This window comes from Mycetohabitans sp. B46 (assembly GCF_037389205.1).
In the GTDB taxonomy this organism is placed as follows: Bacteria; Pseudomonadota; Gammaproteobacteria; order Burkholderiales; family Burkholderiaceae; genus Mycetohabitans.
Genome location: NZ_JADBGL010000002.1, coordinates 338,540 through 396,210, shown reverse-complemented (window position 1 = coordinate 396,210; position 57,671 = coordinate 338,540). Strand labels below are relative to the sequence as shown.

The window sequence follows — 57,671 nt, the reverse complement described above, 5'->3', positions numbered from 1 at the left end:
TCGACAAACGTGAAGGACTGCTTTGTGCCGGTAAGCTCGAGCACGCGCGTGGTTGCTGCACCGGCGTTGGCTGGCTCACCTTGCAGGCGTAGCGGCATGTCGTGCCCTTGCGCGTTGACCAGGCCGAGCGCGAACGGGATCAGCAGCGGCCCCTTTTGCGTTTGCGCCGCCTGCGGCGACGATTCCCCATAGTGCTGCACCAGCGTCAATGTAAAGGTGCGGGCCATCGGATCATACGCGGTGCGCACCGTCACGCGGGGCGTGCCGGCCTGACTGTACCAGCGCTCGAATTGGGCCAGATCCCGGTGGTTTGCGTCAGCCATCGCAGCGCGAAAATCATCACAGGTCACCGCCTGGCCATCATGCCGTTCAAAATACAGGTCCATGCCTCGGCGCAAGCCGTCGCGCCCGAATAGCGTCTGGTACATCCGCACGACTTCCGCCCCTTTCTCGTAGACGGTGACCGTGTAAAAGTTATTGATCTCAACATAGCTTTCCGGGCGCACTGGATGCGCCATCGGGCCGGCATCCTCGGCAAACTGCATCTGCCGCAGCACGCGTACGTCATCAATGCGCTTGACTGCGGCGGCGGCCGGATCGGTGGCGCCGCCCGCCATGTCGGCGGAGAACTCCTGGTCGCGGAACACTGTGAGCCCTTCCTTGAGGCTGAGCTGGAACCAGTCACGGCAGGTCACGCGATTGCCGGTCCAGTTATGGAAGTACTCATGCCCGACGACCGATTCGATGTTCGCGAAGTCGATGTCGGTCGCGGTCTGTGCGTTCGCGAGCACGTACTTCGTATTGAAGATGTTCAGTCCCTTGTTCTCCATTGCGCCCATGTTGAAATCGCCGACGGCGACAATCATGAAGCGGTCCAGGTCCAACTCGAGCCCGAAGCGCTGCTCATCCCAGCGAATCGCGCGCACCAGCGAATCGAGCGCGTAACCGGTTTTGTCCAGGTCATGCGGCTCGACCCATACTTGCAGCAGCTTCTCCTTGCCCGAGCGCGTCGTTATCGTCTGCTCGCGGGCAACGAGCTTGCCGGCGACCAGCGCGAACAAGTAGCTCGGCTTGCGGAACGGATCCTCCCACTTCGCATAATGCCGGCCGTGCGGCAGCGTGCCGCTGTCCACTAGGTTGCCATTGGATAACAGCACCGGATAAGCGGCTTGGTCGGCGCGTAATGTGACGCGGTAGGTCGCCATCACGTCAGGCCGGTCCAGGAAGTATGTGATGCGACGAAAGCCCTCAGCTTCGCACTGGGTGAAAAAATTGCCATTGGAGACATAAAGGCCCGATAACGTCGTGTTATCGGCGGGGCAGCACGCGTTCTCGATGACTAGTTCAAACGCCTCCGGCACGTTTGCCACGACGAGCCCGCCGTCGTGCACCGTTACCGCATCGTGCGGGCGGGCATCGACGGTCAGCGACAGCAACTCCAATGCCTCGCCGGCCAATTCGAGGTCGGCGGCAGCGTCGCTGGCCTGCGGATTGCGCCGCACGCGCAATGTGCTGCGCACCAGTGTGCGCTCCGGCACGAGATCGAATTCCAGTTCCACGGTGTCGATCAGAAACGCGGGCGGTGTGTAATCCGCACGGCGGATGACGGTGGCTTCAACAGGCTTGGACATGGCGTATCCGTCGAAAGGCGGTTTAATGGCAAGGGGTCCGGGCCGCGCCGTCGCACGGCGTCACGCGCCGCGTCGGGAAAGCATGGCGCGATCCGGTGTCTAAGGTTTTGGGTGGCCGCGGCGAGGCCGTGGACCTATTGATCCGACGATTGTACAAAATAGATAATGGTCTTGTGTCGCGGGTATTTCGCCGGGCGGCCGGCACGAAGGCCAAATCTAAGGAAAACCATGATGTTCAGACGATTTTCGCAGCGCATGACTCGTGGGCGTCCATGGGCGGCCGGCTTGCTTGCGATGCTGGTGCTGTCAGGATGCGCTAGCTATGTGACTTCGGACGTGATCGCTTTCAATGCGTGGCGCCCCAACGCCTCGGACCGCGACCGCACTTTTGCATTCAAGCGCGATGCGCAGCAGCAGAACAGTATCGAGCAGCGCACCTATGAGATGCAGCTCGCTGACGAGCTGTCGCACTACCATTTCCGGCAGGTGGCGCCAGCCAGTGCCCACTATGACGTCGAACTGGCCTATGGCACGCACGCCGGCAGCATTGTCGTGCAGCAACCGGTCTATACCGATCCATGGTGGCCGGGATGGGGACGATTTGGCCCGTGGGGGCCATTCGGCATGATGCCGACCTACGTCGATACGGCATGGCCCGTGTTCGTGCAGAGCCTGACGATCCGCATGACGGAGCGCACGAGCGGCAAGGAGAGGTACAAGGTCACGGCGACGACGCCGACCGCGCGCCAGTCGCTGCCGCTCGCCATGCCATACTTGATACGCAGCGCGCTGGCCGACTTCCCGTTGCAGAACGGCACGACTCGGCAGGTGCGCCTGCCCGCCGAGCGGCGCGGTCAGACGACGGGCGGTGTGCCGCTGTCGTCTCACGAGAAGGCTGCTGCGGACGCGTCTCCGATGCGCGACGACGCTCCGTCGGACTCGCCGATGCGCAACGCTGTTCCGTCAGACTCGCCGATGCTCGGCGAGTAGCCGGCCCCGGCTGTGTCGCCGAGCGCGGGGCGCTGAGCGCCAAACGTGGGGGCTGAGCGCGGGCGGCTCAACGGGGGTCATTGGCTACTGAGGCCGACGCCGCACAGGGCCAGCACGCCGAGCGCGATGAACATGACCGCGGCCACTGCATGCACCGCGGTGGTGGGCAACCGGTGGGCAAAACGCTCGCCCAGGAAAATCGCTGGCACGTTGGCGAGCATCATGCCAAGCGTGGTGCCGATGACCACGCTTGGCAGGTCGTGGAATCGCGCGGCCAGTGCGATCGTCGCAATCTGCGTTTTGTCGCCCATTTCCGCGATAAAGAACGTCAGCGCCGTCGTGCCAAAGATGCCCAGCCGGGTCCGCACGGGCCGCGCGTCTTCGGCGCGCCATCGATCTGGCACCAGCACCCACGCGCCCATTGCGATGAACGACAGCGCGAGCGCCCAGCGCATCGCGCCGGGCGTGAGCAGCGACGACAGCCATTGGCCGAGCGCGCCGGCGCCGGCATGGTTCGCCAGCGTGGCGGCTAGCACGCCGAACACGATCGGCCAGGGCTTGCGATAGCGAGCGGCAAGCACGAGGGACAGCAGTTGTGTCTTGTCGCCGATTTCGGCGAGGGCGACGCCGCCGGCGCAAACGAGGAAAGCTTCGGTCATCAATGAGGTGATTCGCAGGCCGTGGATGTACAAACGACGATTCACGCGCTGCCCGGCCTGTTCCGGCAGTGCGTGGATCATCGGTCTTATCGCAGCTGGATTGCAGGTTTGGGCGGCGCAGCCCTTGAATGGACCAGGCGGCCTGCGGCATACGTGTGCGCGACCGCACGATCATCGCCGAGCAGCGCGAACGCGAACAGCAGTGCTTCGAGCGAGTCCGCCTGCGCGGTGCGGCGCGCGAGCAGCGCGGTGGCAGCCGGGTCCAGCACGATAAAATCCGCCTCGGTGCCCGCCGCCAGCGTGCCAATGCGCTCGGCCAACCCGAGTGCGTGCGCGGCCGCGGCGGTGGCCAGCCAGAACATGCGCAACGCGCTTAGATGGTACCCGCGCAGGCGCGCGATCTTGTGGGCCTCGTTCATCGTCTGCAGCATCGAGAACGAGGTTCCTGCGCCGACGTCGCTACCCAAAGCGACCGGCATGTTGGTGGCGTCGGCCGCTTCAAAGTCGAACAGGCCGCTACCCAGGAACAGGTTTGAGGTGGGGCAGTGCGACGCGAGCGCGCCGCAGGCGGCCATGCGGGCGCGGTCGACATTATCCAGATGGATGCAATGGCCGTAGATTGCGCGGCGCCTTAGCAACCCGTAGTGCTCGTAGACGTCCAGGTAGCTGCGGTGCCCGGGAAACAGCTGCGTGACCCAGGCGATCTCGTCGGTGTTCTCGGCCACATGGCTTTGAATGAATACGTTTGGGTGGGCGGCGGCCAGCGTGCGGCATGCGTCCAGTTGTGCCGGCGTCGAGGTCGGCGCAAAGCGCGGCGTCAACGCGTACAACTGGCGTCCGGTACCGTGCCAGCGTGTCATTAGCGCCAAGCTGTCGTCATAGCCGCTTTGCGCGGTATCGCGCAGGAACGGCGGGCAGTTGCGGTCCATCAGCACCTTGCCGGCAATGAGCCGCAGGTTCCGCGCGTGGCTGGCCTCGAACAACGCGTGCGCCGATTGCGGATGCACGCTGCAATACACTGCCGCGCTGGTCGTGCCGGCCGCCAGCAGCTGGTCCAGGAAAAAGTCGGCGACCTCGCGTGCGTAGGCCGCGTCCTCGAAGCGGCGCTCGGCTGGGAAGGTCCACGTCTGCAACCATGGCAGCAGGCTGGGCGCGGGCGAGGCGATCATCTCGGTTTGTGCAAAGTGCAGGTGCGTGTCGATGAAGCCGGGCACGATCAGCTTGTCGCGCAACGAGATGATGTTTGCCTGCGCGGTGATGCGCGGTGCGACGGCGTTGTAGGCGCCGCTGGCGACGACGCGGCCATGCTCGACAAGCAGCGCGCCGTCCTCGTTAAAGTTCGCCCGTTGCTCAGCGCCCGGATAGGTGCCATCAAACGGCGCATCGAAAGCGAGGAGCCTGGCACGATAAACAGTCTGGACCATGGTTGTCCTGTGGTCAAAGCCAATCAGAGTTGGGTCAGCATGAGCCCCGACAGCGCCGCGCTTGCCCACATGGCTGGCTTGACCTCGCGGGCCCGGCCGACGAACAGCTTCAACACGACAAAAGCCAGAAAGCCATACGCGATGCCAGCGGTAATCGAGTACGTGAGCGGAATCAGGATCATCGCGATGAACGCGGGTATCGCCTCATCGAAGCGGTGCCATTCGATCCGTGTGATCGGCTCCATCATGAACACGCCGACCAGCACGAGCGCCGGGGCGGTGGCAATGGCCGGCACCAGCGCCAGCAGCGGAGAGAGGAACAGAAACGGCAGGAAGCACACCGCGGCGACCACCGCGACCAGCCCAGTGCGCCCGCCCGCGGAAATGCCCGCAGCCGACTCGATGTAGGCGTTGGCCGGCGACGTGCCCAGCGGCGCGGACACCAGTGCCGAGAACGCGTCGACGATCATCGATTGCCGGATGTTGCGCGGGTTGCCATCGGCATCCAGCAGGTTGCCGGCGTTGGACACGGCCATGAAGGTGGACAGCGCATCGAAAAATGAAGTGAACAGCATCACGAAGATAAACGGCCAGTATGCGACCTTCAGCGCCCCGACCAGGTCCAGTTGCCACAGCGCGGAGAAGTCCGGCGCCGCGACCAGGCCGTGCCAGTTCACCAGCGTGGGTATGGCCATCGACGCCGGCCAGTACGCGCTGCCGTCGCCCCACAGGCGCCCGATCGGGATCGCCAGGATTGTCGTGACGACAATGCCGATCATCAGCGCACCGGTGACGCGACGTGCCACCAGCACCGTGGTGACCGCCAGGCCAGCGAGGAACGTGACGATAATCGGGTTTAGCGACGCGGCACGCACGATGGTCACCGGATCGGAAATCACGAATTTCGCATTGACCAGCCCGATCAGCGAGATGAACAGACCGATGCCGCACGACAGCGCGTGCCGCAAATTGGCCGGGATCGCGTCGACCACGAGCCGACGCACGTTGAAGGCGGCCATCACCGCGAAGAGCACGCCCGCCCAGAACACGCAGCCCAGCGCCGTTTGCCACGGCATCTTGCCGGCGTGCACCATGACGAACGCAAACAGCGCATTCATCCCCATGCCGGGCGCGACCAGCACCGGATTGCGCGCGTACCAGCCCATCGCGCAACTGCCGGCGAAGCTAACTAGTACCGTGGCGCTGAGCGCGGCCGAAAATGGGATGCCCGCCTGTGACAGGATGGCAGGATTGACCACGATGATGTACATCGACGTCAGAAACGTCGTGATGCCGGCCACCACCTCGGTGCGCACGCTCGAACCGTTCTCGCGCACGCCGAAGAAGCGCTCCAGCAGCGAAGCATTGGCTGCCGCGCCGCGTTGACTTTCCATGGTTTGTTTCTCCTAAGTCCCGTTTCAGTGCGTTATGGCTGGGCTTGCGGCGCATGCCAGTATGCGTCCAGCAATGACAGGTAGGCCGCGCGTTGCGCGTCGGTGATGAACGATGCCTCGAATCCGTTGCGGATGATTTTGTACAACTCGTTGTCGGTGAGCTTCAGCGCGTCGGCAATTGCCAGGTAATTTTGGTTGATGTAGCCGCCGAAATAAGCTGGATCGTCGGAATTGATCGTCACCATCACGTCGGCATCCAGCAGCCGCTTCAGCGTATGCTCGGTCATGTCGTTGACGACGCACAGCTTCAGATTCGACAGTGGGCACACGGTCAATGCAATGCGCGTGTCTGCTAGCCGCGCGACCAATGCCGCGTCCTCGATGCTGCGCACGCCGTGGTCGACGCGATGCACGTCCAGCACGTCGAGCGCCTCGACGACGTATGCTGGCGGCCCCTCTTCACCCGCGTGGGCGACCAGCTTCAGGCCTCGCTCCCTCGCGAGGGCGAACACGCGCGCGAACTTGGACGGGGGATGACCATACTCGGACGAATCCAGTCCAACGCCGATTAGCCTGTGCCCATACTGCTCGAACATCGGCAGCGCGGCATCGAACGTTTGCAACGCATGGTCTTCCGGCAGATGGCGCAGAAAGCACGGGATGAGCTTGCTGGAAAACCCCCGCGCGTCGGCCTGCGCCAGCGCCCGCTCCATGCCTGCCACCATGGTCTCGATCGACACGCCACGCTCGATATGTGTCTGCGGGTCGAAGAAGATTTCCGCATGGACGATGTGATCGGCCATGGCGCGTTCGACGTATGCCGCGGTCATGTCGTAGAAGTCCTGTTCGTGCAGCAGCACGCTTGCGCCGGCGTAGTAAATATCCAGAAACGACTGCAGGTCGGTGAATGCGTACGCGTCGCGCAGTGCCTGGATTGTCGGGTACGGCAGCGCAACGCCGTTGCGGCGGGCCAGCTCGAAAATTAATTCTGGCTCTAGCGAGCCCTCGATATGGATATGCAGCTCCGCTTTCGGCGCGTGCGTGATCTTGTCGGCGAGAATCGGGTTCATGGCGACTGTGAAATTGTGTAGAGATGGCGTTGTTCTACCACACGCAACAGTTGTGCCGCTATGGCGATCGCTATCGATGCGGGCGCCTTGCTTGCTACGCCCTCGATACCGTTTGGGCACGTCATCCGAGCCAATTGGGTAGGGTTGATGCCGCACGCCGCTAACCGATGCTCGAATGGCCTGCGCTGCGTTCTTAATAGGATCATGCCGAAATACGTGTAGTCGTCGCGCTCTAGGGTGTGCTCCGCAAGCGCTTGGTCCAGCGCGGGCTTGTGCGTCGTCACGAAAAAAGACAACTGCCATCAAGAGAAAAAGATGCCTGCCGGCGCGGCATCGACTATCGACACCAGCACATCGTTCTCGTCCAGGCGCGGGTTAGGCCATCGGTGCCTCGTGGATCGCGCCGCGTGGGGCCATGTCGGCCGCCGCGCAGGCCCGGGCAAGTCAGCGATGACAAGGCTTCCCGGACGGCGTATGGGGCGATAGCAGCTGTTGACGGGGGCATCGCACAGCAGTGATTGCGTGCTGCGCGGATCAGATCTCACCGGGATACTGGATGCGCAGCGTGACGCGTCACGTCTCATGCCTCATGCGTCACGCCTTGCCCCCGTCATGCTTGGCGCGATGCGCGCAGCTTGCGTGTGCGCCACAGACTGCGCGAGACGAGCACGAATATCAGGCCGAACGCGATAAGTCCCCATTGCGGCAGGCTCAGTCCGAGGGTCGGCGGGTACGGTATCTCGCACAGTCCCGCGACCTTGAACGCGTCGGGCCACAGCTTGGCGAGCGGCAGCGCATCGACGATTGGCTCGAGTGCGTCGAAGCCGCAACTGAACGACGGATTGGCCTGGACCTCGATATGCTGGATCGCGGCGGCCATCCCGCCGGCCGCTGCGACGACGATCAGTGTCTCCAATACCGCGATGCTGCGCCACCCCCGCAGCGTCGCGCCGGTGAATGCGAACACGGCGATTAGCAAGAAGAAGTAGCGCTGGATGATGCACAATGGGCATGGAGCCTGGTGCTTAAAGTACTGCAGATACAACGCGCCGCTGAACAGCGCGACGCAGACCAGTCCCAGCAGGGCTAGCAGACGTCGCTCACGGCGCATTCTCAACGAATCATTCATAGTGTTTTATCCAGTGAGACGCGTTGGAACGCGTCGGACAGGCCGGTATGCTGTCATCGCAGCGGCGCGAGCACGGCTTCGACTGCGCGACCCAGCATGAGCAGCGCAGCGTCGCGACCAGTGCCCGAGGCCAGCATGAGGCCGACCGGCGCTTCGCCGTGACGCGAGCACGGCAACGACAGCGCGCAGCCGTCGAGGAAATTGATCCAGCTCGGGTTGCGCAGCATCGTTGCGTCAACGCGCGCATAGACAGCGTCATCCGCTTGCAGTTCCGCGATGCGCAGCGGCACGATGGGCACGGTCGGGCAGACGATGGCATCGAAGCTGTGCCATAGCGGCTCGGCCTGCGCGATGATGTCGGCTCGCTCGCGCAGCAACTCGAGATAGTCGGCCGCGCTGGCGTGCTCGCCCTTACAGATGCGTGCCAGCACGTGCGGGTCATAGTCGCTGGCGCGGTTTTCGATCAGCTTGCGGTGCCATGCGAACGACTCGATCGACGGCAGGCGCAGCGGATTGATTTGCGCGAAGCGCTCGAGCGGCGCGAAACGCAGCTCGCTGACCCGCGCGCCGGCCGCCGATAGGTGCTGGAGGGCGTCGTCATAGGCGCGCGCCACGCTCAGGTCCATGTCGTCGAGCACGAGGTTGGTCAGCGCGCCGAGCCGCACCCCTTCGATTGGCCGCGCCGGCGGCACGACAGGCGGCAGGCCGGCCAGGATCCGGTCGGTGATAGCGCAGCAGGCGACCGACGAGCCGATGGGACCGACCGAGTCGAGCGACGGGGACAAGGGTAGCACACCATCGGTCGGAATGCGCCGCGCGGTTGGCTTGAAGCCGGTCAATCCGCACAACGCGGCTGGGATGCGGACCGAGCCGCCGGTGTCCGTGCCGAGCGCGACCGCGGCCATCCCGTCGGCAACGCAGGCGCCCGCCCCCGACGACGAGCCGCCGGCAATGCGGTGTTCGGCATCGCCGGCGGTACGCTGCCACGGCGAGGCCGGGGTGCCATAGTGGGGGTTGAGTCCCAGGCCGGAGAAGGCGAATTCGGTCATGTTGGTGCGTCCGATGATGACCGCGCCGGCTTGCCGCAGCCGTGCGACCGTGCTCGCATCGGCGCGGGCGGGCGGCGCGTCGGACAACACGACCGAGCCCGCGCGAGTGACCTGGCCGGCGATGTCGAACAAGTCCTTGACCGAGACCGGCACGCCCATCAACGGTGATAGCACCGTGCCGGCGGCGCGCAGCTTGTCCAGCGCATCCGCGCATTGCCGAGCCGCCTGCGCGTGTACTTCGATGAACACCGAACGGCCTTGCCCGTGCGGCGCGGCGATCCGCTCCAGTGCGGTCTCGACCAACTCGCGGCTGGTGCTTGTGCCGGCCTGCAGCGCGGCGGCAAGCGCCGACAACGGCGGCAGCGGCGTGAAATCAGCGGTGCGGAAAATAGTCATGATCGGAGCCCATTCGGCAGCAATGCGAGGTCGTAGCGGCGTCGTGGAAAACGTTACGCCGTGCACGCATTGTATGCGAATGAAGGTCGTTGTTTGCCCGTGCGCGGGGAACGGCGGATAATGCGCGAACCCTGGCTGAACCTGTGCGGATCTGCACGTCTGACGATTCACCATGAGCGAACACTCGACTCCCCGCTTCGTTGAATCCGCGGCCGCCGCCCCTGTGGCGCAAGGTGCGGCGCCTGCGCCGCCGGCCGCCGATGCCTTATCCGTCAAGTCGCAACCCGAGGCCGAAACGGCGGGTGGCGTGCTCTCGGGCGCGCCGTCCAAGGATCTCTATCAAACGGCGCCCGACTTCGGCGCGCCCTCTCATCCGCCGCCGCAGGCGGAGGCGCGCGAGCCGGCGTCGCGGCCTCATTACCTGAAACAGTCCGATTCGGCGTGGAGCGTGTTCGGGCGCATCATCGCCGCGCGTGCGCGGCAGCTATTCGACCGTGCCGGCCAGCGCATCACGCAGCGTACGCTGCGCATCGGGGTATCGGCGCGCATCTTCCATCCCGAGCTGGGCGGCAAGGGCCTGCGCGGTAAGACGCTGCAATATCTGGAAGAGTCCGTCGCGCATTGGGTGATGTCGCGTGACGTGCTCGTGATGATGATCCCCACGGTCGGGCATGCCGGCATGCTGCATCCTAGCAACATCAGGCTGCGCGATTATGCCCGTCACCTGGATGGCCTGGTGCTGCAAGGCGGCGCCGACGTGTCGCCGCAAACCTACGCAGATAGTGGCGCGCGGCCCGAGTGGCCAGGCGACCGGGTGCGGGACATGTACGAGCTGGAGCTGCTGCATGAATTCATCGAGTCGGGCAAGCCGGTGCTGGGCATTTGCCGAGGTTGCCAATTGATCAACGTCGCGTTCGGCGGCACGCTGTATCAGGACATCGCCACCGATCTGCCCAACGCCATGCCCCATGTGAACGAGCAATACGACCGGCATCGTCATGCCATCCTATTCCCGGAAGGTTCGACGCTGGCCAGCATGTTCCCCGGCAAGCGCGACGCGCTGGTCAACTCGATTCACCACCAGGCGGTGAAGAGCGTCGGGCGCGACCTGAGCGTCGAAGCGATCTCGGCCGACGACGGCCTGGTGGAGGCCGTGCGCTATCGCCGCTCGCCGTTCGTCGTCGGCGTCCAGTGGCATCCCGAATTCCACCGTGCGGGCGGTGCCGAACTGCTTGACTGCACGCCGCTGCTCGATACGTTCCTGCGCGCGGCGCGCGAGACCCGCTTCTAACCAACGACGTTTTCCCTCAGGAGGCCAGATGACTGCGACAACCGTGTCAGAATCGAAAGCGCGTGCCGTATTCCGCGTGACCAGTGGCAATTTCCTGGAGATGTACGACTTCATGGTCTACGGCTACTATGCGTCGGCGATTGCGAAGACGTACTTCCCGGCCGGCAGTGCGTTCGCGTCGCTGATGCTGTCGTTGTCGGTGTTCGGCGCCGGCTTCCTGATGCGCCCGCTCGGGGCCATCGTGTTGGGGGCGTACATCGATCATCATGGGCGCCGCAAGGGCCTCATCTTGACCTTATCGCTGATGGCGGTCGGGACCGCGGCGGTGGCGCTCGTGCCCGGCTACGCGACAATCGGGCTGGCGGCACCGGCGCTGGTGCTGGCTGGCAGGCTGCTGCAAGGCTTCTCCGCTGGAGTCGAGCTTGGTGGCGTATCGGTCTATCTGGCGGAGATCGCAACCAAGGGGCGCAAGGGTTTCTACTGCGCGTGGCAGTCGGGTAGCCAGCAGGTGGCGGTGGTCTTTGCCGCGCTGCTCGGCGTGATTCTGAACCGCGTGTTGCCGGCCGACCAAATGGGTGAGTGGGGCTGGCGGATACCCTTCCTGATCGGTTGCCTGATCGTTCCGTTTCTGTTCCTGATCCGGCGATCGCTGACGGAGACGGACGAGTTTTTGGCGCGCAAGCATCGCCCGACGATGGGCGAGATTTTTGCATCGATGGTCGCGAACTGGCGCACGGTGATCGCCGGCATGGGCCTGGTCATCATGACCACGGTGTCTTTTTATCTGATCACCGCGTACACCCCCACCTTTGGCAAGGAGGTGCTCAAGCTGTCCGCTGTGGATACGCTCGTGGTGACAATTTGCATCGGCTTGTCAAACTTGTTCTGGCTGCCGGTCAGTGGTGCGCTGTCAGACCGGGTCGGGCGCCGCGCGATTCTAATCGCGTTCACGCTGATCGCTCTGGTGAGCGCGTATCCGGCGATGCAATGGCTGGTTGCGCAGCCATCATTCGAGCGGTTGCTGGTGGTGCAGCTGTGGCTCTCGTTCATCTACGCCTGCTATAACGGCGCAATGGTGGCCGGCTTGACCGAGGTGATGCCCGTCGACGTGCGTACCGCCGGGTTTTCGCTCGCGTACAGCCTGGCCACGACCCTGGGCGGTTTCACGCCGGCGATCTCGACCTACCTGATCCATGTGACCGGCAACAAGGCGGCGCCGGGTCTGTGGATGTCGGCCGCTGCGCTGTGCGGCCTGATCGCGACGCTGATCCTGTACCGCAGCGAGGCGGCGCGCAATCGGTACAAGCTGGCTTAGGTGCGTGCGCCGTCGTGGCGGCGATCTCGTCTCGGACCCGGGCGACCACATCGTCCCACCGTCCGGTCACGCGTTGCCGCACCAGGCGCGCGTGTGGATACCAAGGCGTGTGGTGTGGGTCCTCAAACCAGCGCCAGTCGGCTGCGAACGGCAGCATTAACCAAAGTGGCGCGCCCAGCGCGCCGGCCAGATGCGCGATCGACGTGTCGACTGATACCACTGCATCCAATTGCTCGATGATGGCGGCGGTGTCGGCAAAGTCGCCGATCGCGCCATCCAGCCGATGCACGTGCGTGGCCTGCATCGCGTTGAACGCGTCGAGATCGGCGCGAGTCCCGTCACGCTGCAGCACGAACCAGTCAATCTGCGGCAGTGCCAGCAACGGCTTGAGCACATCGAACGGCACGGCTCGGGTGTCGTTTTGCTGTATGCGGCCGGACCAGGCGAGGCCAATCCGGCTGGGTGCGTGGCGTGTGAGACGGCCTTGCCACTTGTGCCGATACGCGGACGGCGCTTGCAGATACGGCACGCTGGCATCGTGCAGCGTCTGGTCATCAAGGTTTAACACTCGTGGCAGGCTCAGCAATGGAACATGGCAGTCGCAGGGTGGCGGCCGCGTGCCGTCGCGCACGATGCAAGCCGATGGCCCGCCGGAAGCTGTCGGCCGCGTCCGCATGCCGCTGGGTGGCGGCACACGCGTTGCCGAGGTTGTAGTGGGCGAGCGCGAAGTCGGGTTGCAGATGCAATGCGTTGCGAAAGCGCGCGATGGCGTCGCCCACGCGGCCCAGCGCGCGCAGCACCGTGCCCAGGTTCAGCTGCACACCCGCATCGCCGGGCCGCAGCGTGGCCGCTCGTCCTACCAATTCCGCGGCGCGCGGATGCTCGCCTCGCTGGTGGTGCAGCACGCCGAGCCAGTGCAGCGTGTCCACGTGATCCGGCTCGGCTTCGAGCATCGCGCGGTAGTCGCGCTCGGCCTCGAGCAGCCGCCCGGCGCGGTGCGCGGCTTGGGCGCGATCAAAAAAGTCGGAAAGGGTCATCGGCACGGGGCAACAATAAAGGTGATCGGCCGAACGGCCAGCTAGCCGCGATGATAATGGATCGGCGTGCAGTGTTTGCGGTGCGACATCTCTTATATGGCGTGCCTGGGCGAACCCAGGCCGGTAGGCGCGATCGCCTGGGAGGCGATTCGCCGTATCGGCCGCCGTCGCGCTGGCTCACCATCCCGGCCCGCGCACGCCGAGCTAGGCGCATTTTTTGCTACCGCGCTGCGGGATGGGAAGCACCGCCCAATGGTCTAAACTGAACCAAACAGCAGTGATGGAGCGCAGCATGGCCCATTCTTCGCTACAGCCACCGCAGGTGCTGATCGTGGGTGCCGGCCCGACGGGACTGGCCGCCGCAATGAGCCTAGCGCGCGCGGGTATTGTGCCGCGCGTCATCGACCGCGTGCCGTGTCCCGCCACCACCTCCCGCGCGATCGGGATTCAGGCGCGTACACTTGAATTGTTCGAGTTGCATCGCGTGGTGGAGCCGTTCATCGAGATCGGGCATCGGGGCCGCGCCGCCCGTCTGTACTCGAACGGGCAAACGCTGCTGCGGCTCGATTTTGACCCGCTGCAGACCCGCTATCCTTACCTGCTGTTCGTCGATCAGTCGCAGACGGAGCGGATTCTCGCTGAGCATCTGCACACATTCGGCGTGGACATCGAGCGTGGCGTCGAACTGATCGGGCTGCAGCAGGACGCGGCCGGGATCGACGCGACACTGCGGCTGCCCGATGGGCGTGTGCAAACGCAGCGGGTACGGTATCTGGTCGGCGCCGACGGCGCGCACAGCACGGTGCGCCATTTACTGGACGTCGCGTTTGCCGGCGAAGCGTTTGACCAGTCCTTTCTGCTGGCGGATCTACGCGTGGATTGGACATTGCCGGTCGATGAATTCCAATTGTTTGCCACTGCCGACGGATTGGCAGGGGTCTTTCCGCTGGGCGGTGATCGCTATCGGCTGATCGCGGACCGGCCGCCGCTCGGCGCGGCGCACCAGGCGGCGGTGCGCACTGGGCTGCTACCTGCCACATCGGCGCCGGCTGCCGGGGCGGGCGCACAGCCCGAACGCCGCCGCGCTGGAGACTACCCGGTGCAGCGCAACGACGTCGAGGATCGGCAACGCGGGACGGACGACGGCAACGCTGGCCCCTCGCTCGATGAATGCCAGCAGTGGGTCGAGCGCCGCATCCATGTGCCGGTGCGGCTGTCGCAACTGACGTGGTCCTCATATTTCCACATTCACAGCCGGAGGGTGGAGCGGCTGCGCATCGGCAATGTGTTCCTGGCCGGAGACGCTGCGCACGTGCATAGCCCAGCGGGTGCGCAGGGGATGAACATCGGGATCCACGAGGCGCTGAACCTGGGCTGGAAACTGGCGCAGGTGCTCAACGGTGGTGCGCCGGATCGCTTGCTTGATACGTACCATCTTGAGCGCAGTCCGATTGAGCGCGGCGTGCTGCGGCAGACCAGCTTCGCTACGCATCTGGTCGAGGCCGAGCACGGCGTGCTGCGGCTCGTGCGCGACCGGCTGATGCCGCTGATCGCGTCGCTCGGCCCGGTTCGGGATGCTGCGCGCCGCGCCGTGAGCGAACTTGCGACTCATTACCGGCGCAGCCCGCTGACGTTAGAGTGTCCGCTCGACGGGGGCGTGCGCGCTGGCGAGCGGGCACCGGACGCATTGGTGCACGTGATGGATGGCCCGCTCGGCCAGGTGCCGTATGTGGCCCGCCTGTTCGACTTGTACGATCCGGCGAGCTTCACTTTGCTGATGCTTGCGTCAGCCGACGATGACGAGCTGCGCGCACGTGAAGAGGCCGGCGCGCTAGGCAGTTTTGCTGCCAAGGTTGAGGCATTGCTTCGTGCGCGCGTGCGTACATGGCGGGTGAGGGATACGCCACAGCCGTGCGATGTAGCAGGCGAGACCGCCTCATCGCTGGCCTTTAGCTACGGACGCACGCGCCCGTGCTGCTACCTGGTTCGTCCGGACGGCTACGTTGCAGCCCGCGGACGGCTGCTGAGCGACGCGCCTGCGCTGCTGCGCTATTGCGAGGATTGGTTTGGCGCGCTGGCGCAAACGCAGCGTGCGCGCGAAACGACGGTAGCCTCGACTGGCTAACAGCTAACAGCCTAGCTATTAGCGGCGAAGCCATGCGACGCTGGCCAGCCCGGCCAGCGTCATCAGCACCGAGCCGGCGAGATGGATCATGGCCTCGCCGACCGCCCAGCCGATGCGCCCGGCTTGCAGATGCGCAGTGATTTCGGCGGAGAACGTCGAAAACGTCGACAAGCCGCCCATCAAGCCGGTGATGACGAATAGCCGCCATTCCGGCGCGAGATCCGCATGCTTGCCGAAGTACGCAATGGACACGCCTATTACATAGCCGGCGATCAGATTCGAGGCGAGCGTGCCGAGCGGTAACGCGGGAAGCAGGGGGTTGTAGCGCGTGCTGAGCACCCAGCGCAACAGCGAGCCGAGCGCGCCGCCTAGCGCGACTGCGGCTATCGATGAAAGCATCGCGGGTTCCATTCGGGCGCTGCCCGGTAGACTAAATTCTGGATTCTAGCGGATGCGTCGTCCGTCGCCATGGTATTGGGGTGCACAGGAGTGTGGCGCACAGGCACAGGACGCACACGTGGTGGCCTGCGCGCGCTGCTCGGCGCGCACATGGCCCGTGTCATGGCACGGGCAGCTGCAGCCGCACGCCGTTCAGGCGCATCGTGCGCCAGCGCCTCCCCGGCTGTGAGGGGCGCGGGTCATGCCGGCGCAGTGGCCGGCATTAACCTGTCACGATAGTGAACAAGGGCCTCGCGCGCGATTGGCATCAACTCGTCCAACGCCGGATCCACGCCGCGATCGAGCGCGTCGAGCAACGTGCGCCGCATGCGCGGCTCCCAAAAGCGCTTTAGGTGATCGGCGATACCTTCGAGCGCGGCGTGCCGATCGGGCATCGATTCGAAGAACTCTCCAATGCGGTTGACCATGTCGACCAGGGTGTGCAGCGGCATTGCCATCGTCGATTCCTCCTACTTGGCCGTTGCGACGCCCGATGCGTCCAGCAGGGTACGTTCGCTCAGCAGCGCCAGTTGCTGGTCGCTGAAACGGGCATAGCGCTGCTGCCAGTCCGACAACTGCCCGACGACCGGCGTGACTTGCACCGCGGTCACCTTGTACTCCGGGCAATTGGTCGCCCAGTCGGACGAGTCGGTGGTCACCACGTTGGCGCCGGATTCCGGAAAGTGGAACGTCGTGTAGACGACGCCGGGCTGCATCCGCGTGGTCACCTGCGCGCGTAGGACCGTGTGTCCCGCGCGCGACGCGACGCCGACCCAGTCGCCGCTCTTGATCCCACGGTCCTCTGCGTCTACCGGGTGGATCTCCAGCCGGTCCTCTTCATGCCAGCGCGAATTGTCCGTGCGGCGGGTCTGCGCGCCGACGTTGTACTGCGATAGGATCCGGCCCGTGGTCAGCAATAACGGGAACCGGCGGGTGACCTTCTCGCGCGTCGGGATAAATTGCGTGATGACGAAGCGTCCCTTGCCGCGCACGAAGGTGTCCACGTGCATGGTCGGGGTGCCGTCCGGCGCCGCTTCATTGCATGGCCACTGGATGCTGCCCACTTCGTCCAGTCGCGCGTACGATACGCCGTGGAAGGTGGGCGTGAGCCGGGCAATCTCGTCCATGATCTGGCTCGGATGGGAATAATCCATCGCGTAGCCAAGCTTGCCGGCCAGCTTGATCGTCACCTGCCAGTCGGCCATGCCGGGCAGCGGCGGCATCACCTGCCGCACGCGGGAAATCCGCCGCTCCGCATTCGTAAACGTGCCGTCCTTTTCCAGGAATGATGTGCCCGGCAGGAAAACGTGCGCGTACTTGGCCGTCTCGTTCAGGAAAATATCCTGCACGACAATGCACTCCATCGACGACAGCGCCGCAGCGACATGCTGCGTGTTCGGGTCCGACTGCGCGATGTCCTCGCCCTGGCAATACAAGCCCTTGAACGTGCCGCTCAGCGCGGCGTCGAACATGTTCGGAATGCGCAGACCCGGCTCGGGCTGTAGCGTGACGTTCCAAGCGGCCTCGAACAGGCTGCGCGTGGCGGCGTCACCGATATGCCGGTAGCCCGGCAACTCATGCGGGAACGAGCCCATGTCGCAGGAGCCCTGCACGTTGTTCTGCCCGCGCAGCGGGTTGACGCCGACGCCTTCACGGCCCAAGTTGCCGGTGGCCATTGCCAGATTCGCGATGCCCATCACCATCGTGGAGCCCTGCGAATGCTCGGTGACGCCCAACCCGTAATAAATCGCCGCATTGCCGCCGGTGGCATACAAACGAGCGGCTTCGCGCACCTGCGCCGCCGGCACCCCGGTGATCGACTCGGTGGCTTCGGGCGCGTTCTGCGGCTGGGCCGCGAAATCCCGCCATTGCTCGAATGCGAGCGGCTCACACCGCTGGGCGATGAAGGCCGTGTCGAGCAGCCCCTCGGTGACGATCACATGCGCGAACGCATTGATGATCGCGACGTTTGTGCCCGGGCGCACGGGCAGATGATACTGCGCGTTGACGTGGGGTCCCTGGACCAGATCGATGCGGCGCGGGTCGATGACGATCAGCTTCGCGCCTTCGCGCAGGCGCCGCTTGAGCCGTGAGCCAAATACCGGATGGCCATCGGTCGGGTTGGCGCCAATTACCATGATCACATCGCTATGCGCGACCGATGCGAAGGTCTGTGTGCCGGCCGATTCGCCAAGCGTGGTCTTCAGGCCATAGCCGGTCGGCGAGTGACACACGCGGGCGCAGGTGTCAACGTTGTTGTTGCCAAATGCCGCCCGCACGAGTTTTTGCACTAGATACGTCTCTTCGTTCGTGCAGCGTGACGATGTGATGCCGCCGATCGAGTCGCGTCCGTACTTGTCCTGGATGCGCCGGAACGCGTTGGCCGCGTAGTCCAGCGCCTCGTCCCAGCTGACTTCGCGCCACGGCGCGTCGATCGACGCGCGGATCATCGGGCGCGTGATGCGGTCGCGGTGTGTCGCATAGCCCCATGCAAAGCGCCCCTTCACGCAAGCATGGCCCTCGTTGGCGCGGCCGTCCTTGTGCGGCACCATCCGCACCACCTGATTGCCCTTCATCTCGGCCTTCAGCGAACAGCCCACACCGCAATAGGCACAGGTCGTGACGACGGCGTGCTCCGGTTGGCCCAGCTCGGCAATTGACTTCTCGTGCAACGTCGCGGTCGGGCAGGCGGCCACGCACGCCCCACATGAGACACACTCCGATGCCATGAATGAGACGCCTTCGCTTGCCGCGACACGCGACTCGAAGCCGCGTCCTGCGATGGTCAGCGCGAAGGTGCCTTGCGTTTGCTCGCACGCGCGCACGCATCGATTGCATACGATGCACTTGCTGGCGTCATAGGTGAAGTACGGGTTCGATTCGTCCTTCGCGTCGTTTAGGTGATTGGCGCCATCGTAGCCGTAGCGAACCTCGCGCAGCCCCACGACGCCTGCCATGTCCTGTAGCTCGCAACGCCCGTTGGACGGGCATGTCAGGCAGTCCAACGGGTGATCGGAAATATACAGCTCCATCACGTTGCGACGCAGCGCCTGCAGTTTGTCGCTTTGCGTGCGCACCTTCATGCCCGGCTCGACCGGCGTTGTGCAGGAGGCCGGATAACCCCGGCGGCCTTCGATCTCGACCAGGCATAGCCGACACGAGCCGAACGCCTCCAGAGAATCGGTTGCGCATAGTTTCGGCACGCGAACGCCAGCGTGGATCGCCGCGCGCATGACTGATGTGCCTGCCGGCACGTCCACCTGTACGCCGTCGATCTGCAGTGACACGCTTGGGCCGTGGCGGGCCGGCGTACCGAAATCGACGTCGTCCAGCGGCACGTTGTTCGCGCGGCAAGCGCACGATCCGGACCCGCACCCACCACGAAGGCCATTCTGCCTCATGTCATTCATTGTCTACTCCTGCGCGTCGCACGAAGCGGCGCGCGTGTGTCATTATGCCGCGGCGCTGCGTTCAGGCTCGCACGGCGCGTCGCCTTCGGCAGTCACAAGGCCGAAGTCTTCGGGGAAATGGTCCAGCGCGGACAGCACCGGGTAGGGAGTCATCCCGCCCATCGCGCACAGCGAGCCGTGCAGCATCGTGTCGCACAGCTCGCGCAGCAACGTCACGTGGCGCGTGCGTGCGTGCACGTCCTGCTCCGGTGCACGGAGCCTGTCGATGACCTCCGCGCCGCGCGTGGAGCCGATCCGGCACGGCGTGCACTTGCCGCACGATTCGAGCGCGCAAAAGTGCATCGCGTAACGTGCCAACTCAGCCAGATTGGCGGTGTCGTCATGGACCACGATACCGCCGTGGCCCACGACGGCGCCGATCGCCGTATAGGCTTCGTAGTCCAGCGGCACATCCCACTGGCTCGGCGGCAGATAGGTGCCGAGCGGACCGCCGACCTGGATCGCACGCGCGGGGCGCCCGCTCGCCGTGCCGCCCCCGAATTCGAACACCAGTTCGCGCAGCGTGACGCCGAACGCGAGTTCCACCAGCCCGCCGCGCCGTACATTGCCGGCGAGTTGGAATGGCAGCGTGCCACGTGAGCGCCCCATGCCGAAGTCCCGGTAGAACGCATCGCCGCGCGCGAAAATGATCGGCACGGACGCCAGCGTGATCACGTTGTTGATCACCGTCGGCTTGCCCCGGTAGCCGGCCAGCGCGGGCAGCGGTGGCTTTGCGCGTACGATGCCACGCTTGCCTTCGAGCGACTCGAGTAGCGCCGTCTCCTCGCCGCAGACGTACGCGCCGGCGCCTTTCGCGACGAACAGATCGAAAGCCCGACCGGAGCCCAGCACGTCCGGGCCGAGCCAGCCGGCGGCGCGCGCACGGGCGATCGCTGCGTTCAAGCGCGCGATCGCCAGCGGGTATTCGCTGCGCACGTAGAGGTAGCCTTGCGTCGCGCCGGTCGACATGCCAGCGATGATCATGCCTTCAATCAGGCCGAATGGATCGCATTCCATCGACAAGCGGTCCGAAAACGTGCCGCTGTCACCTTCGTCCGCGTTGCAGACCACGTATTTTTGGTCTGCCTGGGCTTGCAGTACCGTGCGCCACTTGATGCCTGCCGGGAACGCGGCGCCGCCGCGTCCGCGCAGTCCGGCGTCGATCAGTAACTGGCAGGCGGCGGCCGGTGCCATCTGCAACGCATGGCGCAGGCCTTGCAGACCACCGTGCGCAACATAGTCATCGATCGATAGCGGATCGATGAGACCGATTCGAGAAAAGGTTAAACGCTGCTGCTTGCTCAGATAGGGGAGGGCCTCGACGAGGCCGACACATTTCGGATGGGCCGCTGCCCGCGCTTGCGCGGCGGCGTCGTCGGTGTGAAAACCCGAGTCGAACAACGTGTCGATGTCCTGCAACGCAACGTTGGCGTAGCCGATGCGGCCGGCGGCCGTGCCGACCTCCACGAGGGGCTCTAACCAGGACAATCCTCGCGAGCCGTTGCGTATCAGTTCAATGTCGAGCATGCGCCGCGCGGCTTGTTCCGCGATGGCCTGCGCGAGTTCGTCTGCTCCGAGCGCGATCGCTGTCGTATCGGACGGCACGTAAATGCGAATCGTCATTAGCACGCTCCCGATTGCGCGTCGTCGATTGCCGCGGCGAGCACTGTATCGAGCTTCGCCGGCGTAACGCGAGCGTACGGCTTGCCATTGACCATCATCGCCGGCGACGTGCTGCACAAGCCCAGGCAGTACGCAGATTGCAACTCGACTGTCGGGTTACCGGCGCGCGGTGCGGCCGGCGGCGCCGCGCGATGGTCGTCACCGTGGCGACACGCATCAAAGCGATGACCCGTGTGGGTCTCGGCATGCCGCGCCAGCGCTTCGCTGCCCATCGCTCGACAGGATTCAGCGCGGCACAGCTGGACTGTCACGGCGGCCGGCGGCGACGTGCGGAAATGATGGTAGTACGTGATCACGCCGTAGACTTCGGCGCGCGACAAGTTCATTGCCTGAGCAAGCGGGGCGATCACACTATCGGGGATGTAACCGGCGTCGTCCTGGATCGCGTGCAAGACGCTTAATAGCGAATGTCCCGGTACGGCGCGTGCTGCCGCACTAGTGTGGTGCGCGACAAGCCGGGCTGCCGCGTCCGGCGCCAATGCGGCGCCCGTTGCACGGCCGGTAAAGGGTTCTGCCAAGGGGCCTCCGGTGGGGAGTGGTATATGATTTACAGGTTCATATACCGTTCGTTAGATTCATGTCTTTTCCGAACGTTAGTCGTTGACGGTGTCGATTTCAATAGGAAAGGAAATTGCATATGGAGATGCCCAGGATCGAAGCGGTGTCCGAATGGCGGATCGCGGCGGCGGATCACGCGGGCGCGCGCTTGTCGGACGTGATTCTGCTGCTGACGCGGCTGGTCGAGCTGGGCAGCATTGCGAGCGCGGCGCAAGCGCTCGGTCTGTCGTACCGGCACGCATGGGGCGTGCTGCGTGCGGCCGAGCAGCGCTTGGGCGGCCCTTTGCTGGTCAAGGTCCGAGGCCAAGGTTCGCTGCTGTCGCCACTCGGCGAAAAACTGCTATGGGCCGAACGCGTGCGTATCGAACGGCTGGAGCCGCTCGCACAGTCGCTTGGCGTCGAAGTCACTGATGAAATCCGGCGATTGCTGTCCCCAGAACGGCACGATGTGCGGATTCATGCGTCACATGGATATGCCGTCGCGGCGCTGGTACAAGCGCTCGCTGAAGGCGGCACCCCGGTGCAGATTCGGTATCGGGACAGCGCGGACGCCGTCGCATCGTTGTCGCGCGGCGAATGCGACCTGGCCGGTTTCCATTTGCCGATTGGACCGTTCCGCGCGGTATGCGCGGCTGTCTACCGGCCCTGGCTGGACGATGGGCGTCACGTGCTGATTCACCTGGCTCGACGCAAGCAGGGATTGTTCGTGCCGAAGGGCAATCCAGAGTACATCGGCGGCCTCGCCGACCTGTCCCGCGAAGGCTTGCGCTTTGTCAATCGTCAGCCAGGCTCCGGCACGCGCATGCTGCTCGACCTGATGCTGCGCGATATCGGTATCGATCCGACGCGCATCAACGGCTACGCGTCAACCGAACTGACGCATTCGGCGATCGCGGCGTTCGTGGCGAGCGGCAAGGCCGATGTCGGGTTCGGCGTCCAGCCGGCAGCTTCGTATTTTGGACTGGACTTCGTTCCGATAGTCGATGAGGATTACTACTTCGCGTGCGAGCGAGCCGCGCTTGATATGGCACCGTTATCGAAGATTGTCGACGAATTGCGCGGCGCTGCGTTCAAGAGGGCGGTAGCGCAACTGCATGGGTACGATGCCGCGCGCTGCGGCGACTGCGTCCCGCTTCAGGAAGGCGTGGGACCGCGAGATTGATACGGGCAGCTTATTATTCAAAGGGCGTCAGGACAGCGGTGAGCGGGGCCTTCGCGCACGGCAATATGTGATCGCGTACCTAAATAGCCTGAGTCGTGCATTGTTGTAGTGTGCGGGTTCAGCATGATAGAAGGATGCCAAGCGCTATGACGAAAGTGAACCTACCGCAGCGGATCTCCGTGACCGACTTGCCGACGAACATCGGCTTGGATTATTTGATCAACATTAAAGATAAGGATTCGCTATCACCGAAGAGCCGGAGCAGGGCGTCAAGTACTGGGCGGCCGGGTGAGTTGGCGGGCCTGCGTTCCCGGCATCGCGGAAGCGAAGAGTCGAGCAAGGTGACGCGTTCGCCTGCTGAATCGAGTAAGCCATCCTTCGACAGTACGAGTTCACCGAAGTTGGGGAGCCGGTTCACTGAACTACTAGAAGAGACTTGGCCTCAAAAAGCTGAGAATTTGAAGCAAAAAACGGCTGTGGAGCCGTTTGTTCATCATCTGGGCGTTGGGCGGACAAAGTCAAAGACGGCTACGGCGCAGTTTGCCGATCATCTCGCAGCAGAGGAGGCGAAGCTAAAGACGGATGCCGAACGATTCATCGGTCACCTCGTCCAGGGAATCGATGCGCAATACGATACGCTTACCAAGCTTCTTGACGAGACCTATAGCGACTGGAGAAAGAACTTTGTAAAACATGACGTCCGACCTGAGGAGCCCAAGCAGGGTAGAGGCCGTGAAGGTACCTTCAGCAACTTGACCAACTCGCTGAAAAGCATAGGGCGACGACGCGCTAGCTCGACCCAATCAACGCAGCTAAACAACCCAGCCGAGCCAGGTGTTGCCGCTGCGGCTGCGGATACAGCGCCCGCTTCGTCAGCGAAGCAGTCGTCCAAGCTGCGTACGCGCAGCGCGTCGGTGGACAATATCCGCAACGGTTTTTCGACGTTGACGAAAAAACTCAGTGTAAAGCGCCGTAAGTCGATGGCGGATACCGCCGTCACCTCGCGCGTCGCCGATGGGTCGCCCGTTCCGCTGGTCCCCCCGCTGCCGGACCGCGTCAAGGCCCGCAAGCCGAAGCGCTGATTCAGCGGTTATCTACCTCGGCTTAAAACGGCTACGCGCTTGCGGACTCGAGCCGTGCGGCAATACGGCACCGCGACGGCTGGCTTACCCTCGGCGCCACCGCCCGGCGAATGACATGCGATCCGGCACGCCGCCGCGGTGCTGCGCGATCGCCGCTGCACCGGTGAGGTTTCGCTTAAGGAAGTTTGGTGGCGGGACACTCGCCTGCCACCGACAATTGCATAACGTACGCATGCCAGATCATGCCAATCGGAGCGGACGTTCGCGTCCCATCTACACCGAGCGTTCGTTCCATCTACGCCGAGCGCTTGGTGGAAACGCATAAAAAACCTCCAACCGAACCTGGTCGGGGTTTGAAGAATATTGGTGGAGCCGGCGGGAATCGAACCCGCGTCCGTGAGCACTCTACAACCAGTTCTACATACTTAGTCCAGTCTTTTGCTTTAACCGTACCGACGCGGACGAACACGCTTCGCTACGGCGAGTCACTGAATTTTCGGCCCCGGCGCCGTGACCTCACCGGGGATTAGCTGACGTGAATGACCTCGCGCGGTCTTGCGACCCTAGCCCGTCAGCGAGCTAGTGCGAGGCAGGCCGGTGTTAAGCGGCCAGTGCGTACGTTTCGTCGTTCGCAGTTACTTAAGTCCCATTGATTTACGAGGTGACGGGTCCTCGGTATGCCCTGAATTGCTTCGCTACCCACGTCGAAACCAGGTCGGCCCCGAAAAGTAGGGGATCATTATCTCACAGACCATAAGATGCGGTCGATGGAGCGGCTTTCAACTAGCGAGTGCATCAGCACAAGTAACGGACGCGCCCAGCACACCGCGTCCGTATTACTCCAACACGACCCCAAATAGGCACTGCAGTTCCGTTGTCGTTTCGACCACGTGATCGGCTCCCCAATCGAAGGGGGCCACGTCGTTGCCGCAATAGCCATAGGCTGCCGCGACAGTCAGCATGCCGGCCGCCTTGCCGGCGTCGATATCGCGCAGGTCATCGCCGACGTAGACCGCGCTGGTCGGTGCGATGCCGAGTCGCTGTGCGGCCAGTAGCAGCGGCTCGGTGGCCTGTTGCTGGTCAAGGTCCATGGTCACGGTCCGGTGCTGTCACCAATAAGCGAAAATCTGCTTTGGGCCGAGTGCATGCGGGTGGAGCGTCTCAGTCCACAGTCGCTGATCATCGAAGGAGCGGACGAGATTAGGCGGCTTATTACGCTGGCGCGACGCAGTATGCAGCACCATGCATCACACGGGCATGCGATCGCGGCATTGGTGCAAACGCTGGCCGATGCAGAGATGCTTCATTTGCCGGACGGGCGATTTTGATCGATGTGGGCGGTGGCCTATTGCCCATGGCCCGACGACGGCCAAATCTATTGGTGTATTTGACACGCCGCAATCAGGGGACTGTTTATGCCTAAGGTAATCTGAAGCGCATTTGCGGTTTGCCGGGTCTGTCATGCAAAGGCGTGCGCTTTCTGAACCGCCAGCCCGTGCAGATATGCGGATGCTACTTGAGCTGATGCTGCACGACATCAGTATCGATCCAACATGCATCAACGGCTACTCGTCCACTGAGCTTACTCACTCGGCGATTGCGGCATTCGTTGGAAGTGGCAAGGTCGATATTGGATTCGGCATGCAGCCGGCGGTTGCTTAATTTGGTTGAAGTTCATACCAATAGTTGATAAGGAATACTGATTTATTTGCCACAGGGATACAATTTATACGTCACCCTTGGCGATGATTGCCGATGAGTTACGCAGTGATGCCTTTCGACACATGGTTGTCCAACTAGACGGATAGAATGCGCGCCGCTGCGGCAATCGCGTGGCGGTTCAGCCAGCATTGGGAATGCGATATGGATTAGGGATGTTGCAGGTCATTGAAGAAACGCAGGATGTTCGCCTGTTTCGCCAGTGCTAATGTGTGATCGCGTATGCGCTTCGGTTGTCAGCGTTCTGGGGTAGTGTGAGTTTTCGCCACGAGATAAGGTATAAACGCAATATGACGATTCAGCCGAATCCACAGAGCCGATATTACACCGGGAACCTCAAGTACAACCAACAATTTAGCAGTGTCAACGACTCGTCGACGTCGGAAGCAGACGATACTGTGCCGTTAGCAAGCCTGTATCGCAACCGGCTTACCGCTCCCAGTGCGCGGCATGAGACAGGAATACTCACGCAGCTCAGGGAGGATCAATGTCCCGTTAAAGCTAGGCAGTCACCGACGCAATTTATAGAAAAGCAATTCGCTAATGGTAACCTACGTACTGCTAATGTAGTCAAGGACATTAGGGATACGTGCGCCCAATGGAATACGCAGTATGTGAAAGCAAAATCTCACAAGACTACAGAGGCGTCGATCCCGCCAACAGTCAGTATTCAATCTTCGGATGGAAGTTATGCAAAAGAGCCGCAGTCTGCAGAAGAGGCTGCGGATCGGTACTTGCATCGAGTCGAACCGCTTGGTGTTAGCCGGGAGGCTGTGCTTGAATATTTTTGTGCCACCTATCCCAATCGTGCCAATCGGACGACGAAACCCATGCAAAGCTCGCCTCAGGACGTACCGGTGAGCGGCAATACAACACCGGTCATGCGTCATCGCGCTATCGAGCGCAGTCAATCGATGTCAAACGTCTCGAAACGCACCCCTGTTTTGCCTGAGGCAACCCCAGTGCCGCCGTTGCCCGAACGCCAGCGGCCATCTGTGCTGAAACGATGGTTTTCCAGCGTCTCGCTAGGCAAGCGTCATCGACGGGGTAACAACGTGTCGGCGTCCTGAAATATCGTTCGTGCGGTGATTCTACTGCCGATGTTCTACTCCAGCAGGCACTGCTGGAGCACATATTGGTGGAGCCGGCGGGAATCGAACCCGCGTCCGTGAGCACTCTACAACCAGTTCTACATACTTAGTCCAGTCTTTTGCTTTAACCGCACCGACGCGGACGAACACGCTTCGCTACGGCGAGTCACTGGATTTTCGGCCCCGGCGCCGTGACCTCACCGGGGATTAGCTGACGTGAATGACCTCGCGCGGTCTTGCGACCCTAGCCCGTCAGCGAGCTAGTGCGAGGCAGGCCGGTGTTAAGCGGCCAGTGCGTACGTTTCGTCGTTCGCAGTTACTTAAGTCCCATTGATTTACGAGGTGACGGGTCCTCGGTATGCCCTGAATTGCTTCGCTACCCACGTCGAAACCAGGTCGGCCCCGAAAGTAGGGGATCATTATCTCACACACCATAAGATGCGGTCGATAGGGCGGCTTTCAACTAGCGAGTGCATCAGCACAAGTAACGGACGTGCCCAGCACAAGTAACGGGCGCGCCCAGCGCACCGCGTCCGTATTACTCCAACACGATCCCGAATAGGCACTGCAGTTCCGTTGTCGTTTCGACCACGTGATCGGCTCCCCAATCGAAGGGGGCCACGTCGTTGCCGCAATAGCCATAGGCTGCCGCGACAGTCAGCATGCCGGCCGCCTTGCCGGCGTCGATATCGCGCAGGTCATCGCCGACGTAGACCGCGCTGGTCGGCGCGATGCCGAGCCGCTGTGCGGCCAGTAGCAGCGGCGCCGGGTGGGGTTTCGGGTGCGGGGTAGTATCGCCGCCAATGACACATCCGGTGTCGGCGGCTAGGCCCAACCGGGCAATCAGCGGCAATGCCAGCCGTTCGACCTTGTTCGTGACGATGCCCCACGGAATGCCGCGTGCGGATAGTCCATCAAGCAATGGACGCATGCCGTCGAACAGCGTTGTGTCGACGCAAAGATCGGCCTCGTAGTTGGCGAGAAACTCTGCCCGCATCGCGCTGAAATCGGGGTCTTGTGGCCCGATGCCGAATGCGCCACCGAGCAGCCCGCGTGCACCGGCCGATGCGAACGGACGCAACCTCTGCAGCGGCACCTCGGGCAAGCCGCGCCCGCGGCGCATCTTGTTGACTGCCGCCGCCAGATCCGGTGCGGTATCGGCGATCGTACCGTCCAAGTCGAACAAGACCGCGCGGCAAGTCGCGAACACGGCGGCGGGTATTGGGCCGGTCAGCGAGGCAGTGGCTGTCATGTCGTTGCGCTTCACGTGGCGCGTTGGCACGCAAGCATGTAATTGATGCGGGTATCGTCGGTCAACGCGAAGCGCTGGCCGAGCGGATAGTAGGCTAGCCCCTTGAACTCGTGCGCGAGCAGTCCGGCGTCACGAACGAACTTGGCGAGCTCCGATGGCTTAATGAAGCGCGTATAGTCGTGCGTGCCCCGTGGCAGCATTTGCATCACGTATTCGGCGCCGATCACCGCGAACAAATAGGCTTTCAGATTTCGGTTCAGCGTCGAGAAGAACACCCAGCCGCCCGGCTTCACCAACTGCGCGCAGGCGCGCACGATGCTCACCGGTTGCGGGACGTGCTCCAGCATCTCCATGCAGGTGACCACGTCGTATGTCGCCGGTTCGCGATCGGCAAGTGCCTCCGCGGAGATCGCTTCATACTCGACGTTTGTTACGCCGCTCTCCAAGCTGTGCAGGTCGGCAACGCCGAGTGCGTTCTCGGACAAATCAATTCCCTTGACCGACGCGGCGCCCAGTTGCGCAATCGACTCCGACAAGATGCCGCCGCCGCAGCCGACGTCGAGCACCCGTTTGTCGAGCAAATGGGCGTGCGAGTCGATCCACGCCAGTCGCAGTGGGTTCATGTCGTGAAGCGGTTTGAATTCGGCTTTGGGATCCCACCAGCGATGAGCGAGATCGCTGAATTTTTGCAGTTCGTGTGGATCGGCGTTGGTCATGATGGGCAAGGCAGGGGCGGCAGCAAGGCGGCGCGGCGCGCTGCCGCGAGCTGCTCACGCGGCTAATAGTTATCAGTATATCGGGCCGCTGACGCGCCGGCAAAGCGGTGCCTGCGCGATGATGTCGCGACTGGCATCGAGCGGAACGTGCGGCGCCGTGGGTGACGCTCGGATAAGGGCGAAAAAAAGCCCTGCCAATGCAGGGCTAGGTGCCTCGGTTGCAAGCGAGCCGACTTATTGCTGCGGCTGGCTCGACGTACCAATAGGCTGGCTCGACGTATCGATGGGTTGGCTCATCGTATCGGCGGGTTGGCTCGACGTATCGACGGGCTGGCTCGTCGTACCGACGACTTCCACTTCCACGCGGCGGTTCGGTGCCAGGCACGCGATCAACGCCTTGCGGTTCTTCTGGTTGCAGTCCGTCACGACCGGATTACGCTTGCCCTTGCCTTCCGTGTAAATGCGGTTGGCCGGGATGCCCTTGCTAATCAGGTAGGTCTTTACCGCTTGCGCACGGCGCAGTGACAGATGGTCATTGTACTTATCCGAGCCGATCTTGTCGGTGTAGCCCGTGGCGACGACTACTTCGAGGTCCAAGCCCTGAATCTTCGAGACCAAATCATCGAGCTTTTCCTGGCCGGCCGGCTTCAGCACCGCCTTGTCGAAGTCGAACAACGTGTCCGCCTGATAGGTGACCTTCTGGCTCGTGATGACCGGTGCCGGTACGACAACCGGCGGGGGCGCCGGCGGCGTCGGAGCCTGAACCACCAGCGCGCCGTCGCACTTCGCGTTCGCAGTGGCCGGGGTCCAGAACGCATCGCGCCAGCAAAGCTCGCTCGTGCCGTTCATCCACACGTATTCGCCGGTGCCGTTTGCCCAGTTGTCGTTGGCGGCTTGCCGCGAAGCCGGTACCGACTGTGCCGATGCGGATGCAGCCATGACCGCGGTAGCTGCAATGAACGCGAGCTTTGAACGTTTATTCATATTTCTCCTCTCGAAATTGAGATTACCGCAGCTTTACTGCGAGCCTGTTGACGAAGACAAGTCAGACATTGCGCGAAGTATAACATTATGGCAATGCGGAAAACCGATGTATACACTTCGAACAGGGTCTGGCTTCTGCGCCACATTTTGCCATACCGGTACTATCCAACGATAAATTTCTCCTCCTCGCTAGACCCTAATCCGGCGATTGTGGTTTGTCCGCAACAGTCGCCGAAGAACACTGTCCAGCTTGGCTCTGCGGCATTGTAGACAGGATTGCGTGACGCCGTCGAGAAAGGGGGCGGGGGACCCACGCGCCGGTGGGGCAGCGTGCCCGCTTGCGCGCGGCACTGCGTGCCGGGGCCGCCGGGCTCACATGCTAGAATCGCGTGATACGCGTTGTCCGCCACCGCCACACCGGCACATGCGCCCACGCCACGCCCGCGGCCTGGGGCCGGCACCGCCAGAGTTCGTCAAAGACACCAATAAATGGATCAATTCGCCAAAGAGACCCTGCCTATTTCTCTCGAAGAGGAAATGCGCCGCTCCTACCTCGACTACGCGATGAGCGTGATCGTGGGCCGCGCGCTGCCCGATGCGCGCGATGGACTCAAGCCGGTGCATCGGCGCGTGCTCTATGCGATGCATGAGCTAAACAACGACTGGAATCGTGCGTACAAGAAGTCCGCGCGGATTGTCGGTGACGTGATCGGTAAATATCATCCGCACGGCGACAGCGCGGTCTACGAGACGATCGTGCGCATGGCGCAGGATTTCTCGCTGCGCTACATGCTGGTGGACGGGCAGGGCAACTTCGGCTCAGTCGACGGCGACAATGCCGCGGCGATGCGCTACACCGAGATCCGGCTTGCGAAGATTGGCCATGAGCTGCTGGCTGATATCGACAAAGAGACTGTGGACTTTGAGCCGAACTACGACGGCAGCGAGACCCAGCCGCAGGTGCTGCCGGCGCGGATCCCGAACCTGTTGATCAACGGCTCGTCCGGTATCGCGGTTGGCATGGCGACGAACATCCCGCCGCATAACTTGAACGAAGTCGTCGACGCGTGCCAGCACCTGCTGAACTATCCGCAAGCGTCGATCGACGAGCTGATCGAGCTTGTCCCGGCGCCTGACTTCCCGACGGCGGGGATCGTCTACGGCGTGCAAGGCGTGCGCGACGGCTATCGTACCGGCCGCGGCCGCGTCGTGATGCGCGCCAAGACCCATTTTGAGGAGATTGACCGCGGCCAGCGCATGGCGATCATCGTCGACGAGTTGCCGTATCAGGTGAACAAGCGCTCGCTGCTCGAGCGCATCGCCGAGCTGGTCAACGAGAAGAAGATTGAGGGCATCTCCGATATCCGCGACGAGTCCGACAAGAGCGGCATGCGCGTGGTGATTGAGCTGAAGCGCGGCGAAGTGCCGGAGGTTGTGCTCAATAATTTGTACAAGAACACGCAGCTGCAGGATACGTTTGGCATGAATATGGTCGCGCTGATCGACGGCCAGCCGAAATTGCTGAACCTGCGCGAGCTGCTGGAGTGCTTCCTGGCGCACCGGCGTGAAGTCGTCACGCGCCGCACTCTCTATGAGCTGCGCCGCGCGCGCGAGCGCGGCCATGTGCTCGAAGGCCTGGCGGTGGCGCTGGCGAACATTGACGAGTTCATTGCGATCATCAAAGCAGCGCCGACGCCGCCGATCGCGAAGCAGGAGCTGATGACGCGCGCGTGGGACTCGGCGCTAGTGCGCGACATGCTATCGCGCGCGCAAGGCGAAACCCCGGGCGGGCGCGATGCGTTCCGCCCCGATGGGCTGGCACCCATCTTCGGCATGCAATCCGATGGACTGTATAAGCTGTCGGACACGCAGGCGCAGGAAATCCTGCAGATGCGCCTGCAGCGCTTGACCGGCCTGGAGCAAGACAAAATCACCGCCGAGTATCGCGAGGTGATGGCGCAGATCGCCGATCTGCTGGATATCCTGGCCAAGCCGGAACGGATCCGCACGATCATTGCCGACGAGCTGGTCGCGGTCAAGGCGGAATTCGGCGACCCGAGGCGCTCGCAGATCGAATTAAACGCCACCGAACTCGGCACCGAAGACCTGATTACGCCGCAGGACATGGTCGTCACGATGTCGCACGCTGGCTACATCAAGTCGCAGCCGCTGTCCGAGTATCGTGCGCAAAAGCGCGGTGGCCGCGGCAAGCAAGCGATCGTGATGAAGGACGACGATTGGATCGAGACGTTGTTTATCGCGAACACGCATGATCATATTCTGTGTTTCTCGAACCGCGGGCGCGTGTACTGGCTCAAGGTCTACGAGGTGCCGCAGGGCTCGCGCAACTCGCGCGGCCGGCCGATCGTGAACATGTTCCCGCTGCAGGAAGGCGAGAAAATCAACGTGGTGCTGCCGGTCAAGGAATTTTCGGCCGACAAGTTTGTATTCCTTGCCACGTCGCTTGGCACCGTGAAGAAGACGCCGCTGGAGGCGTTCTCGCGACCGCTCAGGAAGGGCATCATCGCGGTGGGGCTCGATGAGGGCGATTTCCTGATCGGCGCGCAGATCACCGACGGGCAGCATGACGTGATGCTGTTCTCCGACGCCGGCAAGGCGGTGCGCTTCGATGAGAACGACGTGCGGCCAATGGGGCGGGAGGCACGCGGTGTGCGCGGCATGCAACTCGAGGATGGCCAGCAGGTGATCGCGCTGTTGGTGGCCGGCGGCGAGTCGCAATCGGTGCTGACCGCGACCGAGAACGGCTACGGCAAGCGCACGCCGATTGCCGAATACACGCGGCATGGGCGTGGCACAAAGGGTATGATCGCGATCCAGACCTCGGAGCGCAACGGCCGGGTGGTCGCCGCGACGCTGGTCGAGCCGGATAGCGAGATTATGCTGATCACGACCGCCGGTGTGCTGATTCGCACCCGCGTTTCTGAAATCCGCGAGATGGGCCGCGCCACGCAAGGTGTTACACTAATCAGCCTTGACGAGGGCACCAAGCTGTCGGGCTTGCAGCAGATCGCTGAGACCGACGCAGAAGCCGACACCGAGTCTGACGCGGATACGGGTGGCGCTGACGAATGACGGCTGGCTGGATGCATGACGGCCGGGTGTGGCGGCTGAGCGAGCGCCGGATCGACAGAACAACTTTTTCATGGGAGTCGTGATGCAAAAACAATTCAAGCAGTGGATGTTGCTGGCCCTTTTCGTGCCGACGTTGGCGATGGCACAGGCGCTGCCTGCCCAGGGCGGTGCGGCTTCGACCTCCAGTGCAGCGCCGATCGATCCGGCCAAGCAGGCCGCCATCAAGGATCTGCTCGATGCGATCGACGCGCCGAAGCTGGTCGGCGCCATTGCCAACAGCGCACAAATGCAAGCCAAGCAACTGGTGCCGGCGATCCTGTCCGACGCGCTGACCGAGAATAAGGCGCTCAACGACAAGCAGAAGCAGGCTGCCGTGCCGACGCTGCAAAAGAATGCCGTGCCCAAGCTCGTGGAATCCGCGGGCACGGTATTTAACAGCGAGCCATTCCGCCAGGATGCGATGCAGGCGCAGTATGAGGCGTATGCGAAGTACTATTCGGCATCGGAAATCAAGGACCTGACGACGTTCTATAAGAGCCCGACCGGTCGCAAGTTCATCGAGGTGCAGGATCAGGTGGGTCGCGACGTGGTCAGCGGCCTGATGCAGAAGTACATGCCGGCATCGATCAAGGCGACGCGCGACCAGGCCGATAAGGAAGTGAACGCGGTCAAGGCGAAGTAACGTCGGCCGCGGATGCGTACCGCCACGCAAGTGGTCTGTGGCGGTACGCGAGCGGCGGGCCGGGCGCCGCCAATCGTTTGACGGTGCCGCGATGGCGATGTCATCATGGCCGTTTGCGATGCTGCAAGCGGCCATTGCTTTTTTTTGACGCAGACACGTGGTTTGCGTCCGTTTCAGCCAGAGTTCCAGATGCGAGCATTCAATTTTTCGGCGGGTCCCGCGGCGCTGCCTGAAGAGGTGTTGCAACAGGCCGCCGACGAGATGCTCGATTGGCACGGCTGCGGCATGGGCGTGATGGAAATGAGCCACCGCGGCCGTGAGTTCTCGTCGATCCACGAGCGGGCATTGCTCGATCTGCGGGAACTGCTGGCGGTGCCGGCCAGCCACCAGATCCTGTTCCTGCAAGGCGGCGGGCTCGGCGCAAACGCGATTGTGCCGATGAACCTGCTCGGCTCGCGCTCGAGCGCGGATTTCGTGTTGACTGGCGCTTGGACGCAGAAGTCCTATCACGAGGCAAAGAAGTATTGCAGTGCGCATATTGCCGCATCGGGCAAGACCGATGCGGGCTTCACGCGGATGCCGGCCGTATCGGAATGGCGGCTTTGCGAGGATCCCGCGTACGTGCATGTGTGCTCGAACGAAACGATTGACGGCGTCGAGATGTTCGAGTTTCCCGACCTGGGCAATGTGCCGCTGGTGGTCGATGCGTCGTCGCACATTCTGTCGCGTCCAATGGACGTGGCCAAATGCGGCGCGTTGTTTGCTGGCGCGCAGAAGAACATCGGCATTGCCGGCTTGACGATCGTGATCGTGCGCGAGGATCTGCTGGATCGGGCACTCGCGATTTGCCCGTCGGTGTTCGAGTGGAAGACGGTTGCCGCGAACAACTCGATGTACAACACGCCCCCTACGTATGCGATCTATGTCGCCGGGCTGGTGTTCCAATGGCTGAAGCGCCAGGGCGGGCTTGCCGCGATCGAGGCGCGCAATCTCGAGAAGGCCACGCTGCTGTATGACTTCATTGACGGCAGCGACTTTTACTCGAACAAGGTCGAGCGCGGGTCGCGTTCGAGAATGAACGTGCCGTTCTTTCTTGCTGATGAATCGCGCAACGACGATTTCCTGGCCGGCGCGAACGCGCGGGGACTATTGCAACTGAAGGGCCACAGGTCCGTTGGCGGCATGAGGGCATCGATCTACAACGCGGTGCCGTTGGACGGCGTCAAGGCGCTCATCGAATACATGAAGGAATTCGAGCAACGCCGCGCCTGAGGTCGCGTGGACCCAGGACCGGTTTTTTCACGTGCCGATGTTGCGATGGACGAAGAACTGAATGTGAAGCTCAAGCCATTGCGCGAGCGCATCGACGAGATCGACCGGCAATTGATCACGCTGCTGAACCAGCGCGCGCAGGTTGCCCTCGAGGTCGGCGAGGTTAAGAAGGCATATAACGCGCCAGTGTTTCGGCCGGAGCGCGAGCAGCAGGTGATCTTGCGCCTGCAGGCGTTATCTGCCGGGCCGCTAGACGGCGAGCATATCGCGTTGATCTGGCGCGAGATCATGGCGGCGAGCCGTCAACTCGAGAAAGCGCAGCAGGCTGCGTACTTGGGCCCGGAGGGCACCTATAGCGAGCAGGCGATGCTCGGCTATTTCGGCCAGTCGATGACCGGTCTGCCATGCGTGTCGATTGACGAGGTGTTCCGCTCGGTCGAGGCGGGCGCAGCCGATTTTGGCGTTGTGCCCGTCGAGAATTCGACCGAAGGCGCAGTGTCGCGCACGCTGGACCTGCTGCTCGAAACGTCACTGCAGATCAGCGGTGAACTCTCGCTGCCGATCCAGCATCATCTGCTCACGCAAAGCGGCACGTTGCAAGGGGTCACGCGGGTGTGTGCGCACGCGCAGGCGCTCGCGCAGTGCCAGCACTGGCTTTCCGTCAACGCGCCGCTGCTCGAACGCCAGGCGATGTCCAGCAATGCCGAGGCTGCCCGGGTGGCGGCGGCGGAGCCCACCGTCGCGGCGATCGCCAGCGAACGTGCCGGGATCCAGTACGGCTTGCAGACCGCTTTCGCGTTGATCCAGGACGATCCGCGCAATCGCACGCGTTTCCTAATCATCGGCGGCGATCCGCCGGGGGCGACGGGTTGCGACAAGACGTCGGTGATTTTCTCGGTAAAGAACGAGCCGGGCGCCGTGTTTCGGATGCTCGAGCCGCTGGCACGGCATGGTGTATCGATGAGTCGTTTAGAGTCGCGCCCGGCGCGTAGCAGTGTGTGGGAGTATTGTTTTTATATCGATCTCGAAGGCCATCAGCACGACGCGGCGGTCGCGGCCGCGCTCGCGGAGTTGGAGCGTGCCGCAGCCTATGTGAAGAGACTTGGCTCCTATCCGCGGGCCCAGTAGGGTCCACGCCAGCGGACCCTGCGGTGGCGGCCGGCGTGTGATCACCTCGCCGACCACGACCGTTGGCCAACCTTGTGGTTATTTGTCTGGAGCCAGAGCATCCATGTCAGCCATGCAATACGGTGCGTCCCACGTGTGTGTGCTTGCCCCAGCACGCAGTGTGTCTCGCCGAAGTGTTCCTCACCGCGCTGCAAAGGGCGCTGGCCCTGTCCTGAGCGAACAGGCGCCTATCGTGCACCTCATTACACTATCGTATCGTGGCCGTATTCGCTTTCAATAAACTGGTCATCGTCGGCGTCGGGCTGATCGGCGGCTCATTGGCGTTGGCGCTGCGCGAGCGTCACGGCGGCACCGGCACGATCGTCGGTGTCGGCCGCGGCGCCGGCTCGCTGCGCACAGCGCTCGAGCGGCGCGTCATCGATGAGGCGATCGTGATCGACGATGACGCTGCGCTGGCCGGCGCGTTGCGCGGCGCGGATTGGGTCGTGCTGGCGGCGCCCGTCGCGCAGACCCGTGCGCTGCTCGGTGCCATCGCGCCGCACTTGGAGCGATCTACGATCGTCACCGACGCGGGTAGCACGAAGCAAGACGTCATTGCCGCCGCCCGCGCCGCGCTAGGCGCGCGGCTCGCGCAGTTCGTGCCCGGGCATCCGATCGCCGGGCGCGAATCCAGCGGGGTCGAGGCGGCGCTCGCCGACCTGTATGTGGGACGCAAGGTGGTGTTGTGTCCGCTCGCGGAGAACCCGCGCGCGTTGGTGGACCGGGTAGCTGCCATGTGGGAGGCGAGTGGCGCCTCGCTGCATGAGATGACTGCGCAGCAGCATGATGCGGTTTTCGCCGCCGTTAGCCACTTGCCGCATGTGCTGTCGTTCACGCTCGTCGAGACGATTCTGCGCGCCCCGGATGCGGCGTTGAAGCTCGCGTTTGCCGGCGGGGGCTTTCGCGACTTCACGCGGATCGCGGCGTCGAGTCCGGAAATGTGGCGCGACATCTGCGTGGCCAACCGCGATGCGCTGCTGGACGGGATCGACGCTTACTCGGCCGTGCTTGCAACAGTGCGCGCGGCGATCGCGGCGGGTGATGGTGCGACGCTCGAAGCGCTGTTCGCGCGTTCGCGCAGCGCGCGGGCGCAATGGGGCCACGAGCGTGACGTGGCGTCCAAGCTCAAGCGGGGCTGAAAGGAGCTTCTATCATGGCATATCTCGACCTCGGACCCTACACACGTGCCACCGGCACGGTGCGCCTACCTGGCTCCAAGAGTATCTCGAACCGCGTGCTGCTGCTGGCGGCATTGGCTGAGGGCGTCACGACGATCGACAACCTGCTCGATTCGGACGACACCCGTGTCATGCTGGCCGCGCTTGAACAACTGGGCGTCACGCTGCAGCATGACGCCGCGCAGTGGCGTTGCACCGTGACAGGCGCTGGGAGCGGGTTTCCGGTCAAGCGGGCGGCGTTGTTTCTCGGCAACGCGGGAACCGCCGTGCGGCCGCTAACCGCGGCGTTGGCGGTCATGGGCGGCGAGTACCGACTGCATGGCGTACCGAGAATGCACGAGCGCCCGATCGGTGACCTGGTCGATGGCCTGCGGCAGCTCGGGGCGCGAATCGACTATGAAGGCAATCCGGGCTATCCGCCATTGCTCGTGCATCCGGCGTCGCTTCGCGCGAATGCGCCGATTCGCGTGCGGGGCGACGTATCGAGCCAGTTCCTGACCGCGCTGCTGATCACGCTGCCGCTGGTGGAGACGGCCGGCGGCGAGGCGGTGGTCGAAGTCGAGGGCGAGCTCATCTCCAAGCCGTATGTTGAGATCACGATCCGCTTGATGGAGCGCTTCGGCGTGCATGTACAGCGCGACGGCTGGCGGCGCTTCATCGTGCCGGCCGCCGGCCGCGCGCGCTACCGCTCGCCGGGCCGGATCGTCGTCGAAGGCGACGCGTCGTCGGCGTCCTATTTCCTCGCGGCTGGCGCGCTTGCCCATGGGCCGGTGCGTGTCGAAGGCGTCGGGCGGGCCAGCATCCAGGGCGACGTGCAGTTTGCCGACGCGTTGGTCCGCATGGGGGCGAATGTGATGATCGGCGACGACTGGATCGAAGTGCGCGGGGTCGAATCGGATGACGGCAGGTTGCAGCCGTTGGACATGGATTTCAATCTGATTCCGGATGCCGCGATGACGATTGCAGTCGCCGCGTTGTTCGCCAGCGGCATGACCACGCTGCGCAACATCGGCAGCTGGCGGGTGAAGGAAACGGACCGGATTGCTGCCATGGCCACCGAGTTGCGCAAACTGGGGGCGCACGTCGAGGAAGGCGCGGACTACTTGCGTGTGGCGCCGCCCGCCGCGCTGACGCCTCATGCCGCAATCGACACGTATGATGACCATCGGATGGCAATGTGCTTCTCCCTGGTCAGTCTGGGCCGTGTCCCGGTGAGGATTCACGATCCCAGTTGCGTCGGCAAGACGTTTCCCGATTATTTCGACAGATTTACCGCAATTGCACGCGCTTGATCCAGTGCCGGCGGCCGGCGGGTCCGCGTATGTGCGGTCGGCCGCTTCAAATATTTTAGTTTCCGAATAGAGTAATGAAGTCCAATCGTCCATTTTATGAACCCGTGCCAGTCATCACGATTGACGGGCCGACGGCATCCGGCAAGGGCACGGTCGCGCAACTGGTGGCGGCGCACCTGGGCTTTCATTTGCTGGACAGCGGCGCGCTGTACCGGCTGACGGCGCTGGCGGCGCAGCGCTATGGCGTGGGCAAGGACGACGTCGCGGCGCTGGTGGCGCTGATCGATGACCTCCATATCACCTTTCGCGAAGGCTGTGCGCAATTGGATGGTGTGGACGTTTCGACCGAGATTCGGCATGAGGCCGTCGGCAAGCTAGCCTCGGCGATCGCGGTACACGCGCCGGTGCGCGGCGCGCTGGTGGCGCGGCAGCGCGCGTTTCGCAAGCCGCCCGGCCTAGTCGCGGACGGCCGCGACATGGGCACGGTGATTTTTACCGACGCGGTATTAAAGGTGTTTTTGACGGCCAGCGTGGAGGCGCGCGCGCAGAGGCGTTATAAGCAATTGATACAAAAAGGGTTTTCTGCTAATATCGATGACCTTTTGCGGGATCTGCGCGAGCGTGACGCGCGCGATGCGAATCGCGCAAGTGCGCCGCTGAAGCCAGCAGCGCACGCGCGCCTGCTCGACACGTCTACGTTGTCGATCGGCGAAGCGGTTGACCAGGTCGTGGCCTGGTACCAGCAAATCGAGCCGGCCACCGGCGCCGCGAAGGCGGGCCAGGGCCGGCAAGGCCCACAGGCATGAGTGTTGCGGCTGTATTATGACGGCCGGGCAGTCACGCATAGTGGCGGTGAGGCTTCATAGTGCCCGATGCCTTCGTAGTGCCCGATGCAGTTGTAGTAAGTAGCAGTACCGTAGGTATTCCACAGTGACGTGGGATGTATTTTCAACCCTTAACCCCGCATGCGGCCGTTGGCGATCATGAAGCCGAGTCCCGCCATGCACCATTTCATTTTTATGTCCGACCTGCAAACCTCTAACCCGAATACCGAATCTTTTGCGGCTCTGTTTGAAGAGTCGCTGACCCGCCAGGACATGCGCGCAGGCGAAGTGATCTCCGCCGAAGTCGTGCGTGTTGACCACAATTTCGTGGTCGTCAACGCGGGTCTGAAGTCTGAAGCCTACATTCCGATCGAAGAGTTCCTGAATGATCAGGGCGAGGTTGAGGTGCAGGCGGGCGATTTCGTATCGGTCGCGATCGACGCCCTCGAGAACGGCTATGGCGATACGATCCTGTCGCGCGACAAGGCCAAGCGCCTTGCTTCGTGGCTTGCGCTTGAAAAGGCGCTGGACAACAACGAGCTTGTGACCGGCACGATCACCGGCAAGGTCAAGGGCGGCATGACCGTGATGGTCAACGGCATCCGTGCGTTCCTGCCCGGCTCATTGGTTGACACCCGTCCGGTCAAGGACACGACACCGTACGAGGGCAAGACGCTCGAGTTCCGCGTGATCAAGCTGGACCGCAAGCGCAACAACGTCGTGCTGTCGCGCCGCGCGGTGATCGAAGCCACGCAAGGCGAAGAGCGCGCGAAGCTGCTCGAGACGCTGAAGGAAGGCGCGATCGTCAATGGCGTCGTGAAGAACATCACTGACTACGGTGCGTTCGTTGACCTCGGCGGCATTGATGGCCTGCTGCACATCACCGACATCGCGTGGCGTCGTGTGCGTCACCCGAGCGAAGTGCTGTCTGTGGGCCAGGAAGTGACCGCGAAGATCCTGAAGTTCGATCAGGAGAAGAATCGTGTGTCGCTTGGCATCAAGCAGCTCGGCGACGATCCGTGGGAAGGCATTTCGCGTCGCTACCCGTCCGGCACGCGGCTGTTTGGCAAGGTTACAAACATCACCGACTACGGCGCGTTCGTCGAAGTCGAGTCGGGCATCGAAGGCCTCGTGCACGTGTCCGAGATGGACTGGACCAACAAGAACGTCGCGCCGAGCAAGGTGGTGCAGCTTGGTGATGAAGTGGAGGTCATGGTGCTCGAGATCGACGAGGACCGCCGCCGTATCAGCCTTGGGATGAAGCAATGCAAGCCGAACCCGTGGGATGACTTCAGCCGCAACTTCAAGAAGGGCGACAAGATCACCGGCGCAATCAAGTCGATTACCGATTTCGGCGTGTTCATCGGCCTGCCGGGCGGGATCGATGGTCTGGTGCACTTGTCGGATCTGTCGTGGAGCGAGTCCGGCGAGGAAGTGGTCCGTAAGTATAAGAAGGGCGACGAGGTCGAGGCCATGGTGCTCGGCATCGATGTCGAAAAAGAGCGTATCTCCCTGGGTATCAAGCAGCTGGAAGGCGACCCGTTCAGCAACTTTGTGGCGATGAACGACAAGGGCTCTATCGTCGATGGTACGGTCAAGGCCGTCGATCCGAAAGGCGCCGTGATCCAGTTGAGCGCCGAGGTCGAAGGCTATTTGCGGGCGTCGGAAATCGCGCAGGATCGTGTCGAGGACGCGCGCAATGTGCTGAAGGACGGTGACAAGGTCAACGTGATGGTCATCAATATTGACCGCAAATCGCGCGGCATTCAGCTGTCGATCAAGGCGAAGGACTCCGCGGAGCAGCAGGAAGCGATGCGCGGCCTGCACGCTGATAGCAGCGCGGCCGCTAGCGGCACGACCAATCTCGGTGCGTTGCTCAAGGCAAAGCTGGACGGTCAACAGAACCAGTAAGGCAGCATGACCAAATCCGAGTTGGTCGCTCAACTGGCGCTGCGATTTCCGCAACTGGTCCTAAAGGATGCGGATTTTGCAGTCAAGGCGATGCTCGACGCGATGTCCGACGCGCTTGCCAATGGTCATCGCATCGAGATACGCGGCTTTGGCAGCTTTGCACTGAATCGTCGTCCGGCCCGGGTCGGACGCAACCCGAAGTCTGGCGAACGAGTCCAGGTCCCGGAGAAATGGGTGCCGCACTTCAAGCCGGGTAAGGAGTTGCGTGAGCGGGTCGACGGCAAGGCCGGCCAACCGATGAAGGCTGACAGTGTCGAGGCGTCGGACGACACATGATGTCAATATCGGGATAAGGCCTACTGTTTCGGCAACCCTGGAAAAAGCGCCAAATGGCGCTTTTTCTTTTAATAGCCTCGCACGATGCCGGCGGCTCCGGCGGCCAGGTGTGGCCAAACAAGCACGCCGTTGGGCGCGCCAGTAGGTGAGTGCGAGCGCTTCCATTACAATACGGGCAATTTTCTCGGCCCCGGCCCCGGTTCGCTTCCCTGTCACGGCCAGGTCACCCGATGTGTGGGTGCGGGTCGTTTTGTCCAATTCGCTGGCGATCCGCTGCCCGGTCGCCGTCATCGAGATTGCCCATGAAGCTCATTGTCTGGCTGATCCGCGTCATCGTATTTGTGTTGCTGCTGGTGCTGGCGCTTGCCAACACGCAAGGCGTGACACTGAACTTCCTGGCCGGCTATACGTGGAATGCGCCGTTGATCGTGATTGGGCTTGCATTTTTCATGGTCGGCTTGCTTGCCGGGCTGGTGTCAGCGCTGCCGGCGGTCCTGCGGCTGCGGCTCGAAAACGGCCGACTCAGGCGCGAGCTGAAGACGGCCCGGCAGACGCCGGCGACGGTGGACGAGCCGCCGATGCCACCGATCATCTGACGCGTCCGGCACGCGCATGCTCAACGAATCACATTCATGGATCTTGATTTTTGGTGGTTGCTCATCATTCCGGTGGCCTTCGGGCTGGGCTGGGTCGCGGCCCGCTATGACCTGAAGCACCTGGTGTCCGAGAGCGCGAACTTGCCGCGCTCTTACTTCCGGGGCTTGAATTTCCTGCTCAATGAGCAACCGGATCAAGCCATCGATGCGTTCATCGAAGTGGTGAAGCTCGATCCGGAGACGACTGAGCTTCACTTTGCCCTAGGCAATTTGTTTCGTCGGCGCGGCGAGACGGAGCGCGCGATCCGGGTTCATCAAAACCTGCTCTCGCGTGAGGACTTGCCAGCCAGCGAACGTGACCATGCGCTGTACGAGCTTGGCCAGGACTTCCTGAAGGCCGGGCTGCTCGACCGGGCGGAAGAGACCTTCCAGCGGTTGCACAGTGGCGGCTACGCACTCGGTGCGTTGCGGGCATTGTTGACTATCTTCGAAATCGAGAAGGACTGGCACAAGGCGATCGAGGCGGCGCAACGGATTGAGGCGATGGGCGTGCCGCCGCTGGGCAAGGAGATGTCGCAATTCCACTGCGAGCTGGCGCAAGAGGCGTTGCAGCACAAGCGAATAGACGATGCACGCCACGCATTGCAGCAGGCGCTGCGGTGCAACCCGCAGAATGTGCGCGCGACGATCCTGAGCGGCGATGTTGAGATGGCGTGTCATGAGCCGACGCGGGCGCTCGAGCATTGGCGACAGGTCGAGCAGCAGAATCCCGCCTATTTGCCACTGGTTGCCGACAAGCTGATGCAAGCGTATGCGGCGACCGGCCAGTCGGCGCAGGGCGCCGCGCTGTTGACGCGCTATGTTGAGGCGTATCCATCGAACGATCTGCTCGACGTCGCCTACCAGCACATCGCCGATCAGCGCGGCGCGCAGGCCGCGCATGCGCTGGCGCGTACGCAGATGCAGAAGTCGCCCAACCTGGCGGGCATGACGCGGCTACTCGAAGCACAGATCGCGGTGGCCGACGAGCCGCGCAAGGGCGAGCTGGAGCTGATGCGCACGTTGATCCGGCAGCGCACGAAGAACCTGCCGCGATATACGTGCCAGAATTGCGGTTTCCGGGCGCGACTATTCTACTGGCAGTGCCCCGGCTGCAGCGGCTGGGAAACCTACGCGCCGCGGCGGGTCGAGCCGATCGCGTCGGCCAGCTGACGACGCGCGACACGCCGATTGTGGTCGGCGTGCAGCGCGCGGCCCTGGCACAAGGACCGTGAACCTCATTGGATTTGAATGAGCATGAAAATCACCATTATCGGCACGGGCTATGTCGGCCTGGTCACTGGCGCGTGCCTGGCGGAGCTGGGTAACGACGTATTCTGCTTGGACGTGGATCCGCGCAAGATCGAGACGTTGAATGGCGGGGGCGTGCCGATTCACGAGCCGGGGCTCAAGGAGCTGATCGATCGCAACCGCGTGGCGGGGCGGCTGCAGTTCTCCACGCAGGTGGAGGCGAGCGTCGCGCACGCAGATGTGCAGTTCATCGCGGTGGGCACGCCGCCGGACGAGGATGGCTCGGCAGACCTCCAGTACGTGCTGGCGGCGGCGCGCAACATTGGCCGGCACATGCAGGGCTTCAAGGTGATCGTGGACAAGTCAACGGTGCCGGTGGGCACGGCCGAGCGGGTGGGCGCGGCGGTGGCCGAGGAGCTGGCGCGGCGTGGGGTGGGGCACGGTTTCTCGGTGGTGTCGAATCCGGAGTTTTTGAAGGAAGGCGCGGCGGTGGACGATTTCATGCGTCCGGACCGGATCGTGATCGGTAGCGACGAGGACGAAGCTGGCGAGTACGCGCGCGAGCAGATGAAGCGGCTGTACAAGCCGTTCAACCGGAACCACGAGCGCACGATGTACATGGACGTTCGCTCAGCGGAGTTCACCAAGTATGCGGCCAACGCGATGCTGGCTACGCGGATCTCGTTCATGAACGAGTTGGCAAACTTGGCGGACCGGGTGGGGGCGGACATCGAGGCGGTGCGCCGGGGGATCGGCTCGGACCCGCGTATCGGCTACAGCTTCCTGTACGCGGGGGCGGGCTACGGCGGCTCGTGCTTTCCGAAGGACGTGCAGGCGCTGATGCGCACGGCGGGCGAGTATGGGCGCACGCTGCGGATCCTGGAGGCGGTGGAGGCGGTGAACGAGGCGCAAAAGAGCGTGCTGGTGGACAAGATCACGGCGCGGCTGGGACAGGACTTGAGCGGGCGCACGGTGGCGGTGTGGGGCCTGGCGTTCAAGCCGAATACGGACGACATGCGCGAGGCGCCGAGCCGCACGTTGATCACGGCGCTGCTCAGGCGCGGGGCGACGGTGCGCGCGTACGATCCGGTGGCGATACAGGAGGCGCGGCGGGTGTTGGCGCTGGATCTGCAGGATGAGCCGCAAGCGCAGGCGCGGCTGTCATTCGCCAGCACGCAAGCCGAGGCGGTGGACGGCGCGCATGCACTGGTGATCATGACCGAGTGGACAGCGTTTAAGAGCCCGGACTTTAACGCGCTGAAGCGCGCACTGAAGGCGCCATTGGTGTTCGACGGACGCAACCTGTACGAGCCCAATGCGATGGCCGAGCTTGGCATCGAATACCACGCGATTGGCCGCGGCGCGGTGCCGGCCAATGCGACGCTCGGCGAGGCGCAGCGTGTCTGATAAGCTGATTTCGCGCTGCGTGCTGCACGCCGCGACCGAAGCGACCACCTCCGGCACGGCGCACGCGTCGCAGCAGGGGCCAACCATGCGGCGGCCACAACTTGCCGCGTCGCGCGTGCTGGTCGTCGGCGACGTCATGCTGGATCGCTATTGGTTCGGTGATGTCACACGAATCTCGCCGGAGGCGCCGGTGCCTGTTGTCCACGTGCAGCGCACGGAGGATCGTCTGGGCGGTGCCGCAAACGTTGCGCGCAACGTATCGGCGCTTGGCGCCCAGGCGGGGCTGCTGTGTGTGGTGGGACACGACGAGCCGGGCGAGCGTATCGTTGAGTTGCTCGGCCAAAGTAGCGTGAATGCTCACTTGGAGCGCGATCCCGCGTTGCCGACGACGATCAAGCTGCGCATCCTGTCGCGCCAGCAACAATTGCTGCGGATCGATTTTGAAAAGACGCCGGCACACGAGGTCTTGCTGGCCGGGCTGGTGAAGTTCGAGGCGCTGCTGCCCGGTCATGACGTCGTGTTGCTGTCCGACTACGCCAAAGGCGGCCTGACCCACGTGACGCGCATGATCGAGACCGCGCGGGCGGCTGGCAAACCCGTGCTAGTCGACCCGAAGGGGGGGGACTGGGAGCGCTACCGCGGTGCCACGTTGATCACGCCGAACCGGGCGGAATTAATCGAGGTCGTCGGCCGCTGGCAGTCCGAGGCTGACCTGCATGCGCGCGTGGATGCCTTGCGCGCCTCGCTGCAGCTTCGCGCATTGCTGCTGACCCGTTCCGAAGAGGGCATGACGCTGTTTACCGATGCCGGCGTGTTGCACGAATCGGCGCGCGCACGCGAAGTGTATGATGTATCGGGCGCGGGCGACACGGTCATCGCGACGCTGGCAGCCATGCTCGGCGCCGACGTGCCGCTTGCCGAGGCGGTTCGCCACGCGAATCGCGCCGCCGGCATCGTGGTCGGCAAGCTCGGTACCGCGACTGTGAGCGACGACGAACTGTTTCCCGACCCGCCGGCATCGGCTTGATGTGCGGCCCATGCCTGACCTGATTCCACGGATGCGCAATTCATGACCATCATCGTTACCGGCGCGGCCGGCTTCATTGGCAGCAACATCGTCAAGGGATTGAACGCGCGCGGCGAGAGCCGGATCATCGCCGTTGACAACCTAACGCGCGCGGACAAGTTCCGCAACCTCGTCGATTGCGAGATCGACGACTACATTGATAAGCGCGAGTTTATCGAGCGCTTGCGCCGTCATGACTTCGGCAAGGTGCGTGCGGTATTCCACGAAGGCGCGTGCTCCGACACCATGGAGACGGACGGGCGCTACATGATGGACAACAATTTCACGTACAGCCGCGCGGTGCTGGAGGCCTGCGTCGCGCAGCGTGCACAGTTCCTGTACGCCTCGTCCGCGGCGATCTACGGCGGTTCAACGACGTTTGTCGAGGAGCGGGGTGCTGAAAGCCCATTGAACGTCTACGGCTATTCGAAGTTTCTGTTCGACCAGGTCGTGCGGCGCAGGCTACCCGAGGCATCAAGCCAGATCGTCGGCTTTCGCTATTTCAACGTCTATGGTCCTCGCGAGACGCACAAGGGGCGCATGGCGTCGGTGGCGTTCCACAACTTCAACGAGTTCCGTGCGCAACGCCACGTCAAGCTGTTTGGTGAATACAACGGCTATGCGGCTGGTGAGCAGACGCGGGATTTCGTGTCCGTCGAGGATGTCGTCAAGGTGAACCTGTTCTTCTTTGATCATCCGGACAAGTCGGGCATTTTCAATCTTGGCACGGGCCGTGCACAACCGTTCAACGATATCGCGATGACTGTCGTGAATACGTTGCGCGAGCTAGATGGCAAGCCGGCGTTGCCGCTTCCCGAGCTGGTTCAAGATGGCACGATCGAGTACATCGCATTTCCGGACGCACTGCGCGGCAAGTACCAGTGCTTCACCCAGGCCGACCTCACCAAGCTGCGCGCCGCCGGCTATGAGGCGCCGTTCCTGACCGTGCAGGAAGGCGTGGCGCGCTACGTGCGCTGGCTGAACGGCTGACTGCGGCGGCACCCCCATCCTGCGTAGACTGGCATCCTGTGTCGGCGATGTCCGCCGGCGCGAGGTTCGTCGGGGGAGGCGATGGGTACGCTTTTGAATACGCTGAAGGCGCTGCGCATGGCGGTGGTGCTGTGGCTGGCCGCGGGCCTGGCCGCGGCGTCGCCCCGCGTAGAAATCAACACCGCAGATGATGCGATGCTGCAAGCGATCCATGGGATCGGTCCGTCCACTGCGCAGGCAATCATCGAGGCCCGGGACGCGCAGGGACCGTTCAGCAGTGCAGACGACCTTGTGCGACGCGTCAAGCGCTTGGGGGCGAAGTCGGTGGCGAAGTGGCAGGCACAGGGCCTGGTTTTCGATGCCGTGCCGCCGGAGCGGCACTGCGCGCCCGCGCCTGCTCGCGCAACCGCGCGGTAACCCGCATGGCGGCAGCGGGGCGCGAGCGCGCGTGCGCGATTGCGCTTTACAATGAAAAATTGCCACCTTCCCATGCAAGTGCAGCCATGGCTTATAAAACGATTCAAGACACAATCGGCAACACGCCGCTCGTTCAATTGGTCAGGCTGCCTGACGACGACATCCGCAGCCGGGGCAACGTGATTCTGGCCAAGCTCGAGGGAAACAATCCGGCCGGATCGGTGAAAGACCGTCCCGCGCTGTCGATGATCAGCAAGGCTGAGCAACGCGGTCGCATCAAGCCCGGGGATACGCTGATCGAGGCGACCAGCGGCAATACGGGCATCGCGCTGGCGATGGCTGCAGCGATTCGGGGCTACAAGATGGTGCTGTTGATGCCGGAGGATCTGTCGGCCGAGCGCCAGCAGAGCATGGCTGCGTATGGCGCGCAGATCGTGCTGACGCCGGTCAAAGGCGGCATGGAGTATGCCCGCGACTTGGCTGAGCAAATGCAGCGCGACGGCAAGGGCGTGATACTCGACCAATTCGCCAACCCGGATAACCCGGTTGCCCACTATGAGGGCACCGGGCCAGAAATCTGGCGTGATACCGATGGGCGTGTCACGCATTTCGTCTCGGCCATGGGTACCACCGGCACGATCATGGGCGTGTCGCAATACCTGAAGGAGCAGAACGCGCGCATCGAAATCATCGGCGCGCAACCGGACGAGGGTTCCCGTATCCCGGGCATTCGCAAGTGGCCAAGCGCGTATTTGCCGAAGATCTTCGACCGCGCGCGCGTGGACCGCATCGAGCACGTGAGCCAGCCGGCATCGGAGGCGATGGCGCGCCGGATGGCCGCCGTCGAAGGCATTTTCTGCGGCATTTCGTCCGGCGGGGCCTGCGAGGTGGCGCTGCGCATCGCGCGGCAAACGCAGAACGCGACCATCGTGTTCTGCGTTTGCGACCGCGGCGACCGGTATCTGTCGACAGGCGTGTTCTCCGCGTAGCCGCTACTGCAGCGCGGACGGCGCGGCAGATGCCGCCGGCCGAGGTGTCGTTGTGCAATGGGATTGCATCTGCGCCTTGACCCGTTCGCCCAGTTGATACACCGCCAGTGCATAAAAGAAGCTGCGGTTGTAGCGGGTCAGCACGTAGAAATTTCTTAGCCCGAGCATGTACTGCGTGGGTTGTCCGGGGGTGGGCAGTTCGACCACGGCCACGGGTGTTCCAGCTTCGCTCGCCGTATCGATGCCGCGCTCATCGAGCAGCATACCGGCGCGCAACAGTTGTTGCAGCGCCCAGCGGGGCTCGGCCTGCCCGTCCGCGGCGGCCTGCGCAATGCCCATGCTGCCGGCATCCGCGTGAATGTGCCATACGACCGGCCGGCCGCTTTCCCAGCCGTGCTGCTTCAGATAGTTGGCGACGCTGCCGATGGCATCGGCCGGGCTGTTGCGCAAGTCGATACGGTGATTGCCGTCGTAATCGAGCGCGTATCCGATGATGCTGGTTGGCAGGAACTGCGGGATGCCGATCGCGCCCGTATAGGAGCCCAGCACCGTGGTCGGCTCGATGCCGGCACTGCGGGTCCAGACTAGGAAGTCTTCTAGATTCTTGCGGAACAGCGCCATGCGTTGCGTGCGATTGGGTGTGTCCGGATAATCGAATGCGAGGGTGGTTAGCGCATCGAGCACGCGGAAGTTGCCCATGTGCCGGCCATACAACGTTTCGACGCCGATGATGCCAGCGATCACTTCCGGCGGCACGCCAAATTGTGCGCTGGCCTGTTGCAGCACTGCCTCGTTCTGCCGCCAGAACTTCACACCCGCGTTGATACGCACCGGTTCAATGAAGCGTGCCTGGTATGCCTGCCAATTTTTGATCGTCGGCGTTGCAGCGGGAAGGACCAGCTTGACCGCGGTTTTCGAATACACGGCCTGGTTGAACAGCGCGTGCAGCGCGTTCGAATCAAAATCGTATCGGGCGACCATGTCGTTGATGAACGCATCGACATTCGGATTAGCCGCATAGCGCTGCGGCACGATTTCCTCCTCGAACGTCTGGCCGGGTGGCACCAGCGCCTCCGGTTGCGCCTGGGCGACGATTATCGGCCGGAAGTCGCTCGGCGCCGCGCTGATCGGCGCGGCGAGCGCTGCGCCATGCGCGGTGGCGAGCAAAAGCAGCAATGCCTGCGCTGCGCGGGTCATCACGCGGTTGGATCTCGGTTGAGAACAGGGACGACGGTGGCACGTCAGTAGGTCGAACAAGACGGTCATGGCAAGGCGTGGCAAGTAAAGCGGCGAACGAATACGGCAGTGCGTCGGTGTTGGCCAAGCAAGGCGCCGATGCGCAAAGGGCGGCACGCCGGGCGGACAGGGTCAACGCAGTATAACCGAGGGTGGTGTGGTAACTTAATCAGAGGGTCGCCGCATGCGGTGGCCGGGACCAACAAGAAGGCGGCGCGTCGCGGGCGCGTTCATGACCCAACCGACCGTATTGCGATGGCAACAGGTTTTTTCACCCACCCGGAGTGTCGGCTGCACGAAATGGGGCAGGGGCATCCGGAATGCCCGGCGCGCTTGTCCGCGATCGAGGATCAGCTGATCGCCAACGGCATCGATCCGCTGATCCAACACGAGTTGGCCCCCTTGGCAGACGAAGCGTCGCTTGTGCGGGTTCATACGCGCGCGCACATCGATTTCGTGCGCGACACCGCCCCTGAGCAGGGCTATGCGGAAATCGATGCCGATACGCAGATGAATCCTCATAGCTGGCGGGCGGCGCTGCGCTCCGCCGGTGCGTCGGTGGCGGCCACGGACGCGGTCATGGCGGGCCGCTACGACAATGCCTTTTGCAGCGTGCGTCCGCCCGGCCATCATGCCGAACCGGCTCGGGCAATGGGTTTCTGCTTCTTCAACAATGTCGCGATCGCGGCGCGTCATGCGTTGGACGTGCACGGGCTGGCACGTGTGGCGATCATCGACTTCGACGTCCATCACGGCAACGGAACCGAAGCCGTATTCGCCGGCGACGAGCGGGTGTTGATGTGCAGCTTCTTCCAGCATCCTTTCTACCCGTTCAGTGGTTTTGCCAATCAGGCGCCCAACATGGTGAACTTGCCCCTGCCGGCCCGCACGCGGGGCATGGCGGTACGCGAGGCAATCGACTTAACCTGGCTGCCACGGCTTGATGCGTTCCGACCGCAGATGATATTTGTATCGGCTGGCTTTGACGCGCACCGCGAGGACGAACTCGGCAACATGGGGTTGGTCGAGGATGACTACGCATGGATCACGCGGCAAGTGCGCGATGTCGCCGCGCGTTACGCGCATGGGCGCATCGTCAGTTGCTTGGAGGGCGGCTACAACTTGTCGGCGCTCGGCCGCAGCGTCGTCGCACATCTGAAAGCGCTGGCCAATCTGTAGCGCCTATCATCCATGGGTCGGCGGCATGCAAAGCCATGGTTCGCGCCTAGCCTTGTCTCAAGCCAGTTTAGCAGCGACCCGATCTGCGTGCGCGGCAAAGTCACGGCTGCTGCGCGGCTCAGTCAGCTTGCCCTCGCTGCCGGGGATCGCAGCGGGCGGATCACCAACGTCGCGCGCTTGGCCGCGATGCGATTCATCGCGACAGCGAATCTACGCGCTCGTCTGTGCTGGCAATGCTGCCGTGGCGAATCTGCGGTCAGCACGATTGGGGGTGACGATCGCGTCGTCGCGCGTTTAATTTCTGCAAGTTATAAATAGGCTAAAAACAATTATGCCCAGCTATGTAGCAGTTTGATAGAATCGCCAATCGAAAAAACGGATCAATGCGGCGGCGGACTGTGGCAACGAGACGGTCGTCCGCCGTTTTTTCATTTGCCCATGATCGAACTGCACAACATCTCACAGCGCTTCCCTGGACCTCGCGGGTGGGTGGAAGCGCTGCACAACGTTACGCTCACGGTGCCGCCGCGCCAAGTGTTCGGCATCATCGGACGCAGTGGTGCGGGTAAGAGTACGCTGGTGCGCACCATCAACCTGCTGACGCGACCCAGCGAGGGCCGCGTGGTCGTCGACGGTCACGACTTGACTGCGTTGCCTGCCGATGGCCTGCGCGCGGCGCGGCGTGAAATCGGCATGATCTTCCAGCATTTCAACCTGCTGTCCTCGCGCACGGTCTATGACAACGTCGCGTTACCGCTGGAGTTGGCGGGGAAGCGGCGCATGGAGATCGACAAGGTCGTGTTGCCGTTGCTGGAGTTGGTCGGATTATCCGCGCAGCGGGACCGGTACCCGGCGCAGATCAGCGGGGGACAGAAGCAACGTGTCGGTATTGCTCGGGCGTTGGCGAACCGGCCCAAGGTGTTGCTGTCGGACGAGGCGACGTCGGCGCTGGACCCGGAAACCACACGCTCGATACTGGAACTGCTGCGCCAGATCAATCGGGAATTGGGGTTGACGATCGTGCTGATCACTCACCAGATGGAGGTGATCAAGCAAGTGGCCGATCGCATCGCGGTACTCGACGCGGGGCGTTTGGTCGAGCAGGGCAGCGTGATTGACGTTTTTCTAAAACCGCACCATGAGGTTACGCGCGCGCTGATCGGCGACGTGATCGCGCAGGAATTGCCGCCTGCGCTCAGGGCTAGGGTCCAGCAGCGGCTGGAGGCGGGGCGCGACCATTTGTTACGGCTCGCGTTCTCGGGACGAGGCGTCGATCAGCCGGTGTTGTCTGAGACGATTCGGCGATATGCGCTCGATTTCAGCATTCTGCATGGCCAGATCGACGAGATCCAAGGTCAGGCATTCGGCTCGCTTGCCGTGCTTGCCAGCGGCGAGCCCGGCAATGTCGGAAAGGCGATGGCTTTTCTGCGTGAGCAAGGCGTTATCGTTGAGGAGCTGAACTATGTGGAGTGAGATGTTCGACATGTTCGTGCAGTCGTTCTGGGAGACGCTGATCATGGTCAGCATTTCTGGGGCGATCGGCAGCGCGATCGGCCTGCCGCTCGGCGTGCTGCTGCACTTGAGCGAGCGTGGCGGCGTGCTGCAAAACGTGATCCTCAATCGTGTGCTTGGCATGACGATCAACGCGGTGCGCTCCACGCCCTTCATTATCCTGCTGGTGGCAGTTATTCCGTTTACCCGCCTGGTGATCGGCTCATCGATCGGCACCGCCGCCGCCGTTGTGCCGCTGACGATCGCCGCCGCGCCGTTCGTTGCGCGCCTGGTCGAGACTGCGTTGCGCGAGGTGGATCGTGGCCTGATAGAAGCCGCGCAGGCGATGGGGGCGAGCACGTCGCAGGTCGTGTTCAAGGTCCTATTGCCTGAGGCCTGGCCCGGTATCGTCGCGGGTTTGACGTTGACGTTCGTATCGCTGGTGGGCTACTCGGCGATGGCGGGGGCGATCGGCGGCGGAGGCTTAGGCGACCTGGGCATCCGCTATGGCTATCAGCGCTTCCTGCCCGAAGTCATGTTCGCCGTGGTGCTCGTGCTGATCGTCTTCGTGCAGTTGGTGCAGTCCTTTGGCGATTACCTGGTGCGCCGGCTCAGCCACAAATAGCGTCACGGCGCAGATGCGCCGTGGCGAGGCCGGCACGCGCCGCTACCGGGTGAGCAGTCCCATACTGGCTCAGAGAAAAGGGAGGATCGATGCAACAATGCCGTTTCATGATCAAGCTGGTTGCGGTACTGGGGAGCGCAGCACTCTTCATGGGTGCCGCGCGCGCACAAGACCGGATCAAGGTAGGCGTGACCGGCGGCCCGCACGCGCAAATCCTCGAGGTCGTGAAGAAGGTCGCAGCCAGGAGTGGGCTGAACCTCCAAATCGTTGAGTTTTCCGACTACGTGCAGCCCAATGCCGCCCTTGCCGCTGGCGACCTCGACGCGAATAGCTACCAGCATCAGCCCTATCTCGACGCGCAGGTCAAGGATCGCGGCTATAAGATCGTCAAGGTCGCCGATACGGTGATGTTCCCGATGGGCATCTACTCAAAAAAGGTCAACTCGCTGAAGGACCTGCCCAGTGGCGCGCGGATCGCGGTGCCGAATGACCCGACTAATGGCGGGCGGGCGCTGCTGTTGTTGCAAAAGCTCGGCATATTGAAGCTGCGCGCGGACGCGGGGTTGAAGGCCACGCCGCTGGATATCGTCGAAAACCCAAAAAAGATCAAGCTTATCGAATTGGACGCGGCGCAGATCCCGCGTTCGCTGACTGATGTCGATGCAGCCGCGATCAATACCAATTTTGCGTTGGAGGCAGGTCTGCAGCCTAGGCGGGATGCGATCGTGATCGAAGACGCAAATGGTCCGTATGTGAACATCCTCGCGGTGCGCCAGGCTGATCGCGACAAGCCATGGGTCGCGAAGCTGATCGCTGCGTACCATTCGCCGGAAGTCAAACAGTACATTGATAGCCGATACGGCGGTGCCGTAGCGGCCGCGTGGTAACCATTTAGGAAAAGCCCGTCGTCGGCCCATGCTTGTGGTAACGACAACTATGGCTGGGGCTGGGGCTGGGGCTGGGGCTGGGGCTGGGGCTGGGGCTGGGGCTGGGACTGGGACTGGGACTGGGACTGGGACTGGCCCGGGCTGCGGTTGCCGCCGGTGCCGTGGTGAATCCGCATTGGCCTGTCGTGTGTCGTGGCTGACATGATCGGGCGTCTGGATTAGAGGTTTGAGTCAGACTGGCGGCTTCCCGCCGGTCTTTTTTGTTATTAAAATAGAACGGCCGTTCTTTAAAGGTGCGGTGACAGGCGTATATGAGGCGCATCGCCGCACGACCTAGCCCTCGGAAAGCTTGATGTGACGGGTTTCGAACGATCGTCCGTCGTTATAATGGCCGCTAATGGGTTGCCGTATTCGTAACTTTGGAGTGTGGAATGAAAGTTCTTGTGCCGGTCAAGAGAGTGGTCGACTATAACGTGAAGGTCCGCGTGAAATCGGACGGCACGGGCGTGGATGTGGCGAATGTGAAGATGTCGATGAACCCGTTCGACGAGATTGCGGTGGAAGAGGCGGTGCGGTTGAAGGAAGCGGGCGTGGCCACGGAAGTGATCGCCGTATCGGCGGGAGCGGCGGCGTGCCAGGAGACGCTGCGCACCGCGCTGGCGATCGGCGCGGACCGGGCGATCCTGATTGAAGCCCAAGAGGAGCTGCAGCCGCTGGCGGTTGCCAAGCTGCTCAACGCGCTGCTCGCGCGGGAGCAGCCGCAACTCGTGATCCTTGGTAAGCAGGCGATCGACGACGACTCGAATCAAACCGGGCAAATGCTGGCCGCGCTGGCCGGCTGGCCGCAGGCCACGTTTGCCTCGAAGGTGACGGTCGAAGGCGGCCGCGCCACGGTGGCGCGTGAAGTGGACGGCGGCGCCGAGACGCTGTCATTGACGCTGCCGGCAGTGGTGACTACCGACCTGCGGCTGAACGAGCCGCGCTATGTGACGTTGCCCAACATCATGAAGGCGAAGAAAAAGCCGCTGGAGACCGTGACGCCGCAGACCCTGGGCGTAGACGTGGCGCCGCGGCTCAAGACGCTGAAGGTGGCCGAGCCGCCCAAGCGCAGCGCGGGCGTGAAGGTGCCGGATGTTGCCACGCTGGTGGACAAGCTCAAGGGCGAAGCAAAAGTACTGTAACGGACAACGCGCAAAGAGGCAGACATGGCGATACTGGTCATTGCAGAACACGACAACGCGGCGCTCAAGGCAGCGACGCTAAACACGGTAGCGGCCGCGCAGAAATTGGGCGGCGAAATCCACATGCTAGTGGCGGGGCACAACGCACGCGGTGCCGCCGACGCGGCGGCCAAGGTGGCTGGGGTCGCGAAGGTGCTGCTAGCCGATGCGCCGCAGCTCGGCGAAGGATTGGCGGAGAACGTCGAGGCGACGGCGCTGGCGATCGCGCGCGAATACACGCACATCGTGCTGCCGGCGACCGCATACGGCAAGAATGTGGCGCCTCGTCTTGCCGCCAAGCTGGACGTTGCCCAACTGAGCGACATCACGGCCGTGGTGAGCGCAGACACATTCGAGCGGCCGATCTATGCGGGCAACGCGATCGCAACGGTGCAATCGGCGGATCCGATCAAGGTCATCACGGTACGAGGCACGGCGTTCGATCCGGTCGCGGCCGACGGCGGCAGCGCGCCGGTGCAGGCGATCGACGCGGCGCCGGCGGCGCCCGGTGTGAGCTTCGTGGGCCGTGAGTTGACCAAGCTGGCGCGCCCGGAATTGACCAGCGCGCAGATCATCGTATCGGGCGGACGGGGGCTGGGCAGCGGCGAACACTATACGCAGGTGCTCGAGCCGCTGGCCGACAAGCTCGGCGCCGCGCTGGGCGCTTCGCGTGCGGCAGTTGATGCGGGGTACGTACCGAACGACTACCAGGTGGGGCAGACCGGCAAGATCGTTGCGCCGCAGCTGTACATTGCGGTAGGGATTTCCGGTGCAATCCAGCACTTGGCTGGCATGAAGGACAGCAAGGTCATCGTGGCGATCAACAAGGATCCGGAGGCACCGATTTTCAGCATCGCTGACTATGGCCTGGTAGGCGATCTGTTCACGCTGGTGCCGGAACTGGTCAACGCGCTATAAGCGGCTGGCACGTCGCGTGATGCACGCGACGGATCTCGGCAGAAGGGGCGCATCGTGCGCCTCTTGTTGTTTTTGCGCCGCCATACGACGAGACGGCACTTCGACTGGGTGGGGCAGCGATGCGTTATGCTCCGCCCGTCAATAGCCGGTGGCTCGTGATCGATTAATGGCAGGTGGCTTGTGAGATCGATAGCGCCAGCTCTGCACGCTCATGCGCTGGCGTAGGCGGGGCGGCGCGAGCTGGCCCCGTCGGCGAGATAGCGATGCACGGATAGGTCGTCGGCCTGGATCGCGGGTTGCTTGCCGGATATCAGATCGGCGAGCAATTGCCCCGATCCGCACGACATGGTCCAGCCGAGCGTGCCGTGACCGGTATTGAGAAACAAGTTGGGCACCGGCGTGCGGCCGACAATCGGTGTGCCATCGGGGGTCATCGGCCGCAAGCCGGTCCAAAAGCTGGCCTTCCCCGTATCGCCGCCGCCCGGGAACAGGTCGTTGACGCACATCTCGAGCGTGCGGCGGCGCGCTTCGCGCAGCGACGTATCGAAACCGACGACTTCGGCCATGCCGCCAACGCGGATCCGGTCGTCGAACCGGGTGATGGCAACTTTGTACGTCTCATCCAGCACGGTCGATACCGGCGCACGGGCAGCGTCGACGATCGGTGCAGTGATCGAATAGCCTTTGAGCGGATAAACCGGGATCTTAACGATGCCGGCCAGTAGGCGGGTCGAATACGCGCCCAGTGCGGCCACGTAGGCGTCGGCGCACAGCAGCTCGGAACCGCATTGCACGCCAGCGATTCGGCCGCTGGCGATCGCGAGCGAGTCGATTGGCGTGTCGAACCGGAATTGCACGCCCAGCGACATGGCCCATTGCGCCAGTCGCGTCGTGAAAAGCTGGCAATCGCCGGTTTCGTCGTTAGGCAGCCGCAATCCGCCGGTCAACTTGTGCGCGACGCGTTGCAGCGCCGGTTCGGCCTTGCTCAACTCGGCGCTCGACAACAGTTCATATGGAACGCCTGCGTCCTCGAGTACCGCGATGTCCTTTGCGGCACTGTCCAACTGCGCCTGTGTGCGAAACACCTGCAGTGTGCCACCTTGGCGCGCTTCATACGCGATGCGGGTTTGCGTGCGCAGCGCTTGCAGGCAGTCGCGGCTGTATTCGGCCAGTCGCACCATCCGGCTCTTGTTGGTCGCGTACCGGCTGGCGGTACAGTTCTGCAGCATGTGCCACATCCATTTGAGCTGGAATGTGCTGCCATCAAGTCGAATGGCCAGTGGCGCGTGCTGCTGGAACATCCATTTGAGCGCTTTCAGTGGCACGCCCGGCGCTGCCCACGGCGCAGCATAGCCCGGCGAGATCTGGCCGGCGTTGGCGAAGCTGGTCTGCAGGGCGGGGCCCGACTCACGGTCGAGCACAGTGACTTCATGGCCTGCCCGCGCCAGGTAATAGGCGCTTGCTACGCCGACCACGCCGCTGCCCAGGACGATGACACGCATGCGATGCTCCGATTCGCTTGTATCCCGACTCAATACTGCAAGTCGGCGGATGGGTAGTAAATGCGCCTATCCTATTGCGAGCCATCCAGGTATTGTTATTGTATTTTTATGGTATTTAGTAAAAAATCATGAGGACGCAGAGGCAGCCCGTGCGGGCGCTCGATAAGCTCGACCACAAGATATTGAATCTGTTGCAGGCCGATGGACGCATGGCGATGAAGGATCTTGCCGAGCGTGTCGGATTGTCGATTACGCCGTGTATCGAGCGCGTCAGGCGCATGGAGCGTGACGGTGTGATCACCGGCTACTATGCCCGGGTGGATCCGGCCAGGCTGGGCGCCGGCCTGCTCGTCTTCGTCGAGATCACGCTGGATCACAAAAACGGCAACATGTTCGGCCAGTTCCGACGCGAGGTCGAGCGCATTGCGCAGGTATTGGAGTGTCACCTGGTCTCCGGCG

The 57,671-nt window shown here is 63.1% G+C and carries 48 protein-coding genes, 2 other RNA genes and 3 pseudogenes (2 of these 53 running past the window's edge); 31 read left to right on the top strand and 22 right to left on the bottom strand.

The window, feature by feature from the left end:
* Positions 1–1,631: the 5' portion of an aminopeptidase N gene (gene pepN / locus IHE30_RS03900; protein WP_337688925.1), read on the bottom strand. 1,078 nt of this gene lie to the left of the window's left edge; 1,631 of the gene's 2,709 nt are visible here — the first part of the coding sequence; its start codon is at positions 1,629–1,631; its stop codon lies beyond the left edge, outside the window.
* Positions 1,632–1,859: 228 nt separating this feature from the next.
* Between pepN and IHE30_RS03895 the strand changes: the two genes are divergently transcribed.
* Complete coding sequence (locus tag IHE30_RS03895; protein WP_337688924.1) at positions 1,860–2,621, top strand: DUF4136 domain-containing protein; 762 nt, start codon at positions 1,860–1,862, stop codon at positions 2,619–2,621.
* 77 nt (positions 2,622–2,698) lie between these two features.
* On the opposite strand, the gene IHE30_RS03890 is transcribed toward IHE30_RS03895, so the two are convergent.
* The 7 genes from IHE30_RS03890 to IHE30_RS03860 all read right to left on the bottom strand — a co-directional run bounded on the left by IHE30_RS03890 (position 2,699) and on the right by IHE30_RS03860 (position 9,742).
* On the bottom strand, positions 2,699–3,280 hold the full coding sequence (locus IHE30_RS03890) for a TMEM165/GDT1 family protein (RefSeq protein WP_337689023.1): 582 nt from the start codon (positions 3,278–3,280) through the stop codon (positions 2,699–2,701).
* Between the two features lie 86 nt (positions 3,281–3,366).
* Positions 3,367–4,704 carry a guanine deaminase gene (gene guaD, locus IHE30_RS03885; RefSeq protein ID WP_337688922.1) on the bottom strand — a complete coding sequence of 446 codons (1,338 nt, stop codon included), beginning with the start codon at positions 4,702–4,704 and terminating at the stop codon, positions 3,367–3,369.
* Between the two features lie 23 nt (positions 4,705–4,727).
* The gene (locus IHE30_RS03880; protein WP_337688920.1) at positions 4,728–6,098 is read right to left on the bottom strand and encodes an NCS2 family permease; all 1,371 of its coding nucleotides are present in this window, start codon (positions 6,096–6,098) and stop codon (positions 4,728–4,730) included.
* Between the two features lie 32 nt (positions 6,099–6,130).
* Positions 6,131–7,168 carry an adenosine deaminase gene (locus tag IHE30_RS03875; RefSeq protein ID WP_337688918.1) on the bottom strand — a complete coding sequence of 346 codons (1,038 nt, stop codon included), beginning with the start codon at positions 7,166–7,168 and terminating at the stop codon, positions 6,131–6,133.
* Complete coding sequence (locus tag IHE30_RS03870) at positions 7,165–7,464, bottom strand: XdhC family protein (protein ID WP_337688916.1); 300 nt, start codon at positions 7,462–7,464, stop codon at positions 7,165–7,167. Before IHE30_RS03870 ends, IHE30_RS03875 begins: the two co-directional genes overlap by 4 nt.
* A gap of 314 nt (positions 7,465–7,778) precedes the next feature.
* The gene (locus IHE30_RS03865; RefSeq protein WP_337688914.1) at positions 7,779–8,297 is read right to left on the bottom strand and encodes a disulfide bond formation protein B; all 519 of its coding nucleotides are present in this window, start codon (positions 8,295–8,297) and stop codon (positions 7,779–7,781) included.
* Between the two features lie 53 nt (positions 8,298–8,350).
* Positions 8,351–9,742, bottom strand: coding sequence for an amidase (locus IHE30_RS03860; RefSeq protein ID WP_337688913.1), 1,392 nt, complete (start codon positions 9,740–9,742; stop codon positions 8,351–8,353).
* Between the two features lie 343 nt (positions 9,743–10,085).
* Here IHE30_RS03860 and IHE30_RS03855 point away from each other — a divergent pair.
* Positions 10,086–11,033: pseudogene (locus IHE30_RS03855) on the top strand (gamma-glutamyl-gamma-aminobutyrate hydrolase family protein); the annotation flags it as partial.
* 28 nt (positions 11,034–11,061) lie between these two features.
* Complete coding sequence (locus tag IHE30_RS03850) at positions 11,062–12,348, top strand: MFS transporter (RefSeq protein ID WP_337688911.1); 1,287 nt, start codon at positions 11,062–11,064, stop codon at positions 12,346–12,348.
* Between the two features lie 19 nt (positions 12,349–12,367).
* On the opposite strand, the pseudogene IHE30_RS03845 reads toward IHE30_RS03850, so the two are convergent.
* Positions 12,368–13,385 (bottom strand): annotated as a pseudogene (locus IHE30_RS03845) (tetratricopeptide repeat protein); the annotation flags it as partial.
* Positions 13,386–13,677: 292 nt separating this feature from the next.
* Between IHE30_RS03845 and IHE30_RS03840 the strand changes: the two are divergent.
* On the top strand, positions 13,678–15,510 hold the full coding sequence (locus IHE30_RS03840) for an FAD-dependent monooxygenase (RefSeq protein ID WP_337688908.1): 1,833 nt from the start codon (positions 13,678–13,680) through the stop codon (positions 15,508–15,510).
* An 18-nt stretch (positions 15,511–15,528) separates the two neighbouring features.
* Here the strand turns inward: IHE30_RS03840 and crcB are convergent, their stop codons facing one another.
* From crcB to IHE30_RS03815, 5 genes are all read right to left on the bottom strand, one after another.
* A complete protein-coding gene (gene crcB, locus IHE30_RS03835; RefSeq protein ID WP_337688906.1) occupies positions 15,529–15,909 on the bottom strand; it encodes a fluoride efflux transporter CrcB in 381 nt (126 codons plus the stop codon).
* 239 nt (positions 15,910–16,148) lie between these two features.
* A complete protein-coding gene (locus IHE30_RS03830; RefSeq protein ID WP_337689020.1) occupies positions 16,149–16,400 on the bottom strand; it encodes a formate dehydrogenase subunit delta in 252 nt (83 codons plus the stop codon).
* Positions 16,401–16,418: 18 nt separating this feature from the next.
* Positions 16,419–19,358, bottom strand: coding sequence for a formate dehydrogenase subunit alpha (gene fdhF / locus IHE30_RS03825; protein WP_337688904.1), 2,940 nt, complete (start codon positions 19,356–19,358; stop codon positions 16,419–16,421).
* Positions 19,359–19,400: 42 nt separating this feature from the next.
* Positions 19,401–21,020, bottom strand: coding sequence for a formate dehydrogenase beta subunit (locus tag IHE30_RS03820; RefSeq protein ID WP_337688902.1), 1,620 nt, complete (start codon positions 21,018–21,020; stop codon positions 19,401–19,403).
* Positions 21,020–21,598, bottom strand: a complete 579-nt coding sequence (locus IHE30_RS03815; RefSeq protein ID WP_443193590.1) for an NAD(P)H-dependent oxidoreductase subunit E — start codon at positions 21,596–21,598, stop codon at positions 21,020–21,022. The genes IHE30_RS03820 and IHE30_RS03815 overlap by 1 nt, the downstream gene beginning before the upstream one ends.
* A 125-nt stretch (positions 21,599–21,723) precedes the next feature.
* Between IHE30_RS03815 and IHE30_RS03810 the strand changes: the two genes are divergently transcribed.
* Together IHE30_RS03810 and IHE30_RS03805 are read left to right on the top strand one after the other, a co-directional pair.
* Positions 21,724–22,800, top strand: a complete 1,077-nt coding sequence (locus tag IHE30_RS03810; protein WP_337689016.1) for a substrate-binding domain-containing protein — start codon at positions 21,724–21,726, stop codon at positions 22,798–22,800.
* 146 nt (positions 22,801–22,946) lie between these two features.
* On the top strand, positions 22,947–23,882 hold the full coding sequence (locus IHE30_RS03805) for a hypothetical protein (protein WP_337688900.1): 936 nt from the start codon (positions 22,947–22,949) through the stop codon (positions 23,880–23,882).
* A gap of 364 nt (positions 23,883–24,246) precedes the next feature.
* On the opposite strand, the gene ssrA (IHE30_RS03800) is transcribed toward IHE30_RS03805, so the two are convergent.
* Positions 24,247–24,605, bottom strand: a transfer-messenger RNA (tmRNA) gene (gene ssrA, locus IHE30_RS03800).
* Between the two features lie 113 nt (positions 24,606–24,718).
* Positions 24,719–24,943, bottom strand: a pseudogene (locus tag IHE30_RS03795) (HAD family hydrolase); the annotation flags it as partial.
* Between the two features lie 448 nt (positions 24,944–25,391).
* On the opposite strand from IHE30_RS03795, the gene IHE30_RS03790 reads away from it, so the two are divergent.
* Positions 25,392–25,544 (top strand): substrate-binding domain-containing protein, encoded by a 153-nt coding sequence (locus IHE30_RS03790; protein WP_337688899.1) that lies wholly within the window; start codon positions 25,392–25,394, stop codon positions 25,542–25,544.
* Positions 25,545–25,891: 347 nt separating this feature from the next.
* Positions 25,892–26,671, top strand: a complete 780-nt coding sequence (locus IHE30_RS03785; protein ID WP_337688897.1) for a hypothetical protein — start codon at positions 25,892–25,894, stop codon at positions 26,669–26,671.
* Positions 26,672–26,737: 66 nt separating this feature from the next.
* On the opposite strand, the gene ssrA (IHE30_RS03780) is transcribed toward IHE30_RS03785, so the two are convergent.
* The 4 genes from ssrA (IHE30_RS03780) to ompA all read right to left on the bottom strand — a co-directional run bounded on the left by ssrA (IHE30_RS03780) (position 26,738) and on the right by ompA (position 29,644).
* Positions 26,738–27,096, bottom strand: a transfer-messenger RNA (tmRNA) gene (gene ssrA / locus IHE30_RS03780).
* Positions 27,097–27,230: 134 nt separating this feature from the next.
* Positions 27,231–27,944: an HAD family hydrolase gene (locus IHE30_RS03775; protein WP_337688895.1), complete on the bottom strand. Its 714-nt coding sequence runs from the start codon at positions 27,942–27,944 to the stop codon at positions 27,231–27,233.
* 11 nt (positions 27,945–27,955) lie between these two features.
* Positions 27,956–28,660: a bifunctional 2-polyprenyl-6-hydroxyphenol methylase/3-demethylubiquinol 3-O-methyltransferase UbiG gene (ubiG, locus tag IHE30_RS03770; RefSeq protein ID WP_337688893.1), complete on the bottom strand. Its 705-nt coding sequence runs from the start codon at positions 28,658–28,660 to the stop codon at positions 27,956–27,958.
* Positions 28,661–28,894: 234 nt separating this feature from the next.
* Positions 28,895–29,644 carry an outer membrane protein OmpA gene (gene ompA, locus IHE30_RS03765; protein ID WP_337688891.1) on the bottom strand — a complete coding sequence of 250 codons (750 nt, stop codon included), beginning with the start codon at positions 29,642–29,644 and terminating at the stop codon, positions 28,895–28,897.
* Between the two features lie 489 nt (positions 29,645–30,133).
* Between ompA and gyrA the strand changes: the two genes are divergently transcribed.
* The 16 genes from gyrA (at position 30,134) to cysM (ending at position 48,154) form a co-directional block, all read left to right on the top strand.
* Positions 30,134–32,737, top strand: coding sequence for a DNA gyrase subunit A (gene gyrA / locus IHE30_RS03760; protein ID WP_337688889.1), 2,604 nt, complete (start codon positions 30,134–30,136; stop codon positions 32,735–32,737).
* A gap of 82 nt (positions 32,738–32,819) precedes the next feature.
* A complete protein-coding gene (locus tag IHE30_RS03755; protein ID WP_337688887.1) occupies positions 32,820–33,419 on the top strand; it encodes a DUF2059 domain-containing protein in 600 nt (199 codons plus the stop codon).
* Positions 33,420–33,608: 189 nt separating this feature from the next.
* A complete protein-coding gene (gene serC, locus IHE30_RS03750) occupies positions 33,609–34,691 on the top strand; it encodes a 3-phosphoserine/phosphohydroxythreonine transaminase (RefSeq protein WP_337688885.1) in 1,083 nt (360 codons plus the stop codon).
* A gap of 45 nt (positions 34,692–34,736) precedes the next feature.
* Positions 34,737–35,819 carry a prephenate dehydratase gene (gene pheA, locus IHE30_RS03745; RefSeq protein WP_337688883.1) on the top strand — a complete coding sequence of 361 codons (1,083 nt, stop codon included), beginning with the start codon at positions 34,737–34,739 and terminating at the stop codon, positions 35,817–35,819.
* Between the two features lie 257 nt (positions 35,820–36,076).
* Complete coding sequence (locus IHE30_RS03740; RefSeq protein ID WP_337688881.1) at positions 36,077–36,997, top strand: prephenate dehydrogenase; 921 nt, start codon at positions 36,077–36,079, stop codon at positions 36,995–36,997.
* A gap of 14 nt (positions 36,998–37,011) precedes the next feature.
* Positions 37,012–38,328 (top strand): 3-phosphoshikimate 1-carboxyvinyltransferase, encoded by a 1,317-nt coding sequence (gene aroA / locus IHE30_RS03735; protein WP_337688880.1) that lies wholly within the window; start codon positions 37,012–37,014, stop codon positions 38,326–38,328.
* A gap of 74 nt (positions 38,329–38,402) precedes the next feature.
* Positions 38,403–39,134 carry a (d)CMP kinase gene (gene cmk, locus IHE30_RS03730; protein WP_337688878.1) on the top strand — a complete coding sequence of 244 codons (732 nt, stop codon included), beginning with the start codon at positions 38,403–38,405 and terminating at the stop codon, positions 39,132–39,134.
* Positions 39,135–39,329: 195 nt separating this feature from the next.
* A complete protein-coding gene (gene rpsA / locus IHE30_RS03725; RefSeq protein ID WP_337688877.1) occupies positions 39,330–41,063 on the top strand; it encodes a 30S ribosomal protein S1 in 1,734 nt (577 codons plus the stop codon).
* A 6-nt stretch (positions 41,064–41,069) separates the two neighbouring features.
* Positions 41,070–41,399 carry an integration host factor subunit beta gene (locus tag IHE30_RS03720; RefSeq protein WP_013434468.1) on the top strand — a complete coding sequence of 110 codons (330 nt, stop codon included), beginning with the start codon at positions 41,070–41,072 and terminating at the stop codon, positions 41,397–41,399.
* A gap of 302 nt (positions 41,400–41,701) precedes the next feature.
* Positions 41,702–41,995, top strand: a complete 294-nt coding sequence (locus IHE30_RS03715; protein ID WP_337688876.1) for a LapA family protein — start codon at positions 41,702–41,704, stop codon at positions 41,993–41,995.
* Between the two features lie 36 nt (positions 41,996–42,031).
* On the top strand, positions 42,032–43,207 hold the full coding sequence (lapB, locus tag IHE30_RS03710) for a lipopolysaccharide assembly protein LapB (protein WP_337688875.1): 1,176 nt from the start codon (positions 42,032–42,034) through the stop codon (positions 43,205–43,207).
* 84 nt (positions 43,208–43,291) lie between these two features.
* Complete coding sequence (locus IHE30_RS03705; RefSeq protein ID WP_337688873.1) at positions 43,292–44,692, top strand: UDP-glucose dehydrogenase family protein; 1,401 nt, start codon at positions 43,292–43,294, stop codon at positions 44,690–44,692.
* 85 nt (positions 44,693–44,777) lie between these two features.
* Entirely contained in the window at positions 44,778–45,719 is a 942-nt protein-coding gene (rfaE1, locus tag IHE30_RS03700; RefSeq protein WP_337689014.1) for a D-glycero-beta-D-manno-heptose-7-phosphate kinase, read from the top strand.
* Between the two features lie 42 nt (positions 45,720–45,761).
* Positions 45,762–46,748, top strand: coding sequence for an ADP-glyceromanno-heptose 6-epimerase (gene rfaD, locus IHE30_RS03695; protein WP_337688871.1), 987 nt, complete (start codon positions 45,762–45,764; stop codon positions 46,746–46,748).
* A gap of 81 nt (positions 46,749–46,829) precedes the next feature.
* Complete coding sequence (locus tag IHE30_RS03690) at positions 46,830–47,165, top strand: ComEA family DNA-binding protein (protein ID WP_337688869.1); 336 nt, start codon at positions 46,830–46,832, stop codon at positions 47,163–47,165.
* Positions 47,166–47,251: 86 nt separating this feature from the next.
* Positions 47,252–48,154 (top strand): cysteine synthase CysM, encoded by a 903-nt coding sequence (cysM, locus tag IHE30_RS03685; RefSeq protein WP_337688867.1) that lies wholly within the window; start codon positions 47,252–47,254, stop codon positions 48,152–48,154.
* Between the two features lie 3 nt (positions 48,155–48,157).
* Here cysM and mltB read toward each other — a convergent pair whose 3' ends face one another.
* Complete coding sequence (gene mltB, locus IHE30_RS03680; protein ID WP_337689012.1) at positions 48,158–49,351, bottom strand: lytic murein transglycosylase B; 1,194 nt, start codon at positions 49,349–49,351, stop codon at positions 48,158–48,160.
* Between the two features lie 294 nt (positions 49,352–49,645).
* Between mltB and IHE30_RS03675 the strand changes: the two genes are divergently transcribed.
* From IHE30_RS03675 to IHE30_RS03650, 6 genes are all read left to right on the top strand, one after another.
* Positions 49,646–50,569 (top strand): histone deacetylase family protein, encoded by a 924-nt coding sequence (locus IHE30_RS03675; RefSeq protein ID WP_337688865.1) that lies wholly within the window; start codon positions 49,646–49,648, stop codon positions 50,567–50,569.
* A 438-nt stretch (positions 50,570–51,007) separates the two neighbouring features.
* Positions 51,008–52,042 carry a methionine ABC transporter ATP-binding protein gene (locus tag IHE30_RS03670; RefSeq protein ID WP_337688863.1) on the top strand — a complete coding sequence of 345 codons (1,035 nt, stop codon included), beginning with the start codon at positions 51,008–51,010 and terminating at the stop codon, positions 52,040–52,042.
* Entirely contained in the window at positions 52,032–52,685 is a 654-nt protein-coding gene (locus IHE30_RS03665) for a methionine ABC transporter permease (RefSeq protein WP_337688861.1), read from the top strand. The genes IHE30_RS03670 and IHE30_RS03665 overlap by 11 nt, the downstream gene beginning before the upstream one ends.
* Positions 52,686–52,774: 89 nt before the next feature.
* Complete coding sequence (locus tag IHE30_RS03660) at positions 52,775–53,572, top strand: MetQ/NlpA family ABC transporter substrate-binding protein (RefSeq protein WP_337688860.1); 798 nt, start codon at positions 52,775–52,777, stop codon at positions 53,570–53,572.
* Between the two features lie 431 nt (positions 53,573–54,003).
* The gene (locus IHE30_RS03655; RefSeq protein WP_337688859.1) at positions 54,004–54,753 is read left to right on the top strand and encodes an electron transfer flavoprotein subunit beta/FixA family protein; all 750 of its coding nucleotides are present in this window, start codon (positions 54,004–54,006) and stop codon (positions 54,751–54,753) included.
* A 24-nt stretch (positions 54,754–54,777) separates the two neighbouring features.
* Complete coding sequence (locus IHE30_RS03650) at positions 54,778–55,710, top strand: electron transfer flavoprotein subunit alpha/FixB family protein (protein ID WP_337688858.1); 933 nt, start codon at positions 54,778–54,780, stop codon at positions 55,708–55,710.
* Positions 55,711–55,919: 209 nt separating this feature from the next.
* Here the strand turns inward: IHE30_RS03650 and IHE30_RS03645 are convergent, their stop codons facing one another.
* Entirely contained in the window at positions 55,920–57,212 is a 1,293-nt protein-coding gene (locus tag IHE30_RS03645) for a D-amino acid dehydrogenase (protein ID WP_337688857.1), read from the bottom strand.
* A 128-nt stretch (positions 57,213–57,340) separates the two neighbouring features.
* Between IHE30_RS03645 and IHE30_RS03640 the strand changes: the two genes are divergently transcribed.
* Positions 57,341–57,671: the 5' portion of a winged helix-turn-helix transcriptional regulator gene (locus IHE30_RS03640; RefSeq protein ID WP_337688855.1), read on the top strand. The gene runs 158 nt beyond the window's last position; 331 of the gene's 489 nt are visible here — the first part of the coding sequence; its start codon is at positions 57,341–57,343; the stop codon falls past the right edge of the window.

What these genes read in the sequence shown, in the direction of transcription:
- IHE30_RS03890 (WP_337689023.1), bottom strand. Translation starts at nt 3,280, where the DNA reads ATGACCGAAGCTTTCCTCGTTTGCGCCGGCGGCGTCGCCCTCGCCGAA.
- rpsA (WP_337688877.1), top strand. Translation starts at nt 39,330, where the DNA reads ATGCACCATTTCATTTTTATGTCCGACCTGCAAACCTCTAACCCGAAT.
- IHE30_RS03805 (WP_337688900.1), top strand. Translation starts at nt 22,947, where the DNA reads ATGACGAAAGTGAACCTACCGCAGCGGATCTCCGTGACCGACTTGCCG.
- cysM (WP_337688867.1), top strand. Translation starts at nt 47,252, where the DNA reads ATGGCTTATAAAACGATTCAAGACACAATCGGCAACACGCCGCTCGTT.
- aroA (WP_337688880.1), top strand. Translation starts at nt 37,012, where the DNA reads ATGGCATATCTCGACCTCGGACCCTACACACGTGCCACCGGCACGGTG.
- IHE30_RS03715 (WP_337688876.1), top strand. Translation starts at nt 41,702, where the DNA reads ATGAAGCTCATTGTCTGGCTGATCCGCGTCATCGTATTTGTGTTGCTG.
- IHE30_RS03655 (WP_337688859.1), top strand. Translation starts at nt 54,004, where the DNA reads ATGAAAGTTCTTGTGCCGGTCAAGAGAGTGGTCGACTATAACGTGAAG.
- crcB (WP_337688906.1), bottom strand. Translation starts at nt 15,909, where the DNA reads ATGCTTTCATCGATAGCCGCAGTCGCGCTAGGCGGCGCGCTCGGCTCG.
- IHE30_RS03650 (WP_337688858.1), top strand. Translation starts at nt 54,778, where the DNA reads ATGGCGATACTGGTCATTGCAGAACACGACAACGCGGCGCTCAAGGCA.
- IHE30_RS03830 (WP_337689020.1), bottom strand. Translation starts at nt 16,400, where the DNA reads ATGCCGCTGCACACCCTGGTCGACATGGTCAACCGCATTGGAGAGTTC.
- IHE30_RS03720 (WP_013434468.1), top strand. Translation starts at nt 41,070, where the DNA reads ATGACCAAATCCGAGTTGGTCGCTCAACTGGCGCTGCGATTTCCGCAA.
- IHE30_RS03895 (WP_337688924.1), top strand. Translation starts at nt 1,860, where the DNA reads ATGATGTTCAGACGATTTTCGCAGCGCATGACTCGTGGGCGTCCATGG.
- rfaE1 (WP_337689014.1), top strand. Translation starts at nt 44,778, where the DNA reads ATGCGGCGGCCACAACTTGCCGCGTCGCGCGTGCTGGTCGTCGGCGAC.
- IHE30_RS03665 (WP_337688861.1), top strand. Translation starts at nt 52,032, where the DNA reads ATGTGGAGTGAGATGTTCGACATGTTCGTGCAGTCGTTCTGGGAGACG.
- IHE30_RS03865 (WP_337688914.1), bottom strand. Translation starts at nt 8,297, where the DNA reads ATGAATGATTCGTTGAGAATGCGCCGTGAGCGACGTCTGCTAGCCCTG.
- guaD (WP_337688922.1), bottom strand. Translation starts at nt 4,704, where the DNA reads ATGGTCCAGACTGTTTATCGTGCCAGGCTCCTCGCTTTCGATGCGCCG.
- IHE30_RS03850 (WP_337688911.1), top strand. Translation starts at nt 11,062, where the DNA reads ATGACTGCGACAACCGTGTCAGAATCGAAAGCGCGTGCCGTATTCCGC.
- lapB (WP_337688875.1), top strand. Translation starts at nt 42,032, where the DNA reads ATGGATCTTGATTTTTGGTGGTTGCTCATCATTCCGGTGGCCTTCGGG.
- IHE30_RS03840 (WP_337688908.1), top strand. Translation starts at nt 13,678, where the DNA reads ATGGCCCATTCTTCGCTACAGCCACCGCAGGTGCTGATCGTGGGTGCC.
- fdhF (WP_337688904.1), bottom strand. Translation starts at nt 19,358, where the DNA reads ATGAATGACATGAGGCAGAATGGCCTTCGTGGTGGGTGCGGGTCCGGA.
- IHE30_RS03645 (WP_337688857.1), bottom strand. Translation starts at nt 57,212, where the DNA reads ATGCGTGTCATCGTCCTGGGCAGCGGCGTGGTCGGCGTAGCAAGCGCC.
- IHE30_RS03860 (WP_337688913.1), bottom strand. Translation starts at nt 9,742, where the DNA reads ATGACTATTTTCCGCACCGCTGATTTCACGCCGCTGCCGCCGTTGTCG.
- IHE30_RS03875 (WP_337688918.1), bottom strand. Translation starts at nt 7,168, where the DNA reads ATGAACCCGATTCTCGCCGACAAGATCACGCACGCGCCGAAAGCGGAG.
- IHE30_RS03660 (WP_337688860.1), top strand. Translation starts at nt 52,775, where the DNA reads ATGCAACAATGCCGTTTCATGATCAAGCTGGTTGCGGTACTGGGGAGC.
- IHE30_RS03675 (WP_337688865.1), top strand. Translation starts at nt 49,646, where the DNA reads ATGGCAACAGGTTTTTTCACCCACCCGGAGTGTCGGCTGCACGAAATG.
- IHE30_RS03810 (WP_337689016.1), top strand. Translation starts at nt 21,724, where the DNA reads ATGCCCAGGATCGAAGCGGTGTCCGAATGGCGGATCGCGGCGGCGGAT.
- IHE30_RS03880 (WP_337688920.1), bottom strand. Translation starts at nt 6,098, where the DNA reads ATGGAAAGTCAACGCGGCGCGGCAGCCAATGCTTCGCTGCTGGAGCGC.
- IHE30_RS03785 (WP_337688897.1), top strand. Translation starts at nt 25,892, where the DNA reads ATGACGATTCAGCCGAATCCACAGAGCCGATATTACACCGGGAACCTC.
- IHE30_RS03705 (WP_337688873.1), top strand. Translation starts at nt 43,292, where the DNA reads ATGAAAATCACCATTATCGGCACGGGCTATGTCGGCCTGGTCACTGGC.
- IHE30_RS03690 (WP_337688869.1), top strand. Translation starts at nt 46,830, where the DNA reads ATGGGTACGCTTTTGAATACGCTGAAGGCGCTGCGCATGGCGGTGGTG.
- ompA (WP_337688891.1), bottom strand. Translation starts at nt 29,644, where the DNA reads ATGAATAAACGTTCAAAGCTCGCGTTCATTGCAGCTACCGCGGTCATG.
- rfaD (WP_337688871.1), top strand. Translation starts at nt 45,762, where the DNA reads ATGACCATCATCGTTACCGGCGCGGCCGGCTTCATTGGCAGCAACATC.
- IHE30_RS03670 (WP_337688863.1), top strand. Translation starts at nt 51,008, where the DNA reads ATGATCGAACTGCACAACATCTCACAGCGCTTCCCTGGACCTCGCGGG.
- IHE30_RS03820 (WP_337688902.1), bottom strand. Translation starts at nt 21,020, where the DNA reads ATGACGATTCGCATTTACGTGCCGTCCGATACGACAGCGATCGCGCTC.
- mltB (WP_337689012.1), bottom strand. Translation starts at nt 49,351, where the DNA reads ATGACCCGCGCAGCGCAGGCATTGCTGCTTTTGCTCGCCACCGCGCAT.
- gyrA (WP_337688889.1), top strand. Translation starts at nt 30,134, where the DNA reads ATGGATCAATTCGCCAAAGAGACCCTGCCTATTTCTCTCGAAGAGGAA.
- serC (WP_337688885.1), top strand. Translation starts at nt 33,609, where the DNA reads ATGCGAGCATTCAATTTTTCGGCGGGTCCCGCGGCGCTGCCTGAAGAG.
- cmk (WP_337688878.1), top strand. Translation starts at nt 38,403, where the DNA reads ATGAAGTCCAATCGTCCATTTTATGAACCCGTGCCAGTCATCACGATT.
- ubiG (WP_337688893.1), bottom strand. Translation starts at nt 28,660, where the DNA reads ATGACCAACGCCGATCCACACGAACTGCAAAAATTCAGCGATCTCGCT.
- IHE30_RS03775 (WP_337688895.1), bottom strand. Translation starts at nt 27,944, where the DNA reads ATGACAGCCACTGCCTCGCTGACCGGCCCAATACCCGCCGCCGTGTTC.
- pheA (WP_337688883.1), top strand. Translation starts at nt 34,737, where the DNA reads ATGGACGAAGAACTGAATGTGAAGCTCAAGCCATTGCGCGAGCGCATC.
- IHE30_RS03790 (WP_337688899.1), top strand. Translation starts at nt 25,392, where the DNA reads ATGCTACTTGAGCTGATGCTGCACGACATCAGTATCGATCCAACATGC.
- IHE30_RS03755 (WP_337688887.1), top strand. Translation starts at nt 32,820, where the DNA reads ATGCAAAAACAATTCAAGCAGTGGATGTTGCTGGCCCTTTTCGTGCCG.